The organism is Algimonas porphyrae (genome assembly GCF_041429795.1).
Classification (GTDB): Bacteria; Pseudomonadota; Alphaproteobacteria; order Caulobacterales; family Maricaulaceae; genus Litorimonas; species Litorimonas porphyrae.
This window is the reverse complement of sequence record NZ_CP163424.1, coordinates 2,877,478-2,934,199: the sequence shown is the minus strand read 5'-3', so window position 1 is coordinate 2,934,199 and position 56,722 is coordinate 2,877,478. Positions and strand designations below refer to the sequence as shown.

Annotated in this window: 56 protein-coding genes, 1 tRNA gene and 1 pseudogene (2 of these 58 running past the window's edge); 29 read left to right on the top strand and 29 right to left on the bottom strand. The window is 57.2% G+C overall.

Annotation, left to right across the window (positions count from 1 at the left end):
- Positions 1-117, bottom strand: the 5' end (the start) of a protein-coding gene (locus AB6B39_RS14255; RefSeq protein ID WP_284372614.1) for an MATE family efflux transporter. Its footprint begins 1,335 nt before the window's first position; only the first 117 of its 1,452 coding nucleotides appear in the window; the start codon lies at positions 115-117; its stop codon lies beyond the left edge, outside the window.
- A gap of 132 nt (positions 118-249) precedes the next feature.
- Between AB6B39_RS14255 and AB6B39_RS14250 the strand changes: the two genes are divergently transcribed.
- From AB6B39_RS14250 to pstB, 4 genes are read left to right on the top strand one after another with little or no spacing between them, the layout of a single operon-like run.
- Positions 250-1,299, top strand: coding sequence for a substrate-binding domain-containing protein (locus tag AB6B39_RS14250; RefSeq protein ID WP_284372715.1), 1,050 nt, complete (start codon positions 250-252; stop codon positions 1,297-1,299).
- Entirely contained in the window at positions 1,296-2,525 is a 1,230-nt protein-coding gene (gene pstC, locus AB6B39_RS14245) for a phosphate ABC transporter permease subunit PstC (protein ID WP_284372617.1), read from the top strand. The genes AB6B39_RS14250 and pstC overlap by 4 nt, the downstream gene beginning before the upstream one ends.
- On the top strand, positions 2,522-3,808 hold the full coding sequence (locus tag AB6B39_RS14240) for a PstA family ABC transporter permease (RefSeq protein WP_284372619.1): 1,287 nt from the start codon (positions 2,522-2,524) through the stop codon (positions 3,806-3,808). The genes pstC and AB6B39_RS14240 overlap by 4 nt, the downstream gene beginning before the upstream one ends.
- A complete protein-coding gene (pstB, locus tag AB6B39_RS14235; RefSeq protein ID WP_284372621.1) occupies positions 3,805-4,611 on the top strand; it encodes a phosphate ABC transporter ATP-binding protein PstB in 807 nt (268 codons plus the stop codon). The genes AB6B39_RS14240 and pstB overlap by 4 nt, the downstream gene beginning before the upstream one ends.
- Here pstB and AB6B39_RS14230 read toward each other — a convergent pair.
- Entirely contained in the window at positions 4,608-5,288 is a 681-nt protein-coding gene (locus AB6B39_RS14230) for a winged helix-turn-helix transcriptional regulator (RefSeq protein WP_284372623.1), read from the bottom strand. The two genes, pstB and AB6B39_RS14230, sit on opposite strands and share 4 nt — an antisense overlap.
- 109 nt (positions 5,289-5,397) lie before the next feature.
- Between AB6B39_RS14230 and AB6B39_RS14225 the strand changes: the two genes are divergently transcribed.
- On the top strand, positions 5,398-5,745 hold the full coding sequence (locus AB6B39_RS14225; RefSeq protein WP_284372625.1) for a DUF1428 domain-containing protein: 348 nt from the start codon (positions 5,398-5,400) through the stop codon (positions 5,743-5,745).
- A 3-nt stretch (positions 5,746-5,748) separates the two neighbouring features.
- A complete protein-coding gene (locus AB6B39_RS14220) occupies positions 5,749-6,210 on the top strand; it encodes a VOC family protein (protein ID WP_284372627.1) in 462 nt (153 codons plus the stop codon).
- A 27-nt stretch (positions 6,211-6,237) separates the two neighbouring features.
- On the opposite strand, the gene AB6B39_RS14215 is transcribed toward AB6B39_RS14220, so the two are convergent.
- Genes AB6B39_RS14215 through AB6B39_RS14205 form a run of 3 tightly spaced genes read right to left on the bottom strand, consistent with a single transcriptional unit; the run spans position 6,238 to position 9,092 of the window.
- Positions 6,238-7,125, bottom strand: coding sequence for an SDR family oxidoreductase (locus AB6B39_RS14215; RefSeq protein WP_284372629.1), 888 nt, complete (start codon positions 7,123-7,125; stop codon positions 6,238-6,240).
- Positions 7,126-7,136: 11 nt separating this feature from the next.
- Positions 7,137-8,108: a Gfo/Idh/MocA family protein gene (locus tag AB6B39_RS14210; protein ID WP_284372631.1), complete on the bottom strand. Its 972-nt coding sequence runs from the start codon at positions 8,106-8,108 to the stop codon at positions 7,137-7,139.
- A 9-nt stretch (positions 8,109-8,117) separates the two neighbouring features.
- Positions 8,118-9,092 (bottom strand): ABC transporter ATP-binding protein, encoded by a 975-nt coding sequence (locus AB6B39_RS14205; protein ID WP_284372633.1) that lies wholly within the window; start codon positions 9,090-9,092, stop codon positions 8,118-8,120.
- 111 nt (positions 9,093-9,203) lie between these two features.
- Here AB6B39_RS14205 and AB6B39_RS14200 point away from each other — a divergent pair, with 111 nt between their 5' ends.
- A complete protein-coding gene (locus AB6B39_RS14200; RefSeq protein ID WP_371398770.1) occupies positions 9,204-9,362 on the top strand; it encodes a zinc-finger domain-containing protein in 159 nt (52 codons plus the stop codon).
- The gene (locus AB6B39_RS14195) at positions 9,363-10,259 is read left to right on the top strand and encodes an S-methyl-5'-thioadenosine phosphorylase (RefSeq protein WP_284372636.1); all 897 of its coding nucleotides are present in this window, start codon (positions 9,363-9,365) and stop codon (positions 10,257-10,259) included.
- A gap of 252 nt (positions 10,260-10,511) precedes the next feature.
- Here the strand turns inward: AB6B39_RS14195 and AB6B39_RS14190 are convergent, their stop codons facing one another.
- Together AB6B39_RS14190 and purE are read right to left on the bottom strand one after the other, a co-directional pair.
- A complete protein-coding gene (locus tag AB6B39_RS14190; RefSeq protein ID WP_284372637.1) occupies positions 10,512-11,570 on the bottom strand; it encodes a 5-(carboxyamino)imidazole ribonucleotide synthase in 1,059 nt (352 codons plus the stop codon).
- 18 nt (positions 11,571-11,588) lie between these two features.
- Positions 11,589-12,113 carry a 5-(carboxyamino)imidazole ribonucleotide mutase gene (gene purE / locus AB6B39_RS14185; RefSeq protein ID WP_284372638.1) on the bottom strand — a complete coding sequence of 175 codons (525 nt, stop codon included), beginning with the start codon at positions 12,111-12,113 and terminating at the stop codon, positions 11,589-11,591.
- 266 nt (positions 12,114-12,379) lie between these two features.
- Here purE and AB6B39_RS14180 point away from each other — a divergent pair, with 266 nt between their 5' ends.
- Entirely contained in the window at positions 12,380-13,036 is a 657-nt protein-coding gene (locus AB6B39_RS14180) for a GGDEF domain-containing protein (RefSeq protein WP_284372640.1), read from the top strand.
- Between the two features lie 12 nt (positions 13,037-13,048).
- Here AB6B39_RS14180 and AB6B39_RS14175 read toward each other — a convergent pair whose 3' ends face one another.
- Positions 13,049-13,321, bottom strand: coding sequence for a YdcH family protein (locus tag AB6B39_RS14175; RefSeq protein WP_284372642.1), 273 nt, complete (start codon positions 13,319-13,321; stop codon positions 13,049-13,051).
- A gap of 34 nt (positions 13,322-13,355) precedes the next feature.
- On the opposite strand from AB6B39_RS14175, the gene AB6B39_RS14170 reads away from it, so the two are divergent.
- From AB6B39_RS14170 to AB6B39_RS14150, 5 genes are all read left to right on the top strand, one after another.
- Entirely contained in the window at positions 13,356-13,568 is a 213-nt protein-coding gene (locus AB6B39_RS14170) for a YdcH family protein (protein ID WP_371398639.1), read from the top strand.
- 324 nt (positions 13,569-13,892) lie between these two features.
- Positions 13,893-14,456 (top strand): tetratricopeptide repeat protein, encoded by a 564-nt coding sequence (locus AB6B39_RS14165; RefSeq protein WP_284372646.1) that lies wholly within the window; start codon positions 13,893-13,895, stop codon positions 14,454-14,456.
- Positions 14,457-14,718: 262 nt separating this feature from the next.
- The gene (locus AB6B39_RS14160; RefSeq protein ID WP_284372648.1) at positions 14,719-17,499 is read left to right on the top strand and encodes a hypothetical protein; all 2,781 of its coding nucleotides are present in this window, start codon (positions 14,719-14,721) and stop codon (positions 17,497-17,499) included.
- 141 nt (positions 17,500-17,640) lie between these two features.
- The gene (locus AB6B39_RS14155) at positions 17,641-20,268 is read left to right on the top strand and encodes a TonB-dependent receptor domain-containing protein (protein WP_284372650.1); all 2,628 of its coding nucleotides are present in this window, start codon (positions 17,641-17,643) and stop codon (positions 20,266-20,268) included.
- Positions 20,269-20,707: 439 nt separating this feature from the next.
- Positions 20,708-22,108: a PepSY-associated TM helix domain-containing protein gene (locus AB6B39_RS14150; RefSeq protein WP_284372652.1), complete on the top strand. Its 1,401-nt coding sequence runs from the start codon at positions 20,708-20,710 to the stop codon at positions 22,106-22,108.
- Here AB6B39_RS14150 and AB6B39_RS14145 read toward each other — a convergent pair.
- The 3 genes from AB6B39_RS14145 to AB6B39_RS14135 are packed head-to-tail and all read right to left on the bottom strand — an operon-like array spanning position 22,080 to position 25,308.
- The gene (locus tag AB6B39_RS14145; RefSeq protein ID WP_371398638.1) at positions 22,080-23,240 is read right to left on the bottom strand and encodes a carbohydrate porin; all 1,161 of its coding nucleotides are present in this window, start codon (positions 23,238-23,240) and stop codon (positions 22,080-22,082) included. The genes AB6B39_RS14150 and AB6B39_RS14145 overlap by 29 nt on opposite strands.
- 57 nt (positions 23,241-23,297) lie before the next feature.
- Positions 23,298-23,777 (bottom strand): MaoC family dehydratase, encoded by a 480-nt coding sequence (locus AB6B39_RS14140; RefSeq protein ID WP_284372656.1) that lies wholly within the window; start codon positions 23,775-23,777, stop codon positions 23,298-23,300.
- Positions 23,770-25,308 carry a class I adenylate-forming enzyme family protein gene (locus AB6B39_RS14135; protein ID WP_371398637.1) on the bottom strand — a complete coding sequence of 513 codons (1,539 nt, stop codon included), beginning with the start codon at positions 25,306-25,308 and terminating at the stop codon, positions 23,770-23,772. The genes AB6B39_RS14140 and AB6B39_RS14135 overlap by 8 nt, the downstream gene beginning before the upstream one ends.
- 111 nt (positions 25,309-25,419) lie before the next feature.
- On the opposite strand from AB6B39_RS14135, the gene AB6B39_RS14130 reads away from it, so the two are divergent.
- Together AB6B39_RS14130 and AB6B39_RS14125 are read left to right on the top strand one after the other, a co-directional pair.
- On the top strand, positions 25,420-27,378 hold the full coding sequence (locus tag AB6B39_RS14130; protein ID WP_371398636.1) for a serine hydrolase domain-containing protein: 1,959 nt from the start codon (positions 25,420-25,422) through the stop codon (positions 27,376-27,378).
- Positions 27,379-27,605: 227 nt separating this feature from the next.
- Entirely contained in the window at positions 27,606-28,238 is a 633-nt protein-coding gene (locus AB6B39_RS14125; protein WP_284372663.1) for a TetR/AcrR family transcriptional regulator, read from the top strand.
- 11 nt (positions 28,239-28,249) lie between these two features.
- Here AB6B39_RS14125 and AB6B39_RS14120 read toward each other — a convergent pair whose 3' ends face one another.
- The 3 genes from AB6B39_RS14120 to AB6B39_RS14110 all read right to left on the bottom strand — a co-directional run bounded on the left by AB6B39_RS14120 (position 28,250) and on the right by AB6B39_RS14110 (position 31,058).
- On the bottom strand, positions 28,250-28,816 hold the full coding sequence (locus tag AB6B39_RS14120) for a hypothetical protein (protein WP_284372665.1): 567 nt from the start codon (positions 28,814-28,816) through the stop codon (positions 28,250-28,252).
- 166 nt (positions 28,817-28,982) lie between these two features.
- Positions 28,983-29,987, bottom strand: coding sequence for a porin (locus tag AB6B39_RS14115; RefSeq protein WP_371398635.1), 1,005 nt, complete (start codon positions 29,985-29,987; stop codon positions 28,983-28,985).
- Positions 29,988-30,089: 102 nt separating this feature from the next.
- The gene (locus AB6B39_RS14110) at positions 30,090-31,058 is read right to left on the bottom strand and encodes an ornithine cyclodeaminase family protein (protein WP_284372668.1); all 969 of its coding nucleotides are present in this window, start codon (positions 31,056-31,058) and stop codon (positions 30,090-30,092) included.
- Between the two features lie 64 nt (positions 31,059-31,122).
- Here AB6B39_RS14110 and AB6B39_RS14105 point away from each other — a divergent pair, with 64 nt between their 5' ends.
- Complete coding sequence (locus tag AB6B39_RS14105) at positions 31,123-31,716, top strand: isochorismatase family protein (protein ID WP_284372670.1); 594 nt, start codon at positions 31,123-31,125, stop codon at positions 31,714-31,716.
- Here the strand turns inward: AB6B39_RS14105 and AB6B39_RS14100 are convergent.
- Genes AB6B39_RS14100 through AB6B39_RS14085 form a run of 4 tightly spaced genes read right to left on the bottom strand, consistent with a single transcriptional unit; the run spans position 31,713 to position 37,046 of the window.
- Positions 31,713-32,864, bottom strand: a complete 1,152-nt coding sequence (locus AB6B39_RS14100; RefSeq protein WP_284372672.1) for an alanine racemase — start codon at positions 32,862-32,864, stop codon at positions 31,713-31,715. The genes AB6B39_RS14105 and AB6B39_RS14100 overlap by 4 nt on opposite strands.
- Positions 32,865-32,869: 5 nt before the next feature.
- Complete coding sequence (locus AB6B39_RS14095) at positions 32,870-34,243, bottom strand: MFS transporter (protein WP_284372674.1); 1,374 nt, start codon at positions 34,241-34,243, stop codon at positions 32,870-32,872.
- The gene (locus AB6B39_RS14090; RefSeq protein ID WP_284372676.1) at positions 34,240-35,496 is read right to left on the bottom strand and encodes a serine hydrolase domain-containing protein; all 1,257 of its coding nucleotides are present in this window, start codon (positions 35,494-35,496) and stop codon (positions 34,240-34,242) included. The genes AB6B39_RS14095 and AB6B39_RS14090 overlap by 4 nt, the downstream gene beginning before the upstream one ends.
- A complete protein-coding gene (locus tag AB6B39_RS14085; RefSeq protein WP_284372678.1) occupies positions 35,493-37,046 on the bottom strand; it encodes a M81 family metallopeptidase in 1,554 nt (517 codons plus the stop codon). Before AB6B39_RS14085 ends, AB6B39_RS14090 begins: the two co-directional genes overlap by 4 nt.
- Positions 37,047-37,232: 186 nt before the next feature.
- On the opposite strand from AB6B39_RS14085, the gene AB6B39_RS14080 reads away from it, so the two are divergent.
- The 7 genes from AB6B39_RS14080 to AB6B39_RS14050 all read left to right on the top strand — a co-directional run bounded on the left by AB6B39_RS14080 (position 37,233) and on the right by AB6B39_RS14050 (position 45,478).
- Complete coding sequence (locus tag AB6B39_RS14080; protein WP_284372679.1) at positions 37,233-38,147, top strand: 3-keto-5-aminohexanoate cleavage protein; 915 nt, start codon at positions 37,233-37,235, stop codon at positions 38,145-38,147.
- 4 nt (positions 38,148-38,151) lie between these two features.
- A complete protein-coding gene (locus AB6B39_RS14075; RefSeq protein WP_284372681.1) occupies positions 38,152-39,249 on the top strand; it encodes a Gfo/Idh/MocA family protein in 1,098 nt (365 codons plus the stop codon).
- Positions 39,250-39,360: 111 nt separating this feature from the next.
- Positions 39,361-41,718 (top strand): TonB-dependent receptor, encoded by a 2,358-nt coding sequence (locus AB6B39_RS14070; protein ID WP_284372684.1) that lies wholly within the window; start codon positions 39,361-39,363, stop codon positions 41,716-41,718.
- 107 nt (positions 41,719-41,825) lie between these two features.
- Complete coding sequence (locus tag AB6B39_RS14065; RefSeq protein ID WP_284372687.1) at positions 41,826-43,643, top strand: CocE/NonD family hydrolase; 1,818 nt, start codon at positions 41,826-41,828, stop codon at positions 43,641-43,643.
- 68 nt (positions 43,644-43,711) lie between these two features.
- Positions 43,712-44,413, top strand: a complete 702-nt coding sequence (locus AB6B39_RS14060) for a CoA transferase subunit A (RefSeq protein WP_284372689.1) — start codon at positions 43,712-43,714, stop codon at positions 44,411-44,413.
- Positions 44,413-45,063, top strand: a complete 651-nt coding sequence (locus AB6B39_RS14055) for a CoA transferase subunit B (RefSeq protein ID WP_284372691.1) — start codon at positions 44,413-44,415, stop codon at positions 45,061-45,063. Before AB6B39_RS14060 ends, AB6B39_RS14055 begins: the two co-directional genes overlap by 1 nt.
- A 13-nt stretch (positions 45,064-45,076) precedes the next feature.
- A complete protein-coding gene (locus AB6B39_RS14050) occupies positions 45,077-45,478 on the top strand; it encodes a hypothetical protein (protein WP_284372693.1) in 402 nt (133 codons plus the stop codon).
- A 100-nt stretch (positions 45,479-45,578) separates the two neighbouring features.
- Here AB6B39_RS14050 and AB6B39_RS14045 read toward each other — a convergent pair whose 3' ends face one another.
- The gene (locus AB6B39_RS14045; RefSeq protein WP_284372695.1) at positions 45,579-46,574 is read right to left on the bottom strand and encodes a hypothetical protein; all 996 of its coding nucleotides are present in this window, start codon (positions 46,572-46,574) and stop codon (positions 45,579-45,581) included.
- A 269-nt stretch (positions 46,575-46,843) separates the two neighbouring features.
- Here AB6B39_RS14045 and AB6B39_RS14040 point away from each other — a divergent pair, with 269 nt between their 5' ends.
- Complete coding sequence (locus tag AB6B39_RS14040; protein ID WP_284372697.1) at positions 46,844-47,461, top strand: type IV toxin-antitoxin system AbiEi family antitoxin domain-containing protein; 618 nt, start codon at positions 46,844-46,846, stop codon at positions 47,459-47,461.
- A 30-nt stretch (positions 47,462-47,491) separates the two neighbouring features.
- On the opposite strand, the gene AB6B39_RS14035 is transcribed toward AB6B39_RS14040, so the two are convergent.
- From AB6B39_RS14035 to AB6B39_RS14010, 6 genes and pseudogenes are all read right to left on the bottom strand, one after another.
- Positions 47,492-48,406, bottom strand: coding sequence for a nucleotidyl transferase AbiEii/AbiGii toxin family protein (locus AB6B39_RS14035; protein ID WP_284372699.1), 915 nt, complete (start codon positions 48,404-48,406; stop codon positions 47,492-47,494).
- Positions 48,396-49,277, bottom strand: a complete 882-nt coding sequence (locus AB6B39_RS14030; protein WP_284372701.1) for a hypothetical protein — start codon at positions 49,275-49,277, stop codon at positions 48,396-48,398. Before AB6B39_RS14030 ends, AB6B39_RS14035 begins: the two co-directional genes overlap by 11 nt.
- Before the next feature lie 558 nt (positions 49,278-49,835).
- Complete coding sequence (locus AB6B39_RS14025; RefSeq protein ID WP_284372703.1) at positions 49,836-50,138, bottom strand: DUF736 domain-containing protein; 303 nt, start codon at positions 50,136-50,138, stop codon at positions 49,836-49,838.
- A gap of 13 nt (positions 50,139-50,151) precedes the next feature.
- Entirely contained in the window at positions 50,152-50,379 is a 228-nt protein-coding gene (locus AB6B39_RS14020) for a DUF2274 domain-containing protein (RefSeq protein ID WP_284372705.1), read from the bottom strand.
- The gene (locus AB6B39_RS14015) at positions 50,376-51,614 is read right to left on the bottom strand and encodes a TrbI/VirB10 family protein (protein ID WP_284372707.1); all 1,239 of its coding nucleotides are present in this window, start codon (positions 51,612-51,614) and stop codon (positions 50,376-50,378) included. Before AB6B39_RS14015 ends, AB6B39_RS14020 begins: the two co-directional genes overlap by 4 nt.
- A 9-nt stretch (positions 51,615-51,623) precedes the next feature.
- Positions 51,624-51,812, bottom strand: a pseudogene (locus AB6B39_RS14010) (TrbG/VirB9 family P-type conjugative transfer protein); the annotation flags it as partial.
- A gap of 74 nt (positions 51,813-51,886) precedes the next feature.
- On the opposite strand from AB6B39_RS14010, the gene AB6B39_RS14005 reads away from it, so the two are divergent.
- Positions 51,887-53,061, top strand: a protein-coding gene (locus tag AB6B39_RS14005) for an IS3 family transposase (protein ID WP_284374395.1) whose coding sequence is annotated in 2 segments (ribosomal slippage) — positions 51,887-52,151 and positions 52,151-53,061 — 1,176 coding nt in all. Because the reading frame shifts where the segments join, the coding sequence is not laid out codon by codon here.
- Positions 53,062-53,087: 26 nt separating this feature from the next.
- Here the strand turns inward: AB6B39_RS14005 and AB6B39_RS14000 are convergent.
- Positions 53,088-53,729, bottom strand: coding sequence for a DUF6538 domain-containing protein (locus AB6B39_RS14000; RefSeq protein WP_284374327.1), 642 nt, complete (start codon positions 53,727-53,729; stop codon positions 53,088-53,090).
- A gap of 35 nt (positions 53,730-53,764) precedes the next feature.
- Positions 53,765-53,851, bottom strand: a tRNA-Leu gene (locus AB6B39_RS13995).
- 91 nt (positions 53,852-53,942) lie between these two features.
- Between AB6B39_RS13995 and AB6B39_RS13990 the strand changes: the two genes are divergently transcribed.
- Positions 53,943-54,464: a hypothetical protein gene (locus AB6B39_RS13990; protein ID WP_284374325.1), complete on the top strand. Its 522-nt coding sequence runs from the start codon at positions 53,943-53,945 to the stop codon at positions 54,462-54,464.
- Positions 54,465-54,473: 9 nt separating this feature from the next.
- A complete protein-coding gene (lipB, locus tag AB6B39_RS13985) occupies positions 54,474-55,163 on the top strand; it encodes a lipoyl(octanoyl) transferase LipB (protein ID WP_284374322.1) in 690 nt (229 codons plus the stop codon).
- 47 nt (positions 55,164-55,210) lie between these two features.
- Here lipB and AB6B39_RS13980 read toward each other — a convergent pair whose 3' ends face one another.
- Together AB6B39_RS13980 and AB6B39_RS13975 are read right to left on the bottom strand one after the other, a co-directional pair.
- Positions 55,211-55,717, bottom strand: a complete 507-nt coding sequence (locus AB6B39_RS13980) for a DUF805 domain-containing protein (protein WP_284374319.1) — start codon at positions 55,715-55,717, stop codon at positions 55,211-55,213.
- Between the two features lie 69 nt (positions 55,718-55,786).
- Positions 55,787-56,308 (bottom strand): DUF805 domain-containing protein, encoded by a 522-nt coding sequence (locus AB6B39_RS13975; RefSeq protein ID WP_284374317.1) that lies wholly within the window; start codon positions 56,306-56,308, stop codon positions 55,787-55,789.
- A 153-nt stretch (positions 56,309-56,461) separates the two neighbouring features.
- Here AB6B39_RS13975 and AB6B39_RS13970 point away from each other — a divergent pair, with 153 nt between their 5' ends.
- Positions 56,462-56,722 carry the 5' portion of a hypothetical protein gene (locus tag AB6B39_RS13970; RefSeq protein WP_284374315.1) on the top strand. Its footprint extends 30 nt past the window's final position, so only the first 261 of its 291 coding nucleotides appear in the window; the start codon lies at positions 56,462-56,464; the stop codon falls past the right edge of the window.

The window sequence follows — 56,722 nt, the reverse complement described above, 5'->3', positions numbered from 1 at the left end:
GTAGATTGAAAACTGGATGATCTGGGTAAGCGCCATCGGTCCGCCCAGAACCAACAGGGCGATCATTTCACCGCGCCAAGTGCGCGGTAAAGCGTTCGGTATGGCGTTCACCGTCATGGCGCGCGCCCCTGCGCCTTTCAGGCGCAGCTGTAAAGTCTTGGCTTTGCAGGCGGACGCTAGGCTGGGCGGTTGCCAATCGGGATCAAAGCCATCAGGAGACCGAAGCGAAGGGAGTGGCGCTTGGCTGACATGATGCGACAGCAATGGGCCGGATTGATGGGGCTTGCCATGGCGAGCGGGTTGATTCTGACGGGCTGCCTCGACGCCCGGACGGATCCTGTGCGCGTGGTCGGATCGTCAACTGTCTTCCCCTTTGCCGCGCGGGCAGCGCAAAGTTATTCGGAGCGCACAGGCATCCGCATGGTCGTCGAACAGACGGGCAGTGGCGGTGGACATAAGCTGTTTTGTTCCGGCGATCCTTCGATCGATGCAACGACATCCTCGCGGCGTCAGAAACCATCGGAAACGGCTCTGTGTCTGCGCAACGGCGTGGCCCCCGTCATCGAACTCAAGCTGGGCTATGACGGGATCGTACTCGCCCGGGCCATTGATGCGGCGCCGATGCAACTGACGGTCGGAGACCTCTACCAGGCGCTGGCGCGCGACCTGCCGACATCGGACACAGACTGTACGCCGCAGCGCAATCCCTATCGGCGCTGGTCCGAAATCGATCCGTTGCTGCCGGATGATCGGATCGAAACCTACGGCCCGCCGCCCACGTCAGGCACTCGGGACGCTTTCGTCGAAACGGCAATGGAAGCGGGCGCGCGAACCTTTGCCTGCATGGCCGAACTGGAAAGCGAGACGCCAAACCTGTTTCGCGCCCGCGCTCATGCCTTGCGCGAAGACGGCTACTGGGTCGATGCAGGCGAGAACGACAATGCGCTGATCCGAACCCTGTCCAACACGCCCAGCGCATTGGGCGTGTTCGGCTTTTCCTTTCTGGATCAGAATGCCGACAAGGTGCGCGGTATTCCGATTGGCGGCATCAGCCCCTCGGCGGAGAATATCCGCAACGGAGCCTATCCGGTCGTCCGCGATCTCTATCTCTATCTGCGCGCCGACGGCGGGGCGGATGTTGCCGGCTACGCGCTGGAAATCACATCCGAGGAAGCCGCCGCCATGGGTGGCTATCTGGAAGAGATCGGCCTGATTCCGCTCTCCGACAGCGAACGCCACCAGATGCAGGAGCGGCTCGCGACAATGACGCCAACCCCCCGGAATGGGGACGCGCCATGATCGACCCGGTCCCGGTCTATCTAATGCTGATTCTCGGCGCGCTGATGCTGGCCGGGTACAGGCTCGCCCATGGCCGGGCCCTGCGCCTGATACAGGCCGCCAATGAACGCCCCCGGGCGCAGCCGCGCCATCATGCGCGGCTCACCGCCGTCATGACCGGGCTAACCGGCCTCGCGATCCTGCTGGCGGGTTGGCTGTGGCGGGGACCGGATCCCGGCATGCTGTTCGACGCCGTCTGGCTCGCCGCTCTTATCACGGGAACGACCTTGTCCAGCGTCTTGGCGATGAGCTGGGTCGAACCGGATTTCGGCGCACGCGTTCATGTCGAGCGGCTTGCGGAAACCGCCCTTATGCTGTTGTCGCTCGTCGCCGTGATGACCACGATCGGCATTATCGCCTCGCTTGTGTTCGAAGCGACCCTTTTCTTCCGGGACGTGTCCGTGGCGGAATTTCTGTTCGGGACGCAATGGTCGCCGCAGACGGCGATCCGGGCTGGACAGGCAGGGCAGAGCGGTGCCTTCGGGGCAGTGCCTGTCTTTGCCGGAACATTTCTGATCACCGGGATCGCCTTGCTGGTGGCTGGTCCTATTGGTCTGATGGTGGCCATCTATCTGTCAGAATATGCATCCGTGCGCACGCGCGCCATCGTCAAACCGGCGATCGAAGTGCTGGCGGGCATTCCGACCGTCGTCTACGGCTTTTTCGCCCTAATCAGCGTCGGCCCGGCGATTCGCCAGTTCACGGCATTGATGGGGGCTGATGTGCCAACCCAGTCGGCACTGGCGGCGGGGCTGGTCATGGGGGTGATGATCATTCCGCTGGTCAGCTCGCTTTCGGACGATGTGATCCGGGCGGTACCGCAGGCGTTGCGCGACAATTCCACAGCGCTTGGCGCGACCAAGTCGGAAACGTTGACCCGTGTTGTGCTGCAAAGCGCCTTGCCCGGCATTATTGGAGCCTTCCTGCTGGCCGTGTCGCGCGCCATCGGCGAAACCATGATCGTCGTGATGGCGGCAGGCCGTGCCGCGAACCTCAGCGCCAACCCATTCGAGGCTGTCACAACTGTCACGGTTCAGATCGTGGCCCTGCTGACAGGGGATCAGGTGTTTGACAGTCCGCGGACACTGGCCGCCTTTGCCCTCGGCCTAGTCCTGTTCGTGATCACCTTATTACTGAATATTGGCGCGCTTGGTGTCGTCAATCGCTACCGGGCGCGCTTTTCATGACCGGGCGCGGGCTGACAGGTGACGACCCGGCGATGATGCGTAGGCTGCGAAGGCGCCGCGCTGCGGAAAGCCGGTTCCGCCTCTATGGGCGGCTCTCCATCCTGATCGCCTTGGCGGCGTTGGGCTGGCTTCTCCTGTCGATCATGATGACCGGATTGTCGGCCTTTACCCAGTACTGGGTCACGCTCGACCTTGAGGTCACCGCCCCATTGGCGGATGAAGACCGCAATGACAGGCGTGTCCTGGCGGATGCGCTGGCATCGCGACTGGACGCCCCGCGTGACGATGCCAGCCGCGCGGAATTATTGCAGATCATATCCGCCTCTGCGGCCACGCGCGCTATTCGCAGCCAATTTGCTGACAATCCGGCGACGATGGATCCGCGCACGCTCAGTCTGCGTATTCCGCTCTCCGATCTGTCGGACCAATTCCTTAAAGGGCATATCGATCCGGCCCTGCCGCGTGGCGAACGCAAGATTACGGACCGACAGATCGGGTGGATCGACCGTCTCGCCGATGAAGGCCGGATCGCGCCACGTTTCAACCGCGCTCTGTTCGTCAATCCTGACAGTCGGGACCCGGAACGCGCCGGCATGGCAACAGGCATTATCGGCTCGGTCATGATCCTGATGATTGCCAGCGCGCTCGCCCTGCCGATCGGGGTCGGCGCGGCTATCTATCTGGACAGTTTTGCGCCGCGCACGGGCTGGGGCGGGCGTCTGACCCGCGTGGTCGAGGTCAATATCAACAATCTTGCGGCGGTGCCCTCCATCGTGTTCGGATTGCTGGGTCTTGCTGTCTTCATCAATGTGTTCGGGCTGGCCCGTTCGATTGCATTGGTGGGCGGTCTGGTTCTGGCGCTGCGCATGTTTCCGACCATCGTGATCGCGTCCCGCGCCGCGCTTCAATCCGTCCCGGACGGCGTCACGGATGCAGCGCTCAGCCTCGGTGCGTCGAAAATGCAGGCCGTCTTCGGTCACAAGGTCCAGATCGCCGCCCCCGGAATCCTGACCGGGTCCATCATCGGCATGGCGCAGGCGCTGGGCGAAACCGCGCCGCTGCTGATGATCGGCATGGTCGCTTTCGTCACCGAAATTCCGGCCTCGCCAACCGATCCCGCGACCGCCCTGCCGGTTCAGATCTTTCTTTGGTCCGGCTCGGCGGAAACCGCCTGGGCCGAACGGACATCGGCAGCCGTCATGGCGCTGCTGGTGGTGCTGATGATCATTAACGGGTTGGCGATCGTGATGCGTGAACGTCTGCAGCGACGGAGGAAACTGTGATCATCCGGTCCGATCGAAATCGTCCATCCGGACAGGCGGCCCCCAAGCCGCTCAAATTCCGTTGTCGCGACGTGTCCCTGCATTATGGGGACTTCCGCGCGCTGAACGGGATCGACATTGATATTGCGGATTACAGCGTGACCGCGTTGATCGGCCCATCCGGCTGCGGCAAGTCCAGCCTGCTACGCATCTTCAACCGGATGAACGATACGATACCGGGCGCGCGGGTCAGTGGGACGATCCAGATGGACAATACGGATATTTACGGGCCCGACATCGATCCCGTCCTGCTGCGCGCGCGGGTCGGCATGGTGTTTCAGAAGCCATCGCCCTTTCCCCGCTCCGTCTACGAGAATGTCGCCTATGGTCCGCGTCTTCACGGTCTGACGCGCAACCGGACGGAGCTCGACGTCATGGTCGAGAACAGCCTGCGCCGCGCAGGCCTGTGGGATGAGGTCAAGGACAGGCTCTCCATGCCGGCGCCTGGCCTGTCGGTCGGTCAGCAGCAGCGCTTGGTGCTGGCGCGAGCGCTTGCGATAGAACCGGATGTGATCCTGATGGACGAACCCGCCAGTTCGCTCGACCCGATCGCAACGGCGCGGCTGGAAGCGCTGATCGAGGAGCTCAAGACCCGCTACTGCATCATCATCGTCACTCACAGCATGGCACAGGCGGCGCGCATTTCGGACCGGACGGCCTTTCTGCATCAGGGCGAACTGATCGAATTCGACCAGACCGACCGCCTCTTCACCAACCCGACCGATACGCGCACACAGGACTATATTACGGGCCGGTTCGGCTAGTCCCTGGTGACTGAACAGGTTTCAGGGGCTGTCGGGGGCAGCGGGAAGAGCGTGACGAATTTGTGCAGGACGGCCTCCTCACCCGTTATGGTCAGGCCTGCGGCTCTGGCTTCATCCAGGCTCATCTCGCCGTAAACGATCCCGGCGACGAGATTGGGGTCGCCGTCCATATGGACGTCGGGATCGATGGCTTTGCCCAGCTCGATCGATAACTCACCGGCCTCGATACGAATTCTGTGCGCCAGACCGTTCATGACCAGTGACAGGCTCGCCTGCATGGACCCCGCCCGTTCCGGATCGAACATGGTGCGGAATGACAGCATGATTGAAGCCGGGCTCATCGGTTTTCCGGCGATCAGTCCGGGCGAGCGAGCGGCCCAGCGGCCCAGCTCCTGGATCAATGGCTCCAGCGCCAGACCCCAGGGCGTTAACTCATAGACCCATGCCGGTGCGGGCGGGGGCAATTGCCGACGGATCAGGATGTGTGTCGTCTCGAGATCGCTCAGACGGTTGGTCAGAATATTGGTGCTGATACCCGGCAGGGCGGCACGCAGATCGCTGAAGCGTTTGGGGCCGGGTACCAGTTCGCGAACGATCAGAAGGGCCCAGCGCTCTCCGATCAGGTCGAGCGCATGGGCCGTCGCGCAGCCATCATCATAGGGTTTCTTACGCGCCATATGATTTTGAGTTTCTAATTGAAATTATCAAGTTGCTTTTTTGAACTATATGCTTCATCGACTTCATAGCTGGCCTATTCCGGGCCGTTTGTCACGAAGAGGATATCCTATGAGCTACATCGATGGGGTCGTCGCGGCCGTTCCGACTGTAAATAAGCAGGCTTATCTGGATCATGCCAAGGCCGCCGTCACCGTGTTCAAACGGCACGGCGCGTTGTCCATGGTCGAATGCTGGGGTGACGATATTCCGGAAGGAAAGATCAACTCCCTCCATACGGCGGTGCAGCGCAAGGATGACGAGACGGTTGTCTTCTCCTGGATCGTCTGGCCGTCCAAGACGGTGCGCGACGAAGGGTGGGAAAAGATCATGACCGATCCGGACATGGTGGATAACGAGATGCCGTTCGATGGCAGCCGGATGATATTCGGTGGCTTTGACGTGCTGCTGGAAGCGTAGGCCGTGAATTTCGCAGCCAAAGTCCGCACATGTCTGTCGCTGCAATCTGAAGCGGAAGAGGCGGCGCGCTTTTATGTCAGCCTTTTGCCGGATAGCGAGATCGAGCAGATCGTCAGACCCGGTCCGGACGGGCCGGTGCTGGTCGTGGAATTCCGGCTTGGCGGTGCGCCCTTCATGACATTGAACGGCATTGCCGAACCCGTCTCAACCCAGATGCACTCGATCTCGGTTCTGACAGAGGATCAAGCCGAAACGGATGATCTGTGGGCAAAGCTGACGGAAGGGGGCGAGGCGCGCCAATGTGGCTGGCTGGTCGATCGGTTTGGCATGCACTGGCAGATCGTTCCGAAAGCCCTGCCGCAGCTACTCAGTCAAGGCGGCCCCGCCGCAGGCCGCGTTCAGGCCGCCATGATGGCGATGGGAAAGATCGATATTGCCGAACTGGAGCGCGCCGCCGCTGAATAGGCCCGGATAATACCGGGGGAGGCGTTCTTAGCTCCCGAAATCATAGGTTCCCAGAAATCGTTCCACCACATCGTCGCGCTGTTTCAACCCTGTCGGATCAGCCTGGGTCTTGCGGGCTGTGAACGCTTCCGACCAGTCGCTCGTGCGGGTGCGCAGCGGGGGCTGGCCGGCACTCATCACGTCCATGACGATATCGGCGACTGCGTCCGCGCTCTGATAGGCGAAGCTGCCAGGGTCGTCTGAGCTTTCCGCCCGGCTCTGCGCGCCGCCAATATAGGCTTCGAGCAACGGTTTATATTCATCGTCGAGCATGCCGCCGGATTGGGCAAAATGGGCCAGCGCATTATCCGCAAACGCCGTATTGATGCCGCCCGGCTCAATCAGGCTGAAATGGATGCCGAAGGCCGGTCCGACATAGGACGCCAGGCTTTCCGTATAACCCTCAACGGCAAATTTGGCTGCGCAGTAGAAATCGTTGAAGGGTTGACCGACCAGCCCGCCGACGGATGAGATATTGATGATCCGTCCTGACCGCGTCTCGCGCATGCCGGGCAGAACGGCTTTGGTCATGCGCACGACACCGTAATAATTGACGTCCGTGATCCATTGCAGCTCGGCATCGCTGGCCTGCTCCGTGGTGCGCAGCTGGGCCGCGCCGGCATTGTTGATCAGCACGTCGATCCGGCCATGATCGTTCAATACGCCGGCGATGCAGGCATCGATGCTGGTCTGATCGGTCACGTCGAGCATGCGAACATCCGCCGTCACACCGGCCTCTGTGAGCGCCGCGTCGATTTGCCCGCGCTTGTCGAGATTTCGCATGGTTGCCACGACGGTGTGGCCCGCCTGCGCGGCCTTCACGCTCATCGCAACGCCCAGCCCTGTCGAGCATCCGGTAATCAGTACTGTGCTCATCTGTGTCCCATTCATCTCTGTCCTAGGCCGCTGGCGTCATAAATGGCGTCGATCGCGCGCATCTGCTGCACGGCTGAGGCCGCATCGGTCAAGGGCTGAACGCCCATGCCGAGGCTCATGATCAGATGGGCGAGTTGCGCGTCATAAGTCGTGATTGTGCGCCAGCGCGTGTGATCCGCATCCGTCACCATTCCCTGCGGCCCGGTGATCCGGCAGCCACGATAAGGGTGAACCGGATTGTCCATACGCACCGTGCCGCCTGAGCCGATGACTTCGAAATAGTTGAGGCGCTCAATCCCTTCACTCATGTCGCTGCTAATTGTCGCCGTCAGACCGTCACCGAAATCGAGTTCGGCTTCCATGAACAGGTCGATGCGCGGCTGGCCTTCGGTCGCGAGGGCCCGGATCACGGTCGGCTCGCCCTCCGCCAGCGTCCGCGCGATCTGCAGCGGGTAGGTGCCCAGATCCATCAGCCCGCCGCCGCCCAGCGCGGCAATATGACGGAGCGCGTCGGGCTGGTACGGGATGGTCGCGTGAAAGCGGCCTTCCAGGCGGGTGAGCGGACGGACCGCGTCCACCCATTGCAGGAACAGGCCGAAGGCGGGGTGATAACGGTGATGAAACGCTTCCATGATCACGCCGGGCAAGGCAGCAATCGCTTGCGCCTCGGCGGCATTCATGGCGAAGGGTTTTTCGATCAGCTGGACCTTGCCCATGGCGGCGCGGGCCGTTTCCAGATGCAGGCTTGGCGGCAGCGCATTATGGATGATGTCAATATCGTCGCGCGCGCAAAGCCCGGCATAGCTCCCACACACGTCCGCCTCTGGCACGCCATGTTCAGCGGCGTAGACGCGCCCGCGCTCGACATCCCGGCAGGCGATGGCGGCAATGGTACAGTCTGCGCGCTTTAGTGCGGGCGCGATGATAGACTTAGGCGCAATCCGCGAGGCCCCCAGCAAGCCGATGCGATAGTTGGGCGGCACTAGCCTGCCCTACGCCGCGACACCGTCACTGCCATAGGTCAGCTGCAGGAAGACATCTTCCAGATCGGGTTGATCCGTGCGCAGATCGTCGATGCTCAGCCCGGCATCCTTGACCCGGTTCATCAGTCCCGTGACTGAATCCTTGCCCTTCTGATAGGTGATGATCAGATTACCGTCTTCTAGCGCGGCGTCGAGATCGGACAGACTGTCCGGCACGGCGGACAGCGCCTCGGCGGGCGTGATCACGAGGATACGCCGATCCATCCGGGACAGCAATGTATCCTTGCTTTCATTGGCGACGATGCGGCCATGGTGGATGATCGCGATCTGATCGCAGAGCGCTTCGGCTTCTTCGAGATAATGCGTTGTCAGGATCACGGTCGTGCCGCGCGCATGCAGCTCCTGCACATAGTCCCAGAGCTGGCGGCGCAGCTCGATATCGACACCCGCCGTCGGTTCGTCGAGGATCAGGACGGGCGGATTATGCACCAGGGCCTTGGCGATCAGCAGGCGGCGTTTCATCCCGCCTGAGAGTTGCCGTACATAGGCGTCGCGCTTATCCGCCAGACCCAGCGCGTCGAGAATTTCCATCGTCCGGCGTTCAGACTTCGGCACACCATAATAACCGGCTTGCAGTTCCAGCGCATCATAGGGCGTGAAAAACACATCCATGGCGATTTCCTGCGGCACGATACCGATCGAGGCGCGGGCCTGTCGCGTCTGGCGCTCTATGTCATAGCCCATGATCCGCGCCGTGCCGGACGATTTGTTGACCAGACCGGCCAGGATGTTGATCGCCGTACTTTTGCCCGCGCCGTTCGGACCCAGCAGGCCGAAAATACTGCCGCGTGGAATCGTCAGGTCGATGCCGTGCAGAGCGGTCTTGGCCGGGGCCTTGCGCGACGCCTTATAGGTTTTCTTCAGGTCGATCAGTTCGATCGCAGCTGTGTCGTGCGCGGGCGCATGTTGAGGCTTGTCTGACATGGGGCGGAGGCTTAGACGCGTGAGCGCGTAACGACAAGGATCGGCCCGGACATGGTTTCCAAGAATATTTCGCCCACACCCCGCCTCGAAGACACGGAAAACGATGTCGTGATGACGGGCAGCAAGCGCGTCAGATGCGACGGTGGCGGCGGTGCGCTGGGCCACCCTGTGACCTGGCTCGATATGGGCGAAGACGATTTCGTGATCTGCAAATATTGCGACCGCGTCTTCAAGCTCGATCCGATTGCGCCGATCGGCGGGCATCACTAGATGTCCCAATGGGTGCTGGGCATTCTCGGCGGCTCTGGTCTTTACGATATTGACGGGCTCGAAAACGAACAATGGATCGCCATCGATACGCCCTGGGGCGCGCCGTCAGATGATATTCTCTTTGCCGACTATAAGGGCGTCAGTCTGCGCTTCCTGCCGCGTCATGGGCGCGGCCATTCACTAACGCCAACGACCGTCAATTACCGCGCCAATATCGATGCGCTCAAACGTGCGGGATGCACAGATGTGCTGTCGCTCAGCGCCGTCGGGTCCCTGCAGGAAGCCTATGCTCCCGGGGATTTTGTCGCCGTCAACCAGTTCATCGACCGGACATTTGCGCGGGAAAAAAGTTTTTTCGGTCCCGGCTGCGTAGCTCATGTCTCTGTCGCCGATCCGGTCTGCCCGCGCCTGTCGGGTCTGGCGACGGACGCGGCACAGGCGGCTGGCGCGACGGTACACCGGGCGGGGGATGGCGACCATCTGACCTATCTGGCCATGGAAGGCCCGCAATTCTCGACCAAGGCGGAAAGCGCGCTCTATCGGCAATGGGGCTGCGACGTGATCGGCATGACCAACATGCCCGAAGCCAAACTCGCCCGCGAAGCCGAACTGCCCTATGCGACCCTGGCCATGGTGACGGACTATGATTGCTGGCATCCGGATCATGGCAGCGTCGATGTCGCCAGTGTCATCGCTATCCTGCAGCAGAATGCGAAAACCGCCGCCAATACGGTCAGGACCCTCTGCGAAACGCTCTCCGGCACCCCCCGGACCGCCTGCGCCGCCGGCATCGAAACCAACCTCGACGTCGCCATCATCACCCCGCCGGATGCGCGCGATCCGGAACTGGTGGCAAAGCTCGACGCAGTCGCAGGACGGGTCCTGCGGCAGGGTTAAGAGCGGGCTGAACTCGTTTATAACTTTCAGAACGGCTTATCGCCTACCGGTGCATCTAACCGAGAGGGTTGCGAGATAGGCCGACCGATGAAGCCTCCGGGACCTACGAAACAGCCAGACCGCAGACCGCAGACTGCATTCCATTCCGCTAGGTTCCGGTAATGAAAGCCAAGGGCAGATGGATGGGGCGGGAGAATTGGGTGATGTGGAAGCGAGGGGCTGGGTAAAGGGCTCGACACTGGGACCGAACGGTCAGAGGCGGCGATTCACATGGCCCATTTTCCGCCCGTCGCGCATCTCAGTCTTGCCGTAAAGATGAATGCGGGCCGAGGGGTCATGGGCGAGGACGTCCCAGCTTTGGGCGTCCGTTCCGATCAGATTGGTCATCTGAACGGGCCAGGCCGGGGTGGTGTCACCGAGCGGCCATCCGGCGACGGCGCGAATATGCTGTTCGAACTGATCGGTGCAGCCCGCATCCTGGGTCCAGTGGCCGCTATTGTGAACGCGCGGGGCGATTTCGTTGACCAGCCAGCCTTGTGGCGTGTCGAACAGTTCGACGCCAATGACGCCAACATAATCAAGCGCGTCGACAATGGTGCGGGCGATCCGGCTTGGCGTGCCGTCGTCACCCGCCGCAGGGGCGGTCGAGCTGTGCAGAATATGATCCCGGTGAACATTCTCGGTCAGCGGCCAGGCCTTGACGTCGCCTTGCGGATTGCGCGAACAGATCACGCTGGCTTCGCGGGTGAAATCGACGAAGCCTTCCAGAATCAGGTCAAAAGCGCCAAGCGCTTCCCAGACCGGAACGATATCGGATTCGTCGCGGATCACCGCCTGACCCTTGCCGTCATAGCCGCCGCGCCGTGTTTTCACCACGCAGGGCAGGCCGAGAAACTGGATCGCCCGACGCATGGCGTGGATGCTGTCGCCCGCTTCCCGGAACGGGGCAACGGACACGCCCGGCAGGCCCGATAGAAATGTCTTCTCCAGCAGCCGGTCCTGCGCCGTGCGCAAGGCATTCAGGTTGGGCGCGATCGGCTTGCCCGCCCCGGCCAGTTCGACGGCGCGAAGCGGGATCGATTCCCACTCATAGGTGATGACGTCGCAGCTCGCGCCGAAGCGGGCGAGCGCCGCCTCATCATCATAGGCGGCCTGGGTATGATGGGTCGAAACCTGTCCGGCAGGGTCGCTGTCGCAGGGGCCGTAACTATGGGTTTTCAGGCCCAGCCGGGCCGCGGCAAGCGCCAGCATGCGACCCAGCTGTCCGCCGCCGAGAATGCCGATCGTGGATCCGGGAGGGAGGGGCGTCATGGGGATCTCGTCTGCTGTCTAGCCGCGGGGATCCGTGCCGATACTGTCGGTCTGCCGCGCGCGCCAGTCATCCAGCCGCGCCGCCAGCCTATCGTCGGACGTGGCCAGCATGGCGGCTGCCAGCAGGCCTGCATTCTTCGCGCCGGACTTGCCAATTGCGAGCGTACCGACGGGCACGCCGCCAGGCATCTGCGCGATCGACAACAGGCTGTCCATTCCGGACAATGCCTTGGACTCTACCGGGACGCCCAGTACGGGCAGGCGGGTCATGGACGCGCACATGCCGGGCAAATGCGCCGCGCCGCCCGCGCCGGCAATGACAACCTTGAAACCGCGTTCGGCAGCGGCGGTGGAAAAATCATAGAGTCGCTGCGGCGTGCGGTGGGCCGAAATCACGGTCGCCTCATAGGCAATGCCGAGTTCGTCCAGGATCATGGCCGCATGTTCCATGGTCGGCCAGTCACTGGTCGAGCCCATGATGATGGCGACCGGAGGTGTTGCCGAAGAAGGAACAGCCGAAGGAGAAACAGATGGGGTGCTCATGAGGGGGAGACTCGCTTCCGCCGCTGGAAAGCGCCCAACCATAGCGATTGCCGCAACAAGGTCAATCGAGACCGCGTCGGCCCCCGCGTCCGTCAGGTTGGTCACGCCTTTCAAAGGAGCGATCGTGAAAATCCGCCTCGTCTTAGCTGGCCATTAACCGGCGCTGGGGCAGTGTGCGCTGACGATCATGGGGCAGATCGTCGGGGCAGGTCATGGGGGTCTGCTGCGGCTTTGCCCGTAAAGACACAGCACAGGACCGCGCGCGCTTGACCGTTTCCACGCCGATATCGACATTGCTGCAGACGGCGGCGGACCCGGTCGCAGAGCAGCTGGGTGTGACGGATGCCGAGCTGGTCGAGCGCAACCGTGTGCTGAACGAGGAAGTGACGCGTTTGCGGCTGCGTGTCCTCGAACTGGAAAGTATGGCGGACATGGATCCGCTGCTGCCGCTCTATAATCGCCGGGCCTTCATGCGTGAAGTCGAGCGTGCCCAGTCCGTGCTGGACCGCTATGACCTCATGTCTTCGATCATCTTTTTTGATCTGGACGGATTCAAGGCGATTAACGACCGCTATGGCCACGGGATCGGCGACAAGCTGCTGGAGCGTGTGGCCGACACGCTGCTATCCGGTGTTCGCCAGTGCGATATGGTAGCGCGTCTGGGGGGCGATGAATTCGGCGTTCTGCTGTTCAAGTCGGACGCGGCCATTGCGGAGGCCAAGGCGGGTGTGCTGAGCTGCCGGATCGGAGAGCAGTCGATCGTACATCCAGACGGTTTGATCTCAATCGGTGCGAGCTGGGGCGTGGCACCGTGCGAGATCGCACAGACTCCGGAACAGATTCTTGATCGGGCCGACCGGGCCATGTATCTGTGCAAGCGAACACAATCGATCGATACGACCACGGTCGTCGAGCCGCGTTAGCGGCGTTGGTCTTCAGGCAATAATGTCGGGCGTCAGCTGGTTTTCCAGATAGGCGATCTGGTCCTTGATCGACAGCTTGATCTTTTTCATCCGCCGAACCTTCAGCATGTCGGCGACACCCGTTTCGATCAGGGCGTTGATCTCCTGATCAATGCGGCGATGCTCCAGACGCAGCTGCTCTAGCAGCGTCTGCGCTTCCTGCCGTTCGGCATCCGGATTCGCCATGTCCGCCACATCTGGCAGGCTGTCTGCGCTGGAATCGTCTGAGTCTTGACCATCGTTCATGGTCGGAGTGTAGCGGCAGATAAAGGCTTGTGCTATGGGACATTTCCAATCGCCCATAATGGAGGTCTTCATGGCGCTATCGGCTCATCTGGAAAAACTGCAATCCCGTCATGGTGAGATTGAAGATCAGATCGCCCGAGAGCTCCGAAGTCCCTCCCCTGACCATGTCCGGATCTCGCAGCTCAAGCGTCAGAAGCTGCAGATCAAGGACACAATGTCCCAGAAGGGTAGCAGCGCCGAGGGCTGATCTCGCTCCGTCTGTTCTGCCCGCCGGACTCGTTCCAGTCCGCGCGATGGCCGCGCGATCCAAAAACCGGCTACGCTAAGAAACTCCGAATTCGTCACGCTTGGCGATAGCCACGGCGATGCTTTGCCATGCGACCGAATATCTGCCGTTAACCCAACTATAACGTGTCTGTGACGATATGTGTCACATAAGTGTCATTGAATTATTGACATTCATGTGACGGCTGTGTCACATAATGGTCACAGAAATGAAAAACATGCTCCGTGAAGCCGATAGCCGCATGTTCCAAATTAGAATTATTCGGCCTGAAATTTGGAGGCGCACATGAAAGCGTTTTTTCTAGCAGCCGGACTGGCACTGGCCACGGCGACAACAGCAGCAGCTGTCGAGACCTTTCCGGACTCCGGGATCGCATACGGCTTGAGTACAGGCACAGCGACATCGCAGGGTCTCTTAAGCGATTGCATGAGCGAAGACAGCAGTTCGCGCGCAATCCGCGCCTGCACGAAGGTTCTTCGCGCTGCCGGCCCTGACGAAACAATTCGCGCTCATATCCTGTCGCGTCGCGGTCTGCATAAAATGGCGCTCGGGCGCTTCGATGACGCGGCGACGGATTTTACACGCGCTGGGGATCTTGCCGATCATGAAGGCCTGGCGACGCTGGGGCAGGGCTTTGCCGCCATGCTGGACAATGACCTGATGGCTGCTCGTGGCCACTTCGAAGATTGCAGCAATCGCGGTTCGGTTGCGCCGCTCGCCGAATATGGTCTGGGTCTGACGTACCAGATGGCCGGCGATACGGTGAAGGCGCGGCAGGCCTATCAGCGCGCGCTGGACCTGCGGCCCGGATGGGACGCTGTTGCGGTCCAGATGGAGACCCTCGACTGACCTATTCAGTCGGTCCGAGAACGGATCTTCGCATCGCCAGAAACTGACGACCCGCCTCCTGCAGGCGGGTTTTCTTTTGCAACAAGCGCTTAGCCGGGTTGTCCACATCCTCCGTCATTGAAGCTTCATGGTCCTTTCACTGAAGCGACATGCAATTATTGTCCTCTCGTCACATTTCGGTGGTGTGGCCCTTCACAGATTGCGAGGGTCCGACGAACGATTCCTCGCGCGCGATTTTTTCGATCCTCGTGAGGCAAAATTCATGTCAAACCAGTCCTTGAAGCTGGCCCTGCTCGCAACGGCTGCCGGTCTTGTCCTCTCCGCCTGTGGCGGCTCCACATCATCGCCCGGAAGCGCCGGGCCGATCACGCTTGGCGGCGGTGGTGGCGGTGGCGGCACACCGCCTGTGTCACAGAACTTCGTCGATCTGGTTCCTGGCGATGACTGCCAGACAGGGACGGTCCGCAGTACGCTCGACCTCACGGACGGGCAAAGCAACATTGTCGGACAGGTCGAAGCGTGTACGATTTCAGGGACGATTTCCGCCAATCTGACGCTTGAGGCCAAAAATGGCTACGCACTGTCAGGTCCGGTCTTCGTCGGCGAAGACGGTGTGGCCAATGTCTCGCTGACTATTCCTGCGGGCACGACAATCTTCGGTGAGACGGGTCAGGACTATCTGGTCGTCTCGCGTGGGTCCCGCCTGAACGCGACCGGCACAGCCGCAGAGCCGATCATCATGACATCGATCGAAGACGTTCTTGGAACGGTCGATCCGATCAATGATCGCGGCCTCTGGGGGGGACTGGTCATCAATGGCGATGCGCCGATCAACCGCTGCATCGACGCGACCGTCACGCCGGGTACGGCAGGCTGCGAACGGTCCGGTGAAGGGTCCTCGGGTCTTTATGGTGGCGGCAACACGGCACACAATGCCGGGACGCTGGAATATATTCAGGTCAAGTATGCGGGTAATCTGATCAATAATGACGACGAGCTGAATGGCATCGCCTTCCAGGGCGTCGGGTCCGGCACGACCTGCAACCATATTCAGGTTCATAATAATGCGGATGACGGCGTCGAGTTTTTCGGCGGCAATGTCACCTGTACGCACCTCGTTTTGACAGGGAATGGCGATGACTCGCTCGATTGGACGGATGGCTGGCAGGGTGGCGCGCAACGCGTTCTGATCCAGCATGCAGGCGGTGCCGGCGATCAGGGGATCGAAGCCGATAACCGCTCGGGCAATAATGGCGCCACGCCTTTCTCTGACCCGACCATCTCGAACTTCACCTTCGTCGGTCAGGACGGCGATATCGGCATTCTCGTTCGCGAAGGCACGCGCGGACGCATCGTCAATGGCGTCATCGTCAATTTCCCGGATGCCGGTATCGATGTCGATAATGATCTGACGCTCCAGCATCTGCAAAGCGGCGAGCTCTCCTTCGCATCGATCCTGCTCGACAATTCCGTCAATGTGCTGAGCGGTGATTCCGGTGAAACGGTCGATACGAATGCGATCATTACCAACAGCCCGAATATCGCACTAGGCAACAACTCGCTGAGCGATGGCTATTTCCCCGGCAATCGTGAAAACGTCATTCCAGCCGTCGATGTGTCCATGGTCGCAGGCTTCGACAATCTGAATTTTATCGGTGCGTTCTCGCCGACCGAGACTGAGGACAGCAACTGGGCACAGGGCTGGACATTCGGCCTGTTCGAATCCCCCACCGAATGTCCTACGGGCACGCTCAGCACAGGTGACGTGGTCGGCGGTAAGTCGATCTGCTCCCTGTCCGGGACGATCACGGACAATGTCCGGCTGAACAATAATTTCGCCTATGAACTGCAAGGGGCCGTCTTCATCGGGATCGATGCAGGCTCTGATCCGGCGGCTCCGGCTGCAGGTGCCGATACGGCGATCCTGACGATCGATGCGGGGACGACCCTCTACGGCGCTCAGGGCGAGGATTACCTCGTCATCTCGCGCGGTAGCCAGATCCGCGCCAACGGGACGGCCACGGCTCCTGTCGTCATGACGTCGCGTGCCGAAGTGTTCGGAACCGCCGATCTGGCCAATGACCGGGGCAAATGGGGCGGTCTGGTGATCAATGGCCGTGGGCCCATCAACCGCTGTATCGACGGCACAGTGACGCCGGGCACGACTGGCTGCGAACGCTCCGGCGAAGGCTCTTCCGGTCTCTATGGTGGCGGGACAGCCGATGATAATTCCGGCAACCTGTTCTACACGCGCGTCTCTTTTGCCGGTAATCTGATCAATAATGACGACGAGCTGAACGGCATTGCCTTCCAGGGAGTCGGCTCGGGCACGCAGGTCGACTTCGTTCAGGTTCACAACAATGTGGATGACGGTGTCGAGTTTTTCGGTGGTTCGGTCAATGTCAAGCACCTCGTCCTGACAGGTATCGGTGATGACTCGCTCGACTGGACGGATGGCTGGGACGGAAAAGTCCAATATGTCATCATCGATCAGGCTGACGGTATCGGCGATCAGGGTATCGAGGCCGATAACCGTTCCGGCAACAACGATGTCACGCCGCGTTCCAACCCAACCTTGTCAAACCTGACATTCGTCGGCGGAACCGGTACCGATATTGGTGTCCTGCTGCGCGAAGGTACGGCGGGCGATCTCTATAATGGCATCATCACCAATTTCGACGAAGCCGGCTTTGATATCGACAATGCTGCAACGATCACACAGGCGACGACGGGTAATATCGCGCTGAACTCCATGCTGATTTCGGGCAATGCCGAGGATCTGCGCAGTGACGGTGACACAACCGCCCCGCAGCTGGCCGCTCTGGCCAATGGCTCGAACAATCAGCTAGGTGGCAATGTGACCGACTTCGCAGCCCGTCCGGTTGGCGGAGATCGTTACGCACCGGGTACGGCAGAGGCCGCCGTCACAGCGACAAACGTCAATGCTGTCGACAGCTTCTTTGACGTCGTCGACTATATCGGTGCCGTCGAGGATGCGAATGACGACTGGTATCAGGGCTGGACCCTGCTGGTCGACCAATAAGCCCTTCAGGACATTTGCGGGACGACGGATCGTGTTTCGCAAATGTCGGGCTGGCGTCCTCTGCGTGTCGCCAGCCAATTCGTGAATGACGCAGCCGACCCGATGGGTCGGCATAAAATTTGACAGGGACGGATCATCGCCGTGACGAAAGCTCAAAACAAATTTCTGGCTCTGCTTCTGCTGGGCTCCGCGCTGAGTGTGCCGGAACTGGCGACGGCGCAGGATGCCGCCGCCGACCCGACGCCGACCAGTGACGAAGTCATTGCGACCGGTGTCTTCATCCCGAACGAAAAACGCATCACATCGGAAATCACCTCCGTCCTGGACGAGGAAGTCTTCGCCCAAATCGGGGCCGGCGATATCGCCTCGGCATTGACGCGCGTGACGGGTCTGTCACTGAACCGCGGCAAGTTCGTGATCGCGCGCGGTCTTAACGAACGCTACGCCAACGCGACGCTGAACGGCTCGCCCCTGCCGTCGCCCGAGCCCTTGCGGCGTGTCGCACCACTCGATCTGTTTCCGACATCGGTCTTGTCAGACGCCGTCGTCAGCAAGACATTCGATCCGGAATTTTCGGGGGAATTTGGCGGTGCGGCCATTGCGCTCAGCACCAAGGCGCTGCCTGATGAGCGGTTCCTCGAATTGACCGTGTCAGCCTCTGCTAATACGGAAACCAGCCTGCGCAAAGGCTTCCTCTATGGCGGGTCTGACACGGACTGGCTGGGTTTTGACGACGGTCTGCGCGACTTGCCGGCCCTCGACGCTGCCGGCATTCCGACCGCCAATCTGGAAAGCTTCTCGACGCTGATTGTCGATAATGAAGACAATATTCCCTTCAATGGGGGTTTCCGGGTTTCAGCGGGGGATCGCTACGATCTTGACGGCGGGCAATCCATCGGTGTTCTCGCAACTCTTGGTTATGACAATAGTTGGGAGACGCGGCGCGCAACCGACAATACCGCGGTGATCGGGGCGAACGATACGCTCGAAGTGCGCAACCAGTTTGTCCGGACCTCGACCGAGAATTCGATCGCCCTGAACGGCCTTCTAACGGTCGGCGTGGAATTTGATCCTGACAATACGGTCGAAGTCGTCGGTCTGATGACCCGTCAATCCTCTGCCGAAGCGCGTGTCGTCGCCGGTCTGAATCGCGATGGTGACCCGGTGCGGAACGATTTCACTGAGTGGTTCGAGCGCGAAGTCTATCTCGGTCAGGTTTTCGGCGAGCACTTCCTCTCGGGCTTCAACGACGCGCAGATCAGCTGGCGCGCCATGTACGCCCAAGCCGGTCGGGAAGCGCCATATGAGCGCTTCGTCGGCTATATTGACGAACCCGGCGACGCAGACGGGTTCGTTTTCGAAGTAGCCCGCTTCGGACAGAGCAATAACCGGACGAACTTCTCGCAGCTGGACGATGAAACAATCGATGCCGGGCTTGATTTCGAAATCCCCTTCGATCTGACGGACCGCGAAGTGACGCTGAAGCTGGGCGGGGCCTATCTCGACAAGAGCCGGGACACCGAAGAAATCAGCTATTTCTACGAACCCGGTCAGGCCTCCAACCGAGCAGACCTTCTCCTGTTCCGGACCGCGCGGATCGATCAGCTATTCTCTGACACGCTTTTCGATGCCAATTTCACGACGATCAGTTCGGCGGGCTCGGTCGGCTTCCCGCGTGTCTCCGATACGGGTCTGGAAGTGATGGCGGGTTACGCCTCGCTGGAAAGCGAAATTACGCGGGATCTGCGCGTGTCCGCCGGTTTCCGTTATGAGGATTCTACACAGACCACCCTCGTTCGTCAGACGCCATTTTCAACTCAGGAATTCCGCTTTGACGATCTGGAAGACAGCTACGCGCTTCCGGCGGCGACGCTGACTTACACATTCGGTGACTGGCAGATGCGCTTGGCCGCATCCAAGACCATCAACCGGCCGCAATTCCGTGAACTAACTCCGAGCGAGTTTCGCAATACGGAAACCGAAGACATCTTTATCGGCAATCCGTTCCTGCAAAACTCCGAAGCGATTAACCTGGACGGTCGTCTGGAATATTATTTCGGTGCCAACCAGTTCATCACGATCGGTGGATTCTACAAGGATCTGACAAACCCGATCGAGGAATTCGTCTTCGATGAAGCCGACGGCAACATCACGACCAGCTTCCTCAACGCGCCGAGCGCCGAAGTGTTCGGTCTTGAGTTGGAGTTCGAAAAGACTTTCGCCATTCCGGCAAATATTCCTTTGTTCGAAAACCTCATGGGCGGGCAGGATTTTGTGGTCCGGTCGAACTATACCTATGTCGATAGCTCTGTGTCCGCTGACGGAACTGTGAATATCCTGTCCAATTCCGCTGCCAATCTTTCGCAGATTTCGGCGCCGAATGTGGTCAATGCCGCCGGTCTCTACACGGATGGCCGTCGCCTCCAGGGGCAGTCTGATCACCTCGCAAATGTTCAGATCGGGGTCAAGAATGTGGATGCGGGCTGGGATGCCTTCCTGCTGCTGAACTATAGCAGCGATCGCATCCGCGTCGTCGAGTCGCTATCGGACCGCGCCCCGGCTGTGATCGAGCAGCTTCCGCTCAGCCTCGACCTTGTCGTCAATGTGCCGTTTGACATGGGGGGCGGCGATTACGAATTCGGCTTCAAGGTCCAGAACATTCTGGACGATGACTATAAAGCCACGCAGGAAGCCGGCGGCACGGAAATCGTTATTGATGGCTACGATATCGGAACCACCTTCTCAGCCAGCCTGAAACGCCGCTTCTAACACGCATACAAAGCCTCATCGAACCCACCCATCAGGGCGGGTTTTTGTCTGGAGGAGACTCAGACCATCAGATCAGCGTGCGAATGACAGCGTGATATTCGATCGAAAAAAGGAAAATGGTGCGGCCGAGAAGACCAGCATGAACCCTTGATTTCTTTTAGATACAATGACTTAGGGGGTCAGTCAACGAAATTTGTAGGTCAAAATGTGGGCAATTTGTAGGTCATAATCGTATCCTGACCGATACTGACGTGACGTGGTCTGATCCTAATGCTGAACGCGGACGATCCATGCCAGGAGCCTCAATAATCTAAAAGAGCATCTCTCAAAGGGAGACACTTTTCGGGCCAAGAGGCGCGTTTCTTTGGGCTATATCGATTGCAAGCTTAGAAAGCCTCACTCATAATAGAACTGTATTCTATTATGAGTGAGGGCACGTATGTCATTCAAGCATCGGCTTCGAACCTTTCATGTCGTCTTAGGCGGATGGTTATCCCTAATTCTGTTTTTTGTTGTTTGCGCTGGTGTGGCATCGGTATTCGAAGATGACTTATATGTATGGGAACGACCAACCCACAGAGTTGACTATGTTCAGCCGGTAACGGCGTCAGTTTTGCTGTCGGTCATGATGGGTGATGACAAAGAAGAGGCTCTTTTCATTCCACCTCGCACGGACCGACCTGTATGGACCGTCAGGGTTGGTGACGGTGAAGCGCAATATGTCTCCCCTTCAGGACGATTGCTTCCGTCCTACCCGACTGTTGGGCCGGTTCGTTATATCAGAAATCTGCATACTGATTTGGGGCTGTCCGGTGATCTTGGGCGGATATTACTGGGATTGATCGGTTTGCTAGCGGTCCTGCTGCTAATTGTCGGGAGTTTGCTGCCCAAGGTTTGGTCCAGGGTTCGGCGTGACAGCAAGAAACGACCTGCAAAATATCGAAGATGGGATCTGCATCGCCGTCTTGGTCGCATTGTGTTTCTTCCGGCCATATTCGTGATTGGTACCGGTACGATTATGGTGCTCGAACAGGTTCGCGAGGCATTATCGGCGTCAGCGCCTGTATCGCACTCCAGTTTGCAAGCGCCAGAATTCATGAGCCCTGGCCTCGATGCAGCACTGCGAGATGCCTCCGAATTAGTTGGCCCTGGAATTGTACGATCTGTCCGGGTCAAACCGGACTCAGATACGTCGGTACTGGCCATCGTCGAATATAGAGAGAAGGCAGGCCCCCTGCGTCGGGATATCGAAATCGTCTACGATATAGTGCTTGGAAAACGCATCAGTGTGTATGGTGGCGGTGGGGATATGTTGACACGTATGGCTGTAGCCTCCGCCCCGCTACATTATGGTCAATCCTATGGCTTCATAACAAAGCTGCCGACCCTCGGGGTCGGCCTGTTGCTCGCCTGTCTGTGCGCATTGGGAGCTGTGATGAGCTTTGAGCGATATTGGCCGGATAGGGGACGACGCTTTGCGCTTGCATTCTTGATCGCCACTCCCGCTGCAATGGTTTCGCTTCTGGTTCTGGCTCCTTTTCTGATGGAAGCCTCTTTGAGCGAGGGGGCCTATCCGTGGCTTTTTCTCTTCATGAGCGCCGTTACGGGAGGTGTGGCATGGTGTTCACGCCGGCTTGCGCTCATTTCGCTAGCGACGCTGATTGTAGGAGCGACCGCAGCCGAGATGCTTCTCCATCCCGGCCTCCGCATAGTTTGGCCAGCCAACCTTGCATTCGGTCTTACAGGCTTGGGCCTTCTGTGTCTGGCACTACGGTATAAAACAGCTTACCTTGGCCGACTAACTTGGCAGGCTAAAATGGAAAATCGGCGCCTATTCTGAAGCCGAATACCAGAGCATTATCAATGTTATCTGTGGCTCCCGGATCGATAGTATATTGAATATCGGGCTGTAGAACGAAGTTGTCGGATAAGGCGAAAGCGTAAGTCAGTTCGATGTTCGTTTCGGCCGTTGCGGAACTGGCCAGGCCGTTAAAGCCGGTCGCAATCGCTCGCGCCGCGCGTTCAGGCTCTCCTAACCCGGCCCTTGCAACGGCAAGTCCCATTTGATCATTGGGGCGATGATGGGAAAATGGCGCGTCTAGCACCATGCCGGTGCTGAGAAAGGTCTCATAAACATTGACTTGTCTATCTGCGAGGCCAACCCGCGCAAAGGTAGAAAGGGACCGCCCGTCTCTAAGTGTCCAACTATATTCGCCCCGTACATAGAAGCCACTATTGGAACCGAAGTCAGGTGGGGCTTGCGGTGTTTGCGCAATTTTCTCGAAGTCTCCCGTGAAGCTCCAGGCTCCGGCAAAGACACGCCAGTTATCGGCATAACGTTCTATTTCACCGATGATGAACATGCCGTCTTCAGCGTTTAAATCGACACCGAAATCGTCCGAGTCATCTGGGTCACCAGCCGCTCCGTCCAGTACGGCCACGCGAAGGGCAGTGCCGTCGTGCCGGAAGGCGGCACGGGCGCCAAAAGACAGAAACGGATAGATCGAAGGGCCGGTACGCCCAGCTTGCACAAGGTCGAAACCGGTCCCATACGTTCCGTTTAGAAAGAGACTCGAAAACTCGAGCGCGTCAAATTCGCTACCGACATCGTAAAGACCAATTTTCAGGGATACTTTTTCACTGCCGATTTCCGCCCAGGCCTCATATAATCGGGCAAGCGGTGTGCCGGACTCGATATTGCCGATCGTCTGATCATCGCCGACCAGATCGGTCGTGAAGTTCCCTCCATTAGCGTATATCGCGCTGGCATGGAGAAGCAGTGCAGGCGATAGCTCTACAGCATATCCACCATGGAATAGGTCGACATATCGATATCCGGTTTCAATTCCGCCATCGACATTGGCGAGAAGGTCGGCCGTGTAGGACAGGAAGCCGTTTTCATTGGCTAGACATGTCTGTGGAGCCAGTAAGGACCATAGTAAGCCTGTAGTGAGTAAGGTCGGTTTCAACATCCGGTTCTCGGTCTGTAACGATCCCGTCAATAAGATGCGGGTTGCAGAGAAGGGTCTCTACGGGACGATGAACAGCCAATCCGCGATCATGGCTGGGCGGTCCTCTTTTTGAATTTCCACTGTGCTGGAGACGGTCATGAGGACGCCGCGGCCAGGCTTTTCAGTCACTGACTTCAAGCTGAAAACGCCACGAATACTCTGTCCGGCTCTCACAGGCTGGATCATCCGCAATCGATCAAATCCGTAGTTGAGCGGCATGCCGATCTCGCCAATGGAAGAGTTCTCAGTCGCCATGGAGTTCACAAAAGCGGACCGCTGCAAATGGCTGAGCAGGCTGACGGTCAAGAATCCGTAAGCAATTGGTGCGCCGAACGGGCTATGCTTGGCGGCCCAGTCCGGGCTCTGGTGGTAAGGATCCGGGTCGAGTGTCAGGTTTCCGAAATTGGTGATCATATCTTGATCGACCAAGATCCAGTCGCTTGGAGAGAACGTGGTTCCGACGAGCGCCTGTAGTGTTTCCAGCTTGGTTTCAGCCATCTGAGAGCTTTCCTTCTTCCATGATTCTGAGTGCATTCTTGTCGACTTTGCCGCCAGCATTCCGCGGCAAGGAGTTGATGATCCGGACATCCGCAATGCGTTGTGTTTTGCCGAGCCTCTCGTTGACCCATTGTTTCAAAAGGCTCGGATCGCAATTTGAGCGCAAACCCGCATAAGCGACCGGCACCTCGCCCCAGCGCTGGTCCGGGCGGCCAATAACGGCGCATTCGAATATGGCTGGGTGCTGGCTCAAGGCAGTCTCGAGGTCAGGCGGGTAGATATTGTAACCGCCTGAAATCAGCATGTCCTTCTTGCGTCCGCAGATTGTCAGAAAGCCGTCCTTGTCAAAGGCCCCCAGATCCCCTGTGCGGATGAAATCGAGGCCGTCCGGAGATGTCCAGACAATGGCGCTCTGAGCATCCGCATCCGTATATCCGACCATCATGTTGGCATCGCGTCCGACAATTTCTCCTATCTCTCCAACCGGCAGTTCCGCGTCATCATCACCAATGATGCGCATATCCGTGCCTGGAAAAGGCCGGCCAACCGTGGAAAGCTTTTCGGGATTGTCGCGCAGCGAGAGGAGCGTGGTGGCGCCGCCTTCCGTTAAGCCGTAGACTTCGATAAAGGCTCCCGGCCAGCGGTCCATCAGATCGATTTTGGTCGCAACGCTCAGAGGAGCGCCGGTGCAAAGTGACAATTGTAACGATGAGAGGTCTGTGTTGTCGAACGAGTTGGACGCCAGAATCCGTTCATATTGCACGGGAACCATCAGCGTATGAGTTACGCCGTGCATTTCGACCAACTCGCAAAAACCGTCCGCAGAAAACCGCTCCATCAATATCACGGTCGATCCGTTGCCTAACGCGCCAACGAGGCCGACAATCGTCGTATCGGAGTCCAGCGGCGTGGACAGAATAGAGACCCGGCCGGGTCCCATTCCCATTATCCCGCCCGACAGAATTTGCGAGTTGCGCAACCCATGGCTTTGCAGAATGCCCTTCGGCTTGGAGGTAGTTCCGGAACTATAGGCGCAGTTGAAGAGCGTGTTGGCGTTGATCACCGGATTGGACTCAAAGGGCTCGGCTTTCATGGCCGAGATCGTTTCTCCCAGACTGTGAGTCTTGACGTCGTGGAGGTGGCCTAGGGCCTGCAGCCGATCTGAATCGCCCACCAGAACTGTGGCACCACTATCGGATAGCAGAACCTCAATTGTGGCATCGCTGGCATGATACGGCAGAAGCGTGACATAAGCCCCCACCTTCAAAATCCCGAGCATGGCACACAGGCCGTCCAGCGTGTTCGTACTGAGCAGCGCAACCGTTTCAGGGGGTGGGTCTTCAGAGAGTGAATGCGCCCATCCATCCATCCGTTTTTGCAAGTCTCGCCAGCTGAGCATTTCCTCAGGGCCGATCAGGGCTGGAGTGCCCGGCCGCGCTTTTGCAAAATCGTCAATGCGATCGGTTAGACTTGTAAAACCCTCTACCACGCTGACCGTTCCTCCCATCATTGACGCAGAGTTCGTTAGCATGTAATAGAATTGTATTCTAGTTTCTTTTGCTTGCGGATCATCGGGGGATATATGGCGCACTCAGAACAAGATGGACGCACTATCCGGAAACCGCTTCAGGCACTCATCATTATGGGATTGGCGCTTCTGGCGATGATAATCATTATCATGCTGACGGCTTTTTCGAGCGTGACGAAACCAAAGCCGCAATCACTTGATCTGAACAACTATGGAGAGGTTCAATCGCTGATCGATGATCTGGCGAACCAGGATAAGGGGGCCGCGCCTTATGTCGGTGCCTCGATTGCCGTCATGAAGGACGGGGAACTCGTCAGCCTGTCCGGCTACGGAATGGACGCGCCGACTGGCGGCAGCCCGATCGATCCGAGGCAGACGCAATTCCGTCTGGGTTCGGTCAGCAAGTGGTTTACCGCGACGGCTCTGGCGCAGCTCGTCGATGAAGGACTTGTCGATCTGAATGCGCCGGCCAATCGCTACTTGACCCGGTTTCAACTGCCGACCGCCTATAATCGGGCGATCACGGTCTCGGACCTGCTCACACATCGGGGTGGACTGGAAAGCTTCGATGTCCACACATTCACAACCCGGAATTACGACATGCCTGTCGATGGCGATGAAATACGATCCTTCCTGCCGCGTCCGATCAGCCCGCCTGGACAGGAAAGCGTCTATTCCAACTTCGGCGTATCCACGTTGGGCGCAATCGTTGAAGACGTGAGCGGAATGACATTTGGCGACTATGTCGAACAGAATATCATGCAGCCGCTCGGAATGACGAATTCGGGATTGGACTTGCAGGACGGTGTCGCGCCACCGGATGGTTTGGCCAAACCGGCTATCCTGAGACAGGACGGGTCCTGGGAGACGATTCCCTACTTCCCGAAACACCCTTATTTCATTCCTTCAGGCGGGATTTACTCGACAGCTGAAGACATGACGAAATTCATGCGCGCGCACCTTGAGCGGGGCGAGACGGAATTTTCTCGGCAGTTATTGCAGCCAGAGACTTACACTCTGATGCACACGGCCATGGCATCTAACTATAATGCTCCAAACATCCCTAAATTTGGCTTTGTGATCTGGGTAGGTGATTATAGCGGGCATAAGACGCTGAGCCATTCCGGGAATGTGCAGACATTCCGAACCTTCATGCTTTTGGTGCCAGACGAAGATCTGGGTGTTTTCGTCACGGAAGTTGGTGACGTACCCTATTATGACCGGAAGGACCAATTCTGGAAGGTCTTCAATCAGGACGGTGTCGGCAGCGCTTGGTTGCCCTTTCGCATGGCATATACAATTGCCAGCTTTTATCTAGGACCGAGAGAGTTCGCTCCTACAGCCAACACGGATGTTAAAGCCGAAGCACTTAAACGTTTCGAAGGCACTTATTGGAACCGTCAGAGAGCCCATTCCACATTTGTGCAGATTTTTGGTTATGAGGGCGAAGCCAAAGTGAGGGTCGCCGACGACAGCTCGTTGACCATCCGTGGTCGCAAAGGGTTCAAGCCCGTCGGACCGAACATTTTCATGACACCTGATGGCAGCCGGACTGCTGCCTTCAAGGAAGTTGACGGGAAGATCGTCAGTTTCGTTGATGATTACCCCTCTGTTTGGGACCGAACAGAGGGTTTGCAATCGCCATCCGTACGGCAGGAACTGCATATTTTTGCGTCCTTCCTACTGCTGATGACAGCCGGGCTGGCATTTCTAAGCCGCAATGTTGCCTTCGCGCGTTTTCCGGTCCGCGCATTGGCGACCGCGGCAGGAGCCTTCGGCCTTTCGGTTTTTCTATGGCCCCTGCTCGTTCTGGAAATACAGACCCAACGTATCCTGCTGGAAGCAGACTGGGTGATGATGATGTGGGGTGTTCTCGGTAATCTGGCCTGGATTTGCGCTCTTGGTTTGATCTTGACGGCGGCTCTGTCTTTGCGCCGTATTCTCAGTGGGGGGGGCGAACGACCCGGCATATCCGTGGTATATCTGGGTGTTTTCGTCTGTCTTGCGGTTGTCGTGATTTATTCGACAATACTGTTAGGTTTCCTAGGCTTGGAAATACCGGGTCGTTTCTAGGCAATTGGACGCATCATTGGGCAGGCAGAGTCGCCTCGTCTTGCCTCATCAAGGGAGTTCCCATATGTGAGCGGCCTCACTAGCAGGCGTATATATATGATCGTTGTTTTCAGCTTCTTCCATACATTGGTGATCTGATGAGTGCTCCTCAGACCCAGGACAAACCGGTAAAGATAACCAAGGGGGAAAGGACGCGCAGACGCGTTAAGGAAGGTGTCCGCAACCTCTTGGCTGTCCGGGATTTCGACACGATTTCAATTGAAGATGTGGTGGAAGAGACCGAGATTACGGTCGGATCGATCTACTTCCATTTCAAGAGCAAAGACGGTCTGATGACCGCGATTGCGGAAGAGGATATTGAACAGTTCTTCGCCTATTTCGATAATATTGGAGACGAAGACCTGTTCTCTTCAGCCTTTTTGCTCGCTTGGCGGTCCGTTCAGCAATACATCAATCGCCGCGGCCACACGCAGTTGCTGCAATGGTACTTCAACATCAATCCGGATAGCGTGTCAGCATCCTGGCTGCCGCGGCAAAGCAAACTGGTCAAAGGATTTGCGAAGCTCATCGCGGCCAATAACGGCCGTGAGGCGCCAGACGAGGATGACATCATCCTCGCCGAACTCCTGTTCAACGGCATGGACGGTCTGTTGATCAGCCAGTCTCGCTTAATGACGAGTGACAAGCTGATCCGAGGTGAAAAGCCTCTTGATCTCGCCATTCGGCTGGCCAGGAGCTGGTACAGGGCCGCAGGCGGCCCGGATGCAGGCAAGCTCACGCCGGAGCAACGTCGCAGCGTCAAGCGGATCGTGAACTCAACCGAAATGCTGCAACGTCCGGTACGACTCCCACCTGTTTAGGACGTGCTGTTTTAATCCTGCAGCTTGAACAGAGACAGGTGGATGGCCTGGCCTGCCTCGTCGAGACCGATCCCACTTTCGATTGATGTGTCGTGATCATATTGGGTCGAAATTTCAAAATCCGGTCCGGTCGAGCAGGTCATGTCGTAGGCCCAGTTGTCTGCCTTGGTGATACGTTTGGACGTGCCAATGCACCGACCCTGACCATCGGCACTATCTAGGACGATCTCATAGTCATGGGGCGCGCCATTATGTGTACCGCGCCAGGCCATCCAGCCAGAAGAAAGCTGTGTGCCGCGTTCCAGTTCATACCGCATGGGTCTGTATCCAGCATTCAGAAATGCCGCCTGCGGATGCAGCCGGATCGCGTGGGTCTGGCCTGCCGGCGTGTAGATGATGGTGCAGGCCGCAGCCCCGGATTTGGCTTTGCAGCCAGACAGGGCGACGGTTTCGGCGTCCTGACCGCATGCATGTGTCTGGGCGCAGAAACTGTTCTTGATAACGCGTCCGTCTGCCGAGGCTGCGACATAGCCGGTCTCAGGCCAGCTGAGGTAGCGAAGATAATTCTGTGACGCCACGGGCGACAATTGAATGGGTATGTTCGTTGAGACTTCGTCGGTTGAACCTGGATCTGTTGCCAGTGCCGTTGTCGCCAAAGGTAACATCATCAAACTCAGGATAGAGAGTGTTAAACGGGTCTGTTGCATGGAATATCCTTTCAGGGACGGGTGGGTGATAACGAAGCTAGAATAGGGTGATCGCCATCTGCCATCGCAGACCGATCGACGTCTCGGAGGGGCCATAATCGGGGGCGTCATGCACGAGATTGAGCATGAGGCGATCCCGGCGTCCGAGATACCAGTTCAGGCCCAACGTATAGCTTGTCCGCGTTTCGAGGACCGGGACACGTAGGTGCGATTGGCTTATGCGCGCTGCGGCCTCGACTGCCCCAAAACGGCTAAGCGGTGTGATGCCGATCAGACGGCCTTCCATCATATCGCGTTGGTGCATTTCCCCCGTCAGGAACCAGGCGATCTTGATGTAGGCAGCATCCTGACGCGCAGACATGGTGCCATTCATATTGAAATTGCGTGCTGCATATTCGCCCGAAATCGACACCGGGCCCGTCTGTACAAAGGCTTCCACGCCTCGGTAACGGCTCTGATCGAAATAAAGTCCCGCTGGTACGGCGCGGCTCTCAAGGGGTGCGAGTTCTGCACCCAGAGCGCTGATGACGGGCTGGGCGAGACCCCTCTCCTCATGACCGTAGGAGGCGCCGAGAAACCACCCGCTATCGCCATTCATGTCGAAAATGTCAGTCCGCACGGCCAGACGTAGTGCTTTGTCATCGCCAAAGGCTGAGTTCGTACCGGGCTCTCCTGTCACGGATGTTTCGAAGCGGATGTAATCATCGGCCCAGCGCGCACCAAATCCGAGTGATCGACCAAAGGTCAGACTATTCAGAGAGGCACGTTCCAGAAAAGTCGCGGCGGAATCGCTCGTCTCGTCTTCGAATGAAAGGGGCGCTTCAATATGTCCTGCGAACAGGGACAGATGCGGTTGAGGTGTCCAGGCCAGAAATGCATTTTCCCAAACGATTTCCCCGCTGCCATACTCAAATCCTGCGGTTGCCGTGAATGAATTGGTGAGACGAGACGAAACGCCGATCCGAGCTCGGCGGATGTCTGTACGCGGCGCGTCTGACGGATTGTCGCCGTGGTAACCATCAAGCTGGAACAGCGTGTTCACACTCAATGGGTCCGCAGCCGCCGGCAACGCAGATGAAAGGATGACCGCGAGGCTCGTAAGCAGAGACCGCAAATCTATCGGGACAGGCCGTCCCGGCATGAACTAGCTTGCCGTCCGGCGAGTGTGGGCGACAGCCAGTCGCGCGACAGCCAGATCCTGTAGACCCACGCCCGTTCCATCGAAGAGGGTGATCTCGGACTCTGTCTGTCGTCCTTTCGAAGGATCATTGATGGCTTCGCCGATCGCTGTGATCTGCTCGGATGACAGGATGCCTTGCTGAACCGCGTGTTGGGCCTCACCCAGATGCGCCGACTGCGGGATTTCGTCAGCATAGATACGCGCTTGGCCGAACAGAGCTGGATCGAGCTCCTGTTTTCCAACTGTGTCCGTCCCCATGGCGGCGATATGTGTGCCCATCTTTATCCAGTCGGTCTGAACGACGGGCTCGAAGGCAGATACGATCGTAATCAGCACATCCGCCTGTCGGCAGGCTTGCTCGATCGAGCTGACGAAAATCTCCAAACCGGTTTCGCGCAATGTGTCGGCTAGTCGCTCGGCTTTCTCCCGCGTGCGGTTGGCGATGTGGATGATCTGGAAGTCTCGAATGTCCAAGGCTGCCTGGATTTGCGACTCCGCCTGTTTGCCGGAGCCCACGATGGAAAGTGTTTTCGAGTCCTCGCGCGCCAGCAGATCGATAGAGACTGCGCTGGCCGCCGCTGTTCGTGTAGCCGTCAGATAGTTACCGGACACAACAGCTTCGAGACGTCCGGTCTTCGGTTCGAAGAGAAGGACGCTGCTCTGGTGATTGTCCAGGCCTTGATGCGAGTTTTTCGACCAATAGCCGCCGGCTTTCAGCCCCAGACTGCCATTCGCCGCATCATAACCGGATTTGAAACCGAACAAGGCGGCTTGGTCCTCCAAGGCTTCCCGTGTCACCGGGAAGTTGCGGGCCTGACCTGCGGCCATTGCAGCGAACGTGTTCTTCACGGCTAGAAAGGCATCGGCTCGGGACACGGCTTGGCGCGCCATGGTTTCATCGATGATCAGAATCGGCGAGTCAGGCATGGACATGGGAAAGCTTCCGTAGATAATAGAATTAAATTCTATTATTACCCAATTGCCTCAAGGTAAAGCCATGATTGATCCAGCTCGCGCGCATCTTATCATTATCGATGTTCAGGACCGGCTCATCCCGGCCTTGTCGCAATCTGATCGGATGATTGCGCACTGTGCGGCGCTGACAGGTGCAGCTCGTAAACTGGATGTGCCCATTCTGATCAGCGAGCAATATCCATCAGGTCTCGGTTCGACGGTCAGCGCGCTCAACGTGCCATCGCTGGTCGAGGCAAATGCGGCGAGAGTGATGTCCAAGACGGATTTCTCGGTACTAGCGGATGGTGCCATGCGCGATCACCTTGCAACAGCCCGTGAGGCTGGCCGCGATCAGCTTGTTCTTGCGGGATGCGAGGCGCATGTCTGCGTTCTACAGACGGCTCTGGATGCGGTCGTACTCGGCTATGAGGTTTTCTGCGTCTGGTCGGCGATCAGTTCGCGCCGCATGCCGGACCGCTCTATCGCGATGCGACGCCTCGGAAATCAGGGTGTCGTTCCAATCACGACCGAAATGGCGATGTTTGAATGTCTCGGAACCGCCAAAAACCCTGCGTTCAAGTCGATTTCGGAAATGTTGAAAACGCTGCCGCTGCCGGTTTCCGATGCGGCGGGTTAGAGGGTCCAACCTGTAGCCCGTTCCCATCTCTCAGCGCTCTTGTCGCCATCAATGACGGTATAGGCAGGATAGGCGGCCGCCATCATGCAAACATGGTTTGGCAGAATCCTGACGCGCCGCCCGATAGGGAATAGTTCTGCGGGTGCTGAGCGGCCATCACGTCGCATCAGAACACCGTGTTCCTGACTGGTGCGAGCCACGATGATGTCACCGTCTCCCACGGGCCTGCCCGTCAACGCATCACAGACCAGACCATAACCCTGATCGACCGACTGTCCGCGCGTGCTGCGGTCCTGCGACAGAGCCAGCCCGCCGGCGTCGATAAAGATGCGTCCGTCGTCGGATTTGCGTTGAGTGACAGTTGCCAAGACGCTTACCGCAAGATCGTCGATCTGTGCGGCTCCGATGCCCGCCTGTGTCAGATCCTGAAAACAGTAAACGCCGGCGCAGACTTCCGTCAGCCCGTCCAGGTGAACTGCGTCCGCCAGAACCGGTGAAGATCCGATACCCAGCGTCGCACAAGGCAAACCCTGTTTCTCGAGAGCGCTCGCAAAAGACACCAGCGTTGCGCGATGACGTTCGATCAGGGCTTGGCGGTCCTTGCGGTCGGCAAGCCGGTAAGTCTGCCCGGCAAAGCTGTAGAGGCCGACGAAGGATATGCCCGGCGCATCGGTGATTGATTTCGCGATGGAACTCAGGACATCGCCCTGTGCCGGAAGGCCCGCGCGATACCCATCAACGTCGACTTCCACGATCAAGCCGACCGAGACGCGCAGACGGTCTGCCTGGTTCGAGATCGCTTCGATGGCGCTGCGGTCATCGACCAGGATTTCCAGTTCAAGTCCGGCGCGCAACATATCCTGCAAGCCATTCAACTTGGTAGGGTCAAAGGGCGAGGTGTAGCGGATGTTGCGAATGCCGGCCGCAAAGAGCATGGTGATTTCAGGCAGGGTCGAGACAGCCATCCGGTCCATATTCTGACCGAGCATGAGCTGTGCCACTTCAACAGATTTGGCCGTTTTGAAATGCGGCCTCAACATCACGCCTAGATGGTGGGCGCGGGCCAACGCATCATGTGCATTCCGAACCAGTCGGTCGCGTTGCAGTAATAGGGCAGGTGTTGTGAGGTCCGAAAAAGGCGTCGTCATGTCCATCAGCTCGGTTCGAGTAAAAGTTCACCTTCGCTGATCCGGCGGCGATCGCACACGCGTTCCAGCCCCGGCAAGATGATCCAGTAGGCGAGAGCCAGTCCAGTCAGCAGGAAACCGAGAACGGCGGTAAAGACGGCCCAGCCGAAGAATGCGGCGATGAAAGGGCTGATGGCGACGGCCAATGTGCGACCGATATTGTAGAATGCACCATGCAGTGTGAAGTCCGTTCCCGCCTGTGTCCGAGACGCCCAGCCCATGCGGGACACGGTAAAGACCATATGTGTCATCGCGATCATCCAGACGACGGGAATGAAAACGGCGATTGCATAGATCACCCTTGTACCATTGTTCCAGCTTTGAAACTGGCCCGCAATTGTTTCCGAAATCGGCATGAACCAAGCAGGAACGTCGAGGCCGCTCGCGACGGCTCCAACCACCAAGACCGCGACGATCGCGCTGGCGGAACTCAGAACCATCAGCGACGTTCTCAATCCAATCCGGGTGATCAGCGCACCGCCCGAAATGGCGCCGAGCGGAGCCGCGACAGGCGTGACCGTTCCGAGAATGATGCCGACGTCCAGCAAGGAAAATCCCTTGTCGACCAGCAGGGGTCCGATCAGAGGCGGCAGCATGAAATTGATGAACCCTCCGACCAGCAACAGGGCGATGATCGGGGGCGTGTCGGGACGGACGAAGAATTTCGATAGGCGGGGTCGGTCTCCGGACGCTCTCCGCGATTCCAGCTCCGGGGCCATGGGAGGTTCACGTCGGATCAATACAGGAAGCGTGAAGAGGATCAGAGCGCAACCAGCGGCCAGGATCATGGATGTCCAGCCGCTCGACGTTCCCGGAAAGACGACTCGCGTGTAGATATACATCAGTCCCCCCAATGCCAGCGCTTCGCCGACCGCTTCGGCAAAAACCTTGAAGGCTGAGCCGGCCCCGCGTTCATGCTCGGTCAGATTTTCGAGTGTGTAGGCATCCACCGCAATATCCTGCGTGGACATGATCAACAGATGGACAAAGAGGATAGCGATCACGACAGCCAGGGTTTCGGTCGATGGCGGAGTGAAGATCAGAATCCAGAGCGATGCGACACCTAGAAGTGTACAGGTCAGAATCCACGATTTTCGGCGACCGAAGGCCACCCAGCCATAGCGATCCACAAAGGGCGCCCAGAGAAATTTCGCCCAGGCGGGAATCGTCATGATGGAAAAGGCCCAGAAGTCTTCCAGCGCCAGACCTTCGGCGCGGAACAGGGTCGGGACCGTCGAATTGACCAGATAGTAGGGAAAGGTCTGCGCCATGCACATGACGCCGATGACTGCGATCTTGATCCAGTTCAGTCTGTCGTTTTGCTGAGCGTTGAGGTTCACTCTGAATGACCTGAGCAGCGGATTTCCGGTGCATCGGCCTGCGCCGCAATCGTCTGGCAGGCGATCTGCAGTGTGGCAGCGTAAAGTTTTCGGCCTTCACCCGTCATGTTCCAGCTTCCCGTCACGACAATGTCAAAATCGGGAAAAATCCAGAGTACGGTCGAACCGCCAATCTGTCCGCCACGGTGCTCGATCACATGGATCCCAGCGTCGGATAACCCGCGTAACCCGACCGGAACTGTCTCACCCGAGTCTGAGAACCGACTAATCACGTCGTCATAACCGACAAACCAGCCCAGCCCGTAAACAGTCTCGGTCCCGTCTCGGACAGTCTGGTTCGTCCACATGACCTCTCGCAAGTCTGGCGGAACAATCGTGCCGTCCAGCCATCCATTGGCAAAGCGAAGCAGGTCGTCCGATGTCGAAACGATCCCGCCGCCGGCCCATTTGTAGGAGTTTTCCGTAAACGGCGCATTGGTCAGCTGGCCCGTTGGGGCTCGCCAGTAGAATTGAGTGCGGTTGGGCACGAACAGAAAGGCATGATCGATTTGCGTGTCCGTCATCCTCAGCGGGCCAAAGACGTCCTTATGCAACAGGGTCGGAAAATCCTGTCCAGCCGCAGCTTCCAGAACCGCCGCCAGAAGTGTCCAGCCATAAGTGGAGTAGTGAAAGGTGTCGCCGGGTGTGCTGACGAGCGGATCATCCTTGAACAGGCTCAGACTGCTTTCGGTACTTGGAAAATGTTGCCACCAGACTCGCTCCCCATCGCGGAACTCTCTGTCCCGATAGTGGCGTATGCCTGACCGGTTTGACGCGAGTTCGGCGAGGGTGATTGTCTTGAGCGCTTCGGGAAGGTTTGGCAAATACTGGCCGATCGTGTCGTCCCATGCGACTTCGCCGCGCTCCACCATACGGGCCAGTACCGTGACGGTCATCGGCTTGGACGTGCTTCCGATCCGAAAGCGTGTATCTGGCCGCGCTGCGACGTCGAGTTCGACACTGGCGAGACCAAATGCGTCAGACCAGACCGTGACGCCGTCAACTGAAATGGCAATCGATGCACCGGGCGCATCCGCGTCGGTCTGTGCCGTTGCGAAGATCCTTTCGAATTCTGTTAAATCCAGTGTTGTTTCGGCCTGGGCTGGCCTGTCCGTCACAGTCGTACAGGCACTCAGTGCAGAGGCGATGGTTACCAAGGCCACCGTTGCGAGACTATTCGCCCGGAAAAGGTCGGGCCGCTTGAATAAGGTCATGCGGCATCTCCTGCCAAATTGGATCCGCTCGGTGAGGGTTTCAGGATCACATTGGACGACCATGATGTGTCAATGTCCATCGGATAGGTCGGGCTTGGCAGGTTGGACCACTCTACCGACGCAATATCTGCCGTGCAAAGTCCAGGTGCATCGACTTCGAATATCTCTTCAGGCCCGGCAAGCTCTGCGAACCCGGCTCGGAAATGACCCCGCGATTTCACGATGATGGCCTTCGCACGTGTCGGGTCCAGTCCGGCACAGGTGAAGAATCCCGGATTGAAAACCTGATTGCGATAACTGACGACGACCACTTTTACGTGACCTTCGCCAAGCGATAGCAGACAGCATTCACCCAGCTTCACGCGCTCTCCGGCCTGGACTCCCGGTCCGTTGATGAAATCGCCAATGAAAAGGCGTTCCACAATGGCAGGGCAATCCAGTGTGCCGGAAAGGGGGCTGGGCTCTGCACTGTTGAAGCGAGCCTGAAAGTGCGCGCCTTCACCCTGACGGTTGGCGTCCGCAACGAGGGCAGGGTCATAATAGACTCCGGCGATGACGCCCGGCAGACCGGCGTCCAGAAATCCTTTGAGGAGATGAATCGTATTACCGCGGCCACCGCCGCCGGGATTGTCCGCGACGTCGGCATAGATGCGAGGGCCAGGAAGGTTGCCGGCCTGAGCGCTTTTTTCGTGACGGACAGCGTCCTCTACGGTCATCGGATCGACCGCGAAATCCGATCGTCTGACCCAGAGGTCCCGTGCAAGAGCATCACATGTGGAAATGGCGAGATCAGAGTCGCCCCATGCCGCAACATAGACCGCGAACCCGTTATAGGCGGTGTCGGCAAAGGAAAACCCGGACAGCAGCGTAACGTTTGCGAGTGCGGCACGCTTCGCGCGCAGGGCTTCGCCGTGATCAATGACGGCTTGATAGGGTGTTCCGGGGCCAGTGAGTTGGGCAATCTGAGAGGTGATAAGCGGCAGGCGTTGATAGGCGACCTCGATGCGTTCGCCTGCAATCAGGCGACAGAGCGAAACAATGCATTCCTTCGCCCTGTCGGCTACATCGACATGCGGGTTAGTGCGATATCCGACAAGCAAATCCGCATGTTCAACCATGGCATCGGACAAGTTGGCATGCAGGTCGAGCTCCGCCACAATAGGCACGTCCGGCCCAACGACAGCCCGCACCCGGCCGAAATAGTCTCCATCGAGATCGTCGAGTTCAGTTGTCAGGCCGGCCCCGTGTGCAAACAGGAAAACACCATCGAGCGGTCCGTTATCACGTAAGCCTGTCTCGATTTCAGCGACCAGTTCGAGGTAATCCGCATGATCGAGTGGGCCACCGGATTCAGCGCCCGCGACTAGAATTGGGACGAACTCGATGTCGAGTTCATCATTTGCGGCGCTTGCAAGTCCCATCAACTGTGCAAAAGCGCCGAGGCTCTCACCCCTTTGCATGAGGTAAGCGTCGAAGTCTGCCCGGGCTGTAACCGGGGCGAAGCGGTTAGCTTCCAGAAGTATTCCGGCGATGGCGATGCGTAGCGTCATAAAGGGGATGTCTTTTCCAACTTGCCGTTAACGTAATAGAATCAAATTCTATTTGCAAGAAGGCATTGATGGTCACCCGTAATCGGTTCCGGTTCCGGCTCTGAGCTGAGTGTTCACCCATCAATCTCTATTGACAGATCGAATCAGACGGACAAAATAGAATTACATTCTATAATGGAGCATTTCATGCCAATCGTCGAATCTGTCGCTGACCCTGCCATCATCACCTGTGCAGTGACGGGCGGGGAGGCGTTCAATCGAAATCACCCGGCTTTTCCCGTAACCCCGAAGGAGATTGCAGACGCATCCATCGAGGCCGCCCAAGCGGGAGCCGCGATCGTTCATATCCATACGCGCGATCCCGAAACGGGGGAGGGCAATACGGATGTCGCGTTGTTCGAGGAGATCACGGACCGTATCCGGCAATCCGGAACCGACGTGATCATCAATCTGACATGTGGCGGTCTGGCCATGTTTTATCCGGATCCCGAAGATGAGAGCCGTGCGGGTCCCGGGACGGATGTGGCCTCGGCGGAAGTTCGCTATCAGCATATCGAAGCCTGTCGGCCGGACATGTGTTCGCTTGATGTCACCACATCCAACCAGGTCGCGAGCGGGCGTGACGTCGTCTATCTGAATACGCCGGATACGCTCCGGAAGATGGCGAAACGGTTCCAGGAACTCGGCGTCAAACCTGAAATCGAAGTGTTCGAGGCCGGAGATATCGTGCTGGCGCAAAAGCTTCTGGATGAAGGCCTGTTCGATGGCGATCCACTGTTCCAGTTTGTCCTGGGCATCAAATATAATGCACCGGCCAACACTGAGACGATGAGCTATCTGCGCGGACTCTTGCCTGACAATGCCGTCTGGGGCGCACTGGGAACCGGGCGGAACCAGTTCCCTGTTGTGGCGCAATCAGCGCTTCTGGGCGGGAATGTCCGGGTCGGACTCGAAGACAATCTTTATCTTCGCAAGGGTGAGTTTGCGACGAATGGCCAATTGGTCTCTCGCGCTGCAGATTTGCTCGACATACTGGGTCGACCGGTTGCGACAGTTGATCAGGCACGGAGCATTCTGGGCCTGCCGACGCGTCGGAACTAATCCGATGTCGAAACGGATGCGGCTTGGTTTGGTCGGGCTTGGCGGAGTCGCTCAGGAACATATGCGCGGCATTGCTGCGAGTGACCGACTTGTCTTGGCGGCAGGGGCGGATATCAATTCGGACAGGGCATCCAAATCCGCCGCAGATTACGGGCTGAAGCCATATTCGGATGTGACATCGATGATCGCGAATGAAGCGCTGGACGGCATTCTGGTCCTGACCCCGCCTCAATTCCACTTGCCCGTGATCAAGGTCGCCATGAATGCAGGGCTCCCGGTCCTGTGCGAGAAGCCGCTCGCGGCGAGCCGCTCCGATGCCGAAGCGATCCGAAATATCGTTTTGCAGACGGGCAGGGCTTTCCAGTTCGGTGCGTCCTACCGTTTTTTGCCAGCAATCCGGGAAGCCCGCGAGATCGTGCAATCGGGGGCGCTTGGCGTCATCCGATGTTGCTCAGAAAGTCTGATTGGGGGACAGGGAGCCGAGGCTGTCGAAAGCCTGTCTCCTGTTCATTATCCGGAAGGCGGACCGGGTGGAACGCCCATGGGGCTTGTCGATCACGGGGTTCACCTGATCGATGCGATCAGCTGGATCACAGGGCTTGCCCCCACCAGCGTTTTTGGTCGCGGAAACATTTCCGGAGATCATCCTTTGGCGGAATCCGTGCTGATGACTCTGGAGAGAGGGGCCTTAGTCAGCCTGTCTTATGATGAAGGGACGTTCGGTCTGTCTCTGCCCGGTAGTGGCGTCTTTACGGAAGGGGCGGGCTGGAACGTGGACGGCTTCGTGAGCGCAGGCAGTTATGATGCGTACCCATGCATACTCACGATTCACGGATCGGATGGGGCGCTTCGGATTTATCCCTATGCTAACCGTCTCTATCACGCCGACGCGGATGGACTGCGACAAGTACCCGTCGATCCCTTGCCGAATCCAAATCATTTTCGTCTTCAGGCCGAGGAATTCGGCCGTGCAATAAGGGGCGAGGCTCAGCCCGGTTGGGCAGCCGGTCTTGATGACGGCTTAGCCGCTTTGGACGCTGTTCTAGGTGTTTACGAGAGCCAGAAAAGTGGCCGGGTCGTTACCCTTAACTATCCAGATTAAGTCCTGTCGGTAGGCGGCGTGATCGACCTTCGGGATGCGCTCAGACGGATAGTTTTGACATCGGTATAAAAATAGAATACTATTCTAAAAATGACTTTGGGGGATTGAACTATGACGTCATCTTTTTCGAGCCGATTGCTCGGCGCATCTGTTTTGGCTTTATCATTCGCTCTGACAGCGCAGGCGCAGGATCGTTCCGACGAGGACGTCATCATCGTCACGGGTCAGAAGATCGATCGCGATTTGCAGGATGTGAATGCCAGTGTCGCTGTGTTTACGGGCGACGTCCTCGATCAGAACAACGTCTTGTCAGTGGCCGATGCCTTGGAACTTGTTGCCGGAGTCAACACGACCCAGGAGGGTCGAGGCTATTCCATACGGGGCGCCAACGTCACATTCACGCAGACGGTCGATGCCGGTCTGGTGAACAATGCGCCGTTGTCGTCCATCTATGTGGACGGGGTCATCCTCCCCCCGTTCCAAACACAAGGGGGACCAACGCGGGCCTGGGATGTCGAGCAGATCGAAGTCTTCCGTGGGCCACAATCAACAGTTCTGGGTCGCAACACATTGTCAGGCGCAATTGTCGTAAAGACCAAGGATCCCTCGCAAGAGACTGAAGGCGCGGCTCGGGTCGAGTTTGCCGAATATGGTCGCCGACAATATGCGGCGGCCTTGGGCGGCGGATTGACAGATACGCTGTCGGCCCGCCTCTCGGTCGAGTATTTTGAAGAAGATGGTGACATTACGAACCCCTTCCTGAATATCGACAATCAGGATTTTGTCGAGGCTCTGAGCCTTCGCGGCAAGTTGCTATACGAAGCTCCGAATGCTCCTTTCACAGCCAAGCTCACGCTCAACTACGTTGAATCCGAAGAGGGTTTTGGTGGGGTCTATGATGCCGACAATCGGTTTGGTGTTCCGGATCCAGATCCATTCCTGCGGGAAGGGTGGAACAATACGCCCGTCTTCGACGACCGGGAAACAAAGCAGGCCATTCTCGAGCTGAATTATGAACTGAACGACCAATGGTCTGTGACATCGCTGACCGGTTACAGCGATGCCGAACTCTTTGGACAAAAGGACGGTGACAACGGTCCGATCCTGTTCGAAGATGCATTCCGGGATAGGCGCGAAAAAACTTGGTCTCAGGAATTACGATTCAATCTGGAGAGTGATCGCCTGACCGGTGTTACCGGGGCTTTCCTGTTTACATCTGATTTCGAACTGGAAAACTTCGGTGAACTTGGCGACATTTTTCTGACGCGAGACGGCAATCCCGGTCTGGGTATTCCGTCAGCCGAGGCGGCCATCTATAGTAACCCGGCTCTTGGACTGCCCTCTGCGGTCGTTCCGTTACTCAATAGTGCGACACCCGAAGCGATCGAAATTCAATTCGGGGACATGAACACATATGTAAATGACAACTACGCGCTCTTTGCTGACTTCGATTACAGAGTAGCAGATCAGTGGACATTGTCGCTTGGGGGCCGACTGGATTACCAGGCCTATGACTATGAACGCTTCGGTGCGTTCGGACGGCTGAAGGCTAGTGATGTCCAGTCTTACTTGACCGATCTTGAAGGGGCCTTGTCATCCATTCCAGGATTCCCGGCTGCGGCCGTGCCACAGGTTCTGGGCGCCGTGGAACAGAACTATATCGGAGCCATTTCCAGCGCGCTCCTGCCCCGTCTCGGCAGCACTGCAGATCAGTCCGCGGATGGGAACGACACAGTCTTTTTGCCTAAAGCGGGACTGACTTACGACTTCAATCCCAATGCCAGCTTGGCTTTCACAGTTCAGCGTGGCTATCGCACCGGTGGTATTTCTTTCCAAGCCAGCACGGGAATCATGTTTCCCTATGATCCGGAGTTTACGTGGAACTACGAAACAGCGCTGCGGACATCCTGGCTCGACAATCGGCTGATCGTCAACGCGAACGCCTATTATATTGACTGGAAAGACCAGCAGGTCGGTTTTCAGGAAGACCTCTCGGATCCATTTTCCGGGAAGACGGTTAATGCCGGTGAAAGTACCGTGCTGGGAGCTGAAGTCGAGATCATTGCCCGTCCAACGGACAATCTGAATCTGGCTGCATCCATCGGCTATAATGATACGGAGTTTGACGAGTTCAATACCGGCAATAATGATTTCTCTGGCAATCCGTTTGCTTTGGCACCGAAATGGACAGGGTCGATTCGTGGGTCCTATGACTTCGACAATGGACTGTTTGTTTCAGGGAATGGCATTTTCGTCGATGACCGTTTTCAGTTCGAGCGTGCAACGAACCGGCTGGACTCCTATGTCGTAGTCAACGCTCGTGTCGGCTATCGCACGGATCAGTTCACGATTGCCGGATTCGTCAACAACCTCTTCGATGAAGAATATCTGACACAGAATCGTAGCACTATTTTCTCGACAGTCGGCAACCCGCAGAGCTTTGGCGCGAGCCTCAGCGTCAATTGGTGAGCAAACTGATGATCTCAGACAGAATTGCGGGCCTGTCGTGAACTGGCCTGCATCACCCATCCTACAATCGGCCGGAAGCGTTTGATCCTGAGAAAAGAAGCATAGCCATGATAAGCCTGCTGAAGGTCACTGCACTGTTCAAGGCTGCTGTTCTCAGCCTGATGTCCTTGTGTCTGGTATCTCCGAGCATGGCGCAGATGCAGGCGAGTCCAAAGGGCGTCAGCGTCGAGATGCACAATTATGTGCCCATGTCCGATGACATAACTCTCTCTGCGACCTTGCTGAAGCCGGATCCGGGCATGCATGGCGCTGGCCCATATCCGACCGTTCTTATCTTCTCGCCCTATGGAGACTCGGTTGCGTCGCCTTTCTTCCGGCCCGCGCCGCGCTTGTTAGAGGCGGGTTATGCCGTCGTGGTCGGTGATTGGCGTGGGACGGGGTGTTCCGTCGGTACACTCGATCTGGGTTCGGATCGCTTCGCCCGAGATGGGTATGAGTTGATCGAGTGGATTGCGGATCAGCCCTGGAGCTTGCCGAAGGTCGGCATGGGCGGTCCGTCAGCACGTGGGATTGCCGCGTGGCATGTCGCTGCAACGAAACCGCCCTCGCTAGCCGCCATTGCGCCGCAAACCTTCAATGCGAACATTTATACCGGCATGACCCATATGGGCGGTATCCCGACCTACCTGTCGCCTTTGGGTTGGTCGCTCTTCGGTCAGCCTATGCAGGACATTCGTGTCATGGAGAACATGGATGCGGTCTGTCAGGTCAATCGCGAAGACCATACTTTGTCATCGGCCTTTCGGTCCTTGCAGATGCTGTCCTTTCACCATGATGGTCCACAATATCAACGTCAATCAACCGATCACCTAGCGGCCGATATCGACGTTCCGACGCTGATGATGCTGTCCACCTATGATCGCTACACACCAGCCATCGGAGCCTGGATGCTGGATGACATGACAGTGTCGTCGCGTCTGCTTCTCACAAATGGAGGGCATGGCATGTCTCGCATGCCGGCGGTCAAGGATGAACTGGTTCGGTGGTTCGACCATTGGCTCAAAGGTGATCCTAATGGTGTCGATAAACTGTCTGCGGTGCGGATCTATTTCGACACGAACAAGGATGTAGAGCCTGGATATGTTAGGGATTATCAAACATGGCCACCCAAAAATATGGACGTCATGACGCTGGCGCTTAATGCGGATGGAAGGCTGACAGAGGATGACCCCGATAAGGGTCGGTTCACTTACGAAATTTCGGATCTGCCAGAAGGATTCGATAAGCCTGTCGCTGAGGTTTCGACGCGTTACGACGCGGCGTGGCAGACCTTCGAGGCAGTCGCTGATCATGGTGTAACATTTATTTCTGAACCGGTTGATGAAGACCGGGAACTGGTAGGCGAAATCCGGTTTGATCTGCGAGCGAGCGTGTCCACTGTTGATGCAGATTTGATTGCCATTCTGTCCGAAGAACGGGCTAATGGTAATGTCAGCTTTCTGCTGCGGACTGGCTTGCGAGCATCTCACCGAGAAGTCGACCAAGCGGCGACAATGCGTGAAGGGCGTTTGATCCATCCGCATCGACAGTCCATCCCGCTTGAGCCTGGACAAGCCTATACGTTCGAAATGGCGTTTCCCCCGATCGCTCATCGGATGGTTGCAGGATCACGACTGCGCCTTGACCTGATCCCGGTTTGGGTTGCAACGGCGCATATGGGGTGGGACCTGGCATCTGTGCCCTATGCAGGGGCAGTAACAGTCATCACAGGTGGCGAAAAACCGTCTACTCTTAGAGTGCCTTTCCAAAGCGTCCTCTCTGGTACGCCGGAGCCAATAGCTTGCAATGACAGACCTAACCAGCCGTGTCGTATGATTGATCCTGAAAACACAGATATAGTCAAAGATGTTTTGGACGATCTATGATCGTCATTCTGGTGCCCAATATTAATAGTCTAAACAAGTTATACGATTTTAGAGTGTTGCGATAATAGATGCGCGACAAGGTTTATACGGATGCATCTTCGGCGTTGGACGGTTTGCTGTTTGACGGGATGGTGATTGCGGCGGGTGGTTTTGGCCTGTGCGGCATACCGGAGTTGTCCATTGCGGCGATCCGGGATGCCGGAACGACCGACCTGACCGTTTACTCCAACAATGCGGGCGTGGACGAGTTCGGCCTGGGTCTGCTGCTGCAGACGCGTCAGATCAAGAAGATGGCATCGTCCTATGTCGGCGAGAATGCCGAGTTCATGCGCCAATATCTGTCGGGTGAGCTGGAGCTGGAGTTCAACCCGCAAGGTACGCTGGCCGAACGCATGCGCGCGGGCGGAGCCGGCATACCGGGCTTCTATACCAAGACAGGCGTCGGGACGGTCATTGCCGAAGGCAAGGAGGTCAAGAGCTTCGACGGCGAGGACTATATTCTGGAACGCGGGATCGTGGCAGACCTCGCAATCGTGAAAGCTTGGAAGGCGGACCGGACGGGGAATGCGATCTTCCGCAAGACGGCCCGCAACTTCAATCTGCCAGCGGCGACCTGCGGCAAGGTCTGCGTGATGGAAGTGGAAGAGATCGTCGAGCCGGGTGAGCTGGACGCCGATGTGATCCACCTGCCAGGCATCTATGTGCACCGCCTGATCCAGGGCGAACATGAAAAACGGATCGAACAGCGAACCGTGCGGGAGGCCGTATAATGTCTGAAGTCAAGACAGGCTGGGACCGCAACCAGATGGCCGCCCGTGCGGCGCAGGAGCTTGAAGACGGCATGTATGTCAATCTCGGTATTGGCATCCCGACACTGGTGGCGAACCATATTCCAGACGGGATGAGCGTGACGCTGCAGAGTGAGAACGGCATGCTCGGCATGGGGCCGTTCCCGGTTGCTGGCGAGGAAGATGCGGACCTGATCAATGCGGGCAAGCAAACGATCACGGAACTGCCGCACACGGCCTTCTTCGACAGCGCGACCAGCTTTGGCATGATCCGGGGTGGCAAGATCGCCATGGCGATCTTGGGCGCGATGGAAGTGGCCGAGAATGGCGATCTCGCCAACTGGATGATCCCGGGGAAGCTGGTCAAGGGCATGGGCGGCGCGATGGATCTGGTTGCCGGTGTGGGCCGGGTGGTGGTGATCACGGATCACACCAATAAGCGCGGCGAGCCGAAGCTGCTGAAAGCCTGTACCCTGCCGCTGACCGGGCTTGGCGTGGTCGATCGGATCATCACCGATCTCGGCGTGTTCGATGTCGACACGGACGGTGGTGACCTCAAAGTCGTCGAACTCGCCCCCGGGGTCACACAGGACGAGGTCAGAGAAAAAACGGAAGCGACGATTGTAGGATAGTAAGGCAAGAGCCATGAACAAGGAACTAAGCGAACATAATCTGCCTCGTTCTGCACTTATTCTTGCTGGCATAGCTGGAATGGTTTCAGCAATTACAACGTTTTTATTGTGGTATTTGCCTCGCACTTATCAGCTAGGTGACGGCTTCGAAGGCATCATAGCTCTTCACGCAGAACCCGCATATATGGTGCGTCTTTGGGTCAACTATGTCCATGTATTTTTGGCGCTTGGCGCTTATATGGCCGTTGCAGCTGCGATTGCGCGGCGCGCACGGGTTTCTGCATCAGTCGGTCTGATCGCCTTTATCATCTGGTGCGCCGCTGAAGACCAGCATGATCCTTTAATTGGCTTTACATACAATGACTTAGAATATTCGTCAACGAAATTTGTAGGTCAAAATGTAGGCAATTTGTAGGTCAATTAGCCTTGGAAACGATTTGTTTCGTTCCTTCAGTTAAACCTATACCGCACTTCGGTCAGTCCGGATAGGTGCACATCTTCCTCAACAAAATTTTCTAGATTAGCGCTTCATCGAACCTCAGCCTGAGTTTGAACTCCACTGTCTGAAAGTCGCGCTGAATATAGGTTTCAAGAGCTTCGAAGGGTTGGGGTCGCTTTTGAGGCGAAGCCCAGTTCAGATAGGCTGGGTTCTTGTACTGGATAACGATTTCGTCGCCATCATCTCCATTTATGATCGCTTGGTATGACAGCTCTGAATAAGGTCGAAAGACCGGCGGAATATGATTGTCCAATGCGTCCGGCATGAGATCGATCAGGAAACAATGGGAGCCAATCGATAACATGAAGAACATGTAGGGTCTCGGGTCGTTTGAACGCCTCCGACGCAAAAGTATTGCGGTTGCAATTTGCGGGGCGTTGCCGATCATTGCGAACGTTATCGTGACGGGAAGAACTGGAAACTCGAGCGTATCCGCCGGATCCTGCAACCACTTCCTCAGTTTCTGGAAATGCTTTAGCTCATCTTTTGGGACGAGTGCCAAACCCATCTTGCAAAGGGCTTTGTAGGCGTGGCGGGGTCTATAGGGCGTCGGAGGAAGTCGTGTTTCAAGAACCATCGTGCCGGTAAACAGCTCGATACGGATAGGTTTGTCGTTGTCTGGAAGTCGCCCGCTCACGCTCAAGGAGCGCTTTCCCAAACTATCCCGACGATGCCGGATGCGAGCATTCCCCTGACTTCTACCAGTCTGACGAACACGATTACCTTTACCTTTGGTCGCTCCCAACGTCAGGATAGCTCCGACAGCATCAGCGAGGGCTTGGTCGTACAGGCTAAAGAGTGAATTGCAGTGGTCACATTCGTCCCGGGAAAATAGCCACTTATTTCCCAAGGCTTCCGGAATTAGGTGTGCCTTTTGCTTGAACGCACGATCATCGTTGCAACCGCAAAACCGACAGTGACCCGGTTGCCCGACATACTTTTTCCCGCTGCCGAGTGAGGCTTGATACAGGCTGACTGTGTCAAAGCCTTCTATAATAACTGGATGTTTCACCCAACAATTCGCGAACGTTCTAGTATACAATCTGCCAACTGCCGGACGATCATATCAAATTGACAATGCCAACGTCGCTGCTTCATGTTCAAATGTATGGCCGTCGTCCCTTAGTTCTTCAAGGCATGCCTCCAAACTGTTCATTGTAACTTTCGGCACATTTCTGACCAGCGTCCTTGCCTCTCGCACCAGCTTTTTGATTAGCTGTTCCAGCAAAAATATGGTATGAAATGTCGGACAAAATTCTTTATAGTCCGACATAACGAACCATGACCGAAACACAGACACAAACAGACAAGCTCATCGCATTCCTGATGACCCATAGCATGGCACGGTCGAATGAGCTGGTTCGCTATGGCATCACACCATCTACACTATCGCGCGCCGTCTCGAAGGGACTGGTCAAGCGCGTCTCTCGAGGCCTGTATCAACTACCTGATGCTGATATCGATGCGAGCACCTCATTCGTTGAGGTGGTAAAACGTATTCCCAAAGCTACAATATGTCTTGTGTCGGCACTGGCATATTATGAGGTCACAGACCAACTCCCACGGAAAGTCTGGATCGCGATTGGACCCAAAGACCGTGCCTCCCGCATGAGTTATCCGCCTCTGAGATTTGTACGGTTTCGCGAGCCCTATCTCTCACAGGACAAAACGAGTGTAAAAATATCAGGTGTAAATGTGCCAATATATACGCTTGAGAAATGCCTGGCTGACGCTTTCAGGAATCCTAAGCTCGTCGACAAATCCGTTGCTATTGAAAGCCTTCGCAACGCGCTTGAGAGCCGAAAAATACTCCCGGGAACGCTGGCTGAAGTCGCGAAACGCAATGGAGCCTGGAAAAAGCTGATGCCTTATTTGGAGGCTCTAACATTCGATGGCTAAGCTCCTCGCAATGTCTTCTTTCGCCTTACCTTACTGCGATTGCGGCCACGGCAGGGCTTTGTATAATGCCTCTGTCGCGTTCCAGCATATTGTAAATGGTGGCAGAGCGCCGGCTTCCAATTCAAGTTGCAATGATGTCCAGTTTGCTGATGCGCGTCGACGAACTTCGGGATTGGACAAGCTGTCGGGCTGAGGATCAATGCCGCGCGATCGGCTCTTTGTGATTAGCCTGTCTAGTATGAGAGCGCGATCAGCCTCTGATAGCTTCTGGGTCTGCGTTAGATGCCAGATATCATAGGGGTCTTGTCGTCGTTCCCGTCGCCGCGGGACTTGTTGAAGTAAGGCGCGTAGTTTTTCTGCAATCAGCTCGGCGAGGCCATAAGCCAGAATAGAGGCTTCTTCTGTCAGCGATAAGATTTGGAGCGTTTTTGCGGGTTCGTTGAAGGATATGTCCATAGATAGAGCAGGGCCGCCTTGCCCCGCGTCTAGCCGAGCCATCTGTCCACTGTTGCGTTTATGTGCATAGAGAATTTTGATCCCAAGGCCTGGGAAGTCCGCTTCGTCAAATTTACGTCGTGGCAACCTGCGGATGGTTCCAACTTTCAGGGCCATATCCGGATGACCCCGTTCCATCGCGATCCAATCAAAGTTACCATCAAGGAGTTCGCGGAACTTCTCCGGATCCTTTGGGTTGGGTCGGTGCCCGATGGACAGATCAATGTCAGCGGTAAGACGCGGGCTGCCATAGGCAAGCCCCATGAGTATGCCGCCCTTCAGCGAGCAGTTTTGGGCCAGGTCGTCCAGGCTGGCAATTGCGTTCAAAGTAATATCGACAGCCTGCCGCAACTGACGGGCATCCGCATTCGGAGCCGCAAGGATCCAGTCCCTAACATCGACTCTGATGCGAGGCAGATCGACAGTTGTGAAGGACGGGTTATTCGACATTTAGAGATAGCATCCATCGTTCAGAGAAGACCGATGCATAAGGTCGTTCGGGATCGAGCTTCCGGCTTCCGCCCCGGGCTGCGAACTGTGTCCAACTCTCAACTTGCGGGTCTTTTAGCCCGAGGCGCTCTGTCAGGATATGTCCCGCTCGTACCTTAACAATCGGCGATCCAATTGTATCGACAAGCGTGATGAATGTTTCTCTGATAGGTCCGGGACGTTCGAGAAATAGTGTGTCGAAAATCTCCAGGATGTGAGCCATCCCTCCACAACGTGCGGGACTGGCAAGCATATCGAGGAAAGTGGCGGCTTGAGAGGTGACGCGTACATGGCTGCCGCCGAGTTCCACCGTTGACGCCGGGTGTTTCGTTTCTGCAATCGTTATTGATGGCGTGAGGTTAACGTCTCCAAATCGACCGAGTGTTTCCGGCTGGGCGGGCAGTATGGGTTGAGGCCATTGGTCGGGCCAATTTCGCTGTAAGGTCGGTTTTATCAGTGTCCTATGAAGGCGTGAAAAGCTCACCTTGTTAGGGACTCTATTTGTCAGCTGCCAAATGCGCATTGCTGACAAATGAGACACATAGGTGAACGGGTCGGCCAGACAAATCATCTCATCTGCACTTGAGGTTGAATAACGCGTCATACGCCATACACCCGGTCGGGGTGTCGCAAGAAACCCAGGAACGCTGTTCAGTCCTGCGGCTAGGGTTTCATACTTTTTTGTCGTGGCTACGTCCGTTCTGAGGTAGAGGCCATCTCGGTTCTCAGGTTGATGCAACACATCTATAGCGGTATAAACGTCAATCGCAGTGATAACGGGACGTTTCAGAGCGTCGAGCTTTTCACTGAGGGCGTTTAATGCTTTGGACAAAGAACTTCCTTCATGCCCTATCTCCCGTCCTAAGGACGGGAGATAGGGCATGGTATAACACTTGTCAAGTCTTAATTGGCGCTGCTTATCAATCTGTTTGGGTAAGTCGTCTTAGGCAAGCATAATCCTATGTCATCATCCCTGTATAAAGAAACGCCTTGACCTGCTCCAGTTCACCGAGTCGTTCGAGCTAGCATTGCGCATCGAGAGGACTATCTTCATGGCCATATTTGTCACCTAGCATAGCGATAGGTGACAAATATGGCACTTAGAAACTACCTGGGACGGTGTGTGCCGATGATAGTGTAGCGTACGGATCGAAGTTTTCCAGGCTAGTGAATATCATGTTCAATCTTCAACCAAACTTATCGGTCAGTCGCGATTGAATGCGTGATTGCCTCTGCTGACGACTGTCCAGCTCCCGCTCAAGCCGTTCAAAGAGGGGCCAAGCAGCATCACCATAGCGATTGATGAGCCAGGCGAGCACGTTGAGCCCGTCTTCTATATCTTGTTCCGTGATCTCAGAAGGTGCCAACGTAACACTCGCTATTCAGTCTCTCACTTGTAGCGAGACCAGACGAGCTCGGCCTTGCCATCCTTGTCGAACAAGGCGGCCTGGATAGGTTCGCTGAAGCTCGGGTCGTCCAAGCGAACGGAGAGATAAGACTGGCCTGTATCCTTCGCTTCTTCGCGCCAGGCCGCGCCAAGGTCGCATCGCCCCGTTTTGACGAAGAAGTCTGGACTATCGTCGCTCTTCTTCTTGGCGTTGGCGACAAACCTCACTTTTCGGGCCATGGATAGCGTCGAAATCGTCCCTTCATAACCGTCCTTCACGGGACGGAACTGACCGATGGTTGCCATGAGATAGTCCTTTCTATTGGCTCTCGGCGAGCGCTTTGCGCGCCTTCTTGAAGTTGGAATCTGACGCCATGAAACCGGCCAGCATGGACGGGATGAGGTCCGTCACCTTGGCTTTTTCTCCATAGGCGTCTGCGTACACCGCCGCGTAATCCTCTAGGTCGGCTTGCAGGTTCGGCGGGATGGATAAGGAGAGTTTGACGGGAGTCGTGTCTGGCAATTTACCGATCTTGAGCGCGTTCATGGGGCGCCTCCATAGGGTTGCAGGACAATGTCCTTGTTGACGATGATGCGAAGTCGCCAGCCGGGCCTGATTTTCAGAGTCGGCTGGACTTGTAGCTGCTGCGTCACGATCTGCTGGCCGGCCTGATTGATGGTTTGCTGACCGCCGTCTCGCATCGCGTTGAGAATATCATCGTCGCGGTCGCGCCCGATTTCCGAGGAGACCGACAGAATGGATGACAGAATGGCCGCTTTGAACAATCGCCAGCCATGACGATCGACCGAGTCCTCCAGACCCGCATATCCGGCCATATCGACTGCGGGCAGATTTTCAATCGTCACCGACGTGCCGTCCGGCATGATGATGCGTGACCAAACGACCAAGGCGCGAGACTGGCCGTAGGCAATGACGCTATCGTAACGGCCAATGAGTTTTGAGCCTTGGGGAATGAGCAAATGCTGGCCGGTCGGCGTGTCATAGACATGTTCCGTCACCTGCGCGATCACTTGGCCCGGTAAATCCGATTTCAGGCCGGTGATGAGACTAGCGGGAATGATCGTGCCTGCCATCACCTGAAACGGTGAGACAGGCGATTGGATCCGATGTGGATTATAAATCTCAGCGTCTATCTCGGCTCCAAGAAACGCCTCCTTGCGGGTCTGCGGATTGAGATCGTCGGTCGCCGTCTTCAGACCATCAGAGCCCGCGTCAAATACGATCGGCGCGTCGGTTCCAGCTCTAGTTTGATCTGAGAACGACCTGACTTGAGCGTATCGGTCTTGGCCAGATCGTAAATCTGACTGGCCATCATGGCTGATGAAAAACAAGTCTGAAGTGCGGGCTGACTCCGACAGGATTTCATCTGCTGAGGGATGAGCGTTCGGGGTGTGCCGCGAGGGATAGGAACGCGACCCGGGCTGGTATCGAAAGGGGTTGTCCTGCGGGACAGGCGCGCGCTCACGGCCGACCATGCCCGCGCCCAGATCGCCCGGCAAAGGCGGTCCGAGGATGGGCGTAATCCGTTCAATGTCACTATAGGACGTCGGCATGGCGGACAGTCCGTCAGGCAACGCCTTCATCGTCGTGTTGTAGAGTTCCTGCGGCGCCGCTTGATTGTCTCGCTCGGGTGAGCGCAGCGCCATGGCGGTGGCGCCGACGAGAATGAGGCTGGTGATCGTGATCAGCCCGATCAGCGCTTGGCGACTGAACCGCCGCACGGATTTGGGTTTGCCTCTGAGTTCGAGTGTGTCGCTCATGATCCGCTCCTAGAGGCTTGATCGGATCGCCCTGTTGGGCGTGATGCGATTGATCCGAACGATCTGCTGATCTTCCTCGCCAAGCCGCAATTCGGCCGCGCCAAAGAGCCGATCGACAACATGGTAAGCGCCCTTGATGCGGTAATTGACGAATTGGCTGTTGCCGTCATGGCCGATGACAAAGAGGGGCGGGGCTTCTGGCCTGCCCCCCAAAAAGTGGTTCATTTTGAGAGTTAGAGTTTTTGGCTATTTTGCGCTTGAAGGAGCACGATATGGCGAGGAAACGCTACACACCTGAACAGATCATCGCAAAGCTGCGTGAGGCCGATGTCCGGCTCGCGGCAGGCGAGGAGACCAAGGCGATCTGTCGATCGCTCGGCATTGCGGAGCAGACCTACTATCGATGGCGACGCGAGTATGGGGGTCTGAAGGTCGATCAGGCGCGTCGATTAAAAGCATTGGAGAAGGAGAACATGCGGCTGAGGAAGGCGGTCTCAGATCTCACACTCGATGCGATGATTCTCAAGGAGGCTGTTGAGGGAAAGTATTAAGCCCTTCACGTCGTCGGCTGGCCGTGGATCATGTGCAGGCAGCGCTCAAAGTCTCTGAGCGCCGGGCCTGTAAGGTTCTTGGCCAGCACCGCTCCACTCAAAGAAAGCTGCCTCGCCCAAGAGAGGATGAGGCAGCGCTCACCGCGGACATTATCCGCTTGGCAGAGCAGTATGGCCGGTATGGCTATCGCCGGATCACGGCGCTGCTGCGCCGTGAAGGCTGGACGGTGAATACGAAGCGGGTGGCACGCATCTGGCGACGTGAAGGGCTTAAAGTTCCACAGAAACAGCCTAAGCGTGGGCGTTTATGGTTTAACGATGGCTCCTGTATCCGGCTCAGGCCTCAGTACAAGGACCATGTCTGGTCGTACGACTTCGTCGCGGATCGGACCCACGATGGCACAGCCTTCCGGATGCTAACCGTAATCGACGAGCACACGCGAGAATGCCTCGCGATCCACGTTCAGCGCAGTCTGAAGCACGACGACGTTCTGGCTGTGCTGACTGATCTGTTCACTCAGAGGGGTCCACCGGGACACATCCGATCCGACAATGGCAGTGAGTTCACGGCTCAGGCTGTCAGAGACTGGTTGGGCCGTATAGGCGTGAAGACACTCTACATTGAACCCGGGTCACCCTGGGAAAACGGATATAATGAAAGCTTCAATGGGAAGCTGAGAGATGAACTCCTGAACGGAGAAATCTTCTACAGCCTGAAGGAGGCACAGATCCTGATCGAACGCTGGCGGCAGCACTACAACACCGTCAGACCACACAGCTCGCTGGGCTATCAACCACCGGCGCCGAAAACAGTCTTGCCTCGCCCTGTTGGGCTCCCCTACACTGCGTTCCGGTCCGCCCAACAGGGCGACCATAACCGCCAAGCTCTAACTTAGCGGGTGGATCACCTACAGGGGTCAGCTCAGATCTTAATGAAGTTGGCGAGAGCGCGTTTCTTGACCTTGAGCCAAGATTTCTTTTGCTCGTCAGATTTTCCGAGCAACTCGCTGACGGCGATCTCCTCGACATAGATGTCCATGGCTTGACTGATCTTCACGGAGGGGCGGTCAACCAGACAAAGGACCGCATCCGCCGCCTTCTTGTCCGGCACGGGATCGGTGGGGATGGCTTTGAGGCGATCGATGATCTCGGCCAAAGTTGCCATGTCGGCCAGATCCTGTACCGGTGTGTAAACGAAGCCTTTCGCCATGGCGCGGCGTTGCGCCGATTTGTATGCCCGCAAGGCGAGGGCTGTATCATTCGATGCGCTGGCCATCACGCTGCGCCAGTATTGGTCGTCGGCTTCGACGAGTGCGTCCCGGCGTGCCCGGGCCAATTCGAGGCTTTCTGTTTTGAGAGACTTATAGACTGTGCCGCGCTTATCGAAGTGAGCGTAAGCCTTCGGCACTCGCCGAACATAAAACCAGCGGTTTCCTCGTCGTTTGAGATGCTGATTTAGGGCTCTCATCACACCCATTTGTAGGTTCCTTTGTAGGCCAGTTTGTAGGCCAAAAACCGGGAGAAACTGCAGGAACCTACAGGGCGATGCAGGTTCTTTCAGCAATTTCAGGGTCTTAGCCCAATGACATCAAAGGAAAATGGTGCGGCCGAGAAGACTCGAACTTCCACGGGTTTTACCCCACAGCGACCTCAACGCTGCGCGTCTACCAATTCCGCCACGGCCGCACATCAAGGTGGCGGGCCTATAACGAGGCAGAGGGCTGTCTTGCAAGCGGGTTTTACGGTCCAAGTCGAATTGTCTGCAGGGCACTGGGGCGTGATCCGTCTCTTTCGCATGACGGGCCTTGCCCGTCTGCCGGGCGGACCATATGTGCCTTTCATGAAAGCCTTTGTCACTGCCCTGTTGACCGCCCTGTCCGTCAGCGTTCTGTCCGCTTGCGGTTCCGGATCCGATAACCCGGACCGTTCGGTCCGAGATGCGGATAGCGGTGGCTCCCTCACGGATGCGGCTGTCGCCGACATGTCGATCCCGGATATGGCCGATCAGGTCATCGCCGATGGGAAGTTCCTCGCCGAGCTTCTGGAGGGCGTGACGGACTCGGACAGCGCGGATAAGATCGAGCCGCAAGTCAAGGCTATCGTCGAGAACTATCAGCGCATGTTCGACAAGGTCGAAAATGCCGGAAATCTGGGGTTTGCGGATATGGCCGCCTTGGCGAGCCGGGCACCGGAAATCGCGCAGACACAGGAAGCTATCGTCGATCAACTGACGCGCATTTACCGGGATCATCCGGAAGCGGCGGATGTCTTGCGCGAGTCGCTGCGCGATTTCGGCTAGTCCGGGCGTATGACTTCAACGGGCTCAGGCTGCGGGCTCGAAGCCCTGCGAAGCGATCAACGGGTCGATTGGCACAAGGCCACACAGCCTGTCGCCTATCCGCACGCCCTGTCGCAAATGGAGGCCCGCGCAGCGGCGATTGCAGATCACGTGGCCACAGAGCAGGTCTGGCTGCTCGAACATCCCCCGCTCTATACGGCCGGAACCAGTGCGAAGTCGGGCGATCTGGTTCAGCCGGACCGTTTTCCTGTCTTCAAGGCCGGGCGCGGCGGGCAGTACACCTATCATGGTCCGGGGCAGCGCGTCGGCTATCTGATGCTGGATCTGCGTGAGCGCGGGCGTGACGTTCGCTGCTTTGTATCCGGCGTCGAACAGTTGGTGATCAATACGCTGTCGGAGTTTGGCGTTTCGGGCGGACGGCGTGAAGGCCGAGTGGGGGTCTGGGTCGATATGGATGACGGCACGGAAGCCAAGATTGCTGCGATCGGTATCCGTATCCGCCGTTGGGTCAGTTTTCACGGTCTGTCGATCAATGTCGATCCGGATCTATCCCACTTTGGCGGGATCGTCCCTTGCGGAATTAGCGCGCATGGCGTGACGTCGCTGAAAGCGCTCGGTGTGACGGCATCGATGGCCAATGTGGATGCAGCATTGAAGCGCAATTTTGAAACGCTGTTTGGCCCGACCTTTACAGCATGAAAAAAGCCCGCCTGGCGGCGGGCTTGAAACGGTGCATGTTACTGCTCTCAGGCAGCAGGGACGGGACCATACTGGTTGTCGCCCGGATCCTGCTTATTGAACATGTTGACCAAGAACGCGCTCACCAATGTTCCGACAAGGCTGGCGACAGCAGACGGTAAAGCCTGATCTTGAGCCAGTTCCCCTGAAAGACGCATAACTTCGCCGAGATCGGCGCTTTCGCTGGCAGCTTCGATGGCGGCTTCAGCTTCAGCAGACGGCCCCATGCCGATGGCCTGCAACAGGAAGCCCAGTGCAACGGCGACGCCAATGTAAAGAAGGATATGTGTCAGCACCATCCATCCTGATTTGCCAGCATCATGACTGCGCTTGATGCCCAGAAAGATGAACGGAATGATCAGGATCAGCGAGACAAACCCCAGAATCATGCCGAGACTCGGACTGAACATCGGTATCAGACTGATGATGGCACTGATGACCGCCAGCACGATCATGCCCTTCATATAGGCGCTGGGCCCGATCCGGCCGCTTGGTGAAAACAGAAGATTACCCATGAAACACTCCCTTTATCGTTAGTCGGCAAAGAGTGGCAAATTCTTGGCAGTTTGCAAGCAAAATCGGACTCAGATTGGTGGCGATCCATATCGGTTGGCTTGCGGATCGCCTTTGGTCAGCCCAACCCAGGCCGTGAAGGCGATCAACATGGCGCTGAGTGAATAGGTTACGAGCGGGGCTGCGCCGGACATGCGGGCTTCATAACGCTCATTGATCGCCTGTCTGACTTCCGGGTCGATTGTCGCCTTGCGGTCATACTGCGAATAGGCTTCGAAATATTCAGCCCCGCCATTGGTCAGCATGATGACGATCAGAACGATGATAATCGCGGTCAAAAGACCGACGATCGGCAGCACGGACCGCCCGAAATCCTTCAAACGCTTGCCGTAAATCGCAAACAGGCCGCAAAACAGCATGATGATCCAGACAAGAAAGCCCCAGAAATAGAAGGTGCCAGACGTGTCGTGCTGGAACAGCCCCCATTTGAAAAGGCTGACGAGACCGGCAAAAGCCGCCAGCGTGATCCAGAACGTCCGGCGGTTCGTTCGTCCCGAGGGGACGAATAGCTGATAGAGGGCAGTCTTGATCATGACGGCGCTTTAGCCCTGCGCAACGGTCTGCGCTACCGTACTGCGCTGATTTGGCAGCGGCTTGACGCCGCGCGTCGCAATGTTCACCACAGTTGAGACTTGATGCTGCTTGAGCCGCATTGATGTTCGAAACAGTGTGTCGAAAGGATGACGATGCGACTACTTATCAATGTGATTGCGATTTTCGGCCTGGCTGCGGGCCTGACATCCATGGTTCAGCTTTACATGCTGCGCATGGATGCCAGCGATGCGCAGGGGTTTGCGACTGTGGCCGTCCCGTTCTGGGCACTGGCAGGCGCAGCCATGGCAATCATTTTCGGATTTATCGGTCGGATCATGGATCGCCGCGTTCCCCGTCCGGCCGCAAAAATCTCCAACTATGCGATTGCATTCGGCGCTTTGATCGGGGGGTCA

Excerpts from the sequence above, each read along its gene's own strand:
- AB6B39_RS14250 (WP_284372715.1), top strand. The coding sequence starts at position 250 with ATGATGCGACAGCAATGGGCCGGATTGATGGGGCTTGCCATGGCGAGC.
- pstC (WP_284372617.1), top strand. The coding sequence starts at position 1,296 with ATGATCGACCCGGTCCCGGTCTATCTAATGCTGATTCTCGGCGCGCTG.
- AB6B39_RS14240 (WP_284372619.1), top strand. The coding sequence starts at position 2,522 with ATGACCGGGCGCGGGCTGACAGGTGACGACCCGGCGATGATGCGTAGG.
- AB6B39_RS14230 (WP_284372623.1), bottom strand. The coding sequence starts at position 5,288 with ATGGCGCGTAAGAAACCCTATGATGATGGCTGCGCGACGGCCCATGCG.
- AB6B39_RS14225 (WP_284372625.1), top strand. The coding sequence starts at position 5,398 with ATGAGCTACATCGATGGGGTCGTCGCGGCCGTTCCGACTGTAAATAAG.
- AB6B39_RS14215 (WP_284372629.1), bottom strand. The coding sequence starts at position 7,125 with ATGAGCACAGTACTGATTACCGGATGCTCGACAGGGCTGGGCGTTGCG.
- AB6B39_RS14205 (WP_284372633.1), bottom strand. The coding sequence starts at position 9,092 with ATGTCAGACAAGCCTCAACATGCGCCCGCGCACGACACAGCTGCGATC.
- AB6B39_RS14200 (WP_371398770.1), top strand. The coding sequence starts at position 9,204 with ATGACGGGCAGCAAGCGCGTCAGATGCGACGGTGGCGGCGGTGCGCTG.
- AB6B39_RS14195 (WP_284372636.1), top strand. The coding sequence starts at position 9,363 with ATGTCCCAATGGGTGCTGGGCATTCTCGGCGGCTCTGGTCTTTACGAT.
- AB6B39_RS14190 (WP_284372637.1), bottom strand. The coding sequence starts at position 11,570 with ATGACGCCCCTCCCTCCCGGATCCACGATCGGCATTCTCGGCGGCGGA.
- purE (WP_284372638.1), bottom strand. The coding sequence starts at position 12,113 with ATGAGCACCCCATCTGTTTCTCCTTCGGCTGTTCCTTCTTCGGCAACA.
- AB6B39_RS14175 (WP_284372642.1), bottom strand. The coding sequence starts at position 13,321 with ATGAACGATGGTCAAGACTCAGACGATTCCAGCGCAGACAGCCTGCCA.
- AB6B39_RS14170 (WP_371398639.1), top strand. The coding sequence starts at position 13,356 with ATGGGACATTTCCAATCGCCCATAATGGAGGTCTTCATGGCGCTATCG.
- AB6B39_RS14165 (WP_284372646.1), top strand. The coding sequence starts at position 13,893 with ATGAAAGCGTTTTTTCTAGCAGCCGGACTGGCACTGGCCACGGCGACA.
- AB6B39_RS14160 (WP_284372648.1), top strand. The coding sequence starts at position 14,719 with ATGTCAAACCAGTCCTTGAAGCTGGCCCTGCTCGCAACGGCTGCCGGT.
- AB6B39_RS14150 (WP_284372652.1), top strand. The coding sequence starts at position 20,708 with ATGTCATTCAAGCATCGGCTTCGAACCTTTCATGTCGTCTTAGGCGGA.
- AB6B39_RS14145 (WP_371398638.1), bottom strand. The coding sequence starts at position 23,240 with ATGTTGAAACCGACCTTACTCACTACAGGCTTACTATGGTCCTTACTG.
- AB6B39_RS14140 (WP_284372656.1), bottom strand. The coding sequence starts at position 23,777 with ATGGCTGAAACCAAGCTGGAAACACTACAGGCGCTCGTCGGAACCACG.
- AB6B39_RS14135 (WP_371398637.1), bottom strand. The coding sequence starts at position 25,308 with ATGCTAACGAACTCTGCGTCAATGATGGGAGGAACGGTCAGCGTGGTA.
- AB6B39_RS14130 (WP_371398636.1), top strand. The coding sequence starts at position 25,420 with ATGGGATTGGCGCTTCTGGCGATGATAATCATTATCATGCTGACGGCT.
- AB6B39_RS14110 (WP_284372668.1), bottom strand. The coding sequence starts at position 31,058 with ATGTCCATGCCTGACTCGCCGATTCTGATCATCGATGAAACCATGGCG.
- AB6B39_RS14105 (WP_284372670.1), top strand. The coding sequence starts at position 31,123 with ATGATTGATCCAGCTCGCGCGCATCTTATCATTATCGATGTTCAGGAC.
- AB6B39_RS14100 (WP_284372672.1), bottom strand. The coding sequence starts at position 32,864 with ATGACGACGCCTTTTTCGGACCTCACAACACCTGCCCTATTACTGCAA.
- AB6B39_RS14090 (WP_284372676.1), bottom strand. The coding sequence starts at position 35,496 with ATGACCTTATTCAAGCGGCCCGACCTTTTCCGGGCGAATAGTCTCGCA.
- AB6B39_RS14085 (WP_284372678.1), bottom strand. The coding sequence starts at position 37,046 with ATGACGCTACGCATCGCCATCGCCGGAATACTTCTGGAAGCTAACCGC.
- AB6B39_RS14080 (WP_284372679.1), top strand. The coding sequence starts at position 37,233 with ATGCCAATCGTCGAATCTGTCGCTGACCCTGCCATCATCACCTGTGCA.
- AB6B39_RS14075 (WP_284372681.1), top strand. The coding sequence starts at position 38,152 with ATGTCGAAACGGATGCGGCTTGGTTTGGTCGGGCTTGGCGGAGTCGCT.
- AB6B39_RS14070 (WP_284372684.1), top strand. The coding sequence starts at position 39,361 with ATGACGTCATCTTTTTCGAGCCGATTGCTCGGCGCATCTGTTTTGGCT.
- AB6B39_RS14065 (WP_284372687.1), top strand. The coding sequence starts at position 41,826 with ATGATAAGCCTGCTGAAGGTCACTGCACTGTTCAAGGCTGCTGTTCTC.
- AB6B39_RS14060 (WP_284372689.1), top strand. The coding sequence starts at position 43,712 with ATGCGCGACAAGGTTTATACGGATGCATCTTCGGCGTTGGACGGTTTG.
- AB6B39_RS14055 (WP_284372691.1), top strand. The coding sequence starts at position 44,413 with ATGTCTGAAGTCAAGACAGGCTGGGACCGCAACCAGATGGCCGCCCGT.
- AB6B39_RS14050 (WP_284372693.1), top strand. The coding sequence starts at position 45,077 with ATGAACAAGGAACTAAGCGAACATAATCTGCCTCGTTCTGCACTTATT.
- AB6B39_RS14040 (WP_284372697.1), top strand. The coding sequence starts at position 46,844 with ATGACCGAAACACAGACACAAACAGACAAGCTCATCGCATTCCTGATG.
- AB6B39_RS14035 (WP_284372699.1), bottom strand. The coding sequence starts at position 48,406 with ATGTCGAATAACCCGTCCTTCACAACTGTCGATCTGCCTCGCATCAGA.
- AB6B39_RS14025 (WP_284372703.1), bottom strand. The coding sequence starts at position 50,138 with ATGGCAACCATCGGTCAGTTCCGTCCCGTGAAGGACGGTTATGAAGGG.
- AB6B39_RS14020 (WP_284372705.1), bottom strand. The coding sequence starts at position 50,379 with ATGAACGCGCTCAAGATCGGTAAATTGCCAGACACGACTCCCGTCAAA.
- AB6B39_RS14015 (WP_284372707.1), bottom strand. The coding sequence starts at position 51,614 with ATGAGCGACACACTCGAACTCAGAGGCAAACCCAAATCCGTGCGGCGG.
- lipB (WP_284374322.1), top strand. The coding sequence starts at position 54,474 with ATGACTTCAACGGGCTCAGGCTGCGGGCTCGAAGCCCTGCGAAGCGAT.
- AB6B39_RS13980 (WP_284374319.1), bottom strand. The coding sequence starts at position 55,717 with ATGGGTAATCTTCTGTTTTCACCAAGCGGCCGGATCGGGCCCAGCGCC.
- AB6B39_RS13975 (WP_284374317.1), bottom strand. The coding sequence starts at position 56,308 with ATGATCAAGACTGCCCTCTATCAGCTATTCGTCCCCTCGGGACGAACG.